At 53.6% G+C, this 47,550-nt stretch carries 46 protein-coding genes and 1 rRNA gene; 17 read left to right on the top strand and 30 right to left on the bottom strand.

What is annotated here, in order from left to right; genetic code table 11:
* Together A936_RS09405 and gmhB are read right to left on the bottom strand one after the other, a co-directional pair.
* Positions 1-103 (bottom strand): 16S ribosomal RNA (locus A936_RS09405); the annotation flags it as partial.
* A 378-nt stretch (positions 104-481) separates the two neighbouring features.
* Positions 482-1,042: a D-glycero-beta-D-manno-heptose 1,7-bisphosphate 7-phosphatase gene (gmhB, locus tag A936_RS09400; RefSeq protein ID WP_008456984.1), complete on the bottom strand. Its 561-nt coding sequence runs from the start codon at positions 1,040-1,042 to the stop codon at positions 482-484.
* Between the two features lie 188 nt (positions 1,043-1,230).
* Here gmhB and metN point away from each other — a divergent pair, with 188 nt between their 5' ends.
* From metN to proS, 6 genes are all read left to right on the top strand, one after another.
* Entirely contained in the window at positions 1,231-2,262 is a 1,032-nt protein-coding gene (metN, locus tag A936_RS09395) for a methionine ABC transporter ATP-binding protein MetN (protein WP_008456982.1), read from the top strand.
* Positions 2,255-2,908 carry a methionine ABC transporter permease MetI gene (locus A936_RS09390; RefSeq protein WP_008456980.1) on the top strand — a complete coding sequence of 218 codons (654 nt, stop codon included), beginning with the start codon at positions 2,255-2,257 and terminating at the stop codon, positions 2,906-2,908. Before metN ends, A936_RS09390 begins: the two co-directional genes overlap by 8 nt.
* 30 nt (positions 2,909-2,938) lie before the next feature.
* Positions 2,939-3,754 carry a MetQ/NlpA family lipoprotein gene (locus tag A936_RS09385; RefSeq protein ID WP_008456978.1) on the top strand — a complete coding sequence of 272 codons (816 nt, stop codon included), beginning with the start codon at positions 2,939-2,941 and terminating at the stop codon, positions 3,752-3,754.
* A 113-nt stretch (positions 3,755-3,867) separates the two neighbouring features.
* A complete protein-coding gene (gene rcsF / locus A936_RS09380) occupies positions 3,868-4,272 on the top strand; it encodes an envelope stress sensor lipoprotein RcsF (protein WP_008456976.1) in 405 nt (134 codons plus the stop codon).
* A complete protein-coding gene (gene tsaA, locus A936_RS09375; RefSeq protein WP_008456974.1) occupies positions 4,269-4,976 on the top strand; it encodes a tRNA (N6-threonylcarbamoyladenosine(37)-N6)-methyltransferase TrmO in 708 nt (235 codons plus the stop codon). The genes rcsF and tsaA overlap by 4 nt, the downstream gene beginning before the upstream one ends.
* 110 nt (positions 4,977-5,086) lie before the next feature.
* A complete protein-coding gene (gene proS / locus A936_RS09370) occupies positions 5,087-6,805 on the top strand; it encodes a proline--tRNA ligase (protein ID WP_008456972.1) in 1,719 nt (572 codons plus the stop codon).
* A 50-nt stretch (positions 6,806-6,855) separates the two neighbouring features.
* Here proS and nlpE read toward each other — a convergent pair whose 3' ends face one another.
* From nlpE to A936_RS09355, 3 genes are read right to left on the bottom strand one after another with little or no spacing between them, the layout of a single operon-like run.
* Positions 6,856-7,545, bottom strand: a complete 690-nt coding sequence (gene nlpE / locus A936_RS09365) for an envelope stress response activation lipoprotein NlpE (RefSeq protein WP_008456969.1) — start codon at positions 7,543-7,545, stop codon at positions 6,856-6,858.
* Positions 7,546-7,581: 36 nt separating this feature from the next.
* A complete protein-coding gene (arfB, locus tag A936_RS09360) occupies positions 7,582-8,004 on the bottom strand; it encodes an alternative ribosome rescue aminoacyl-tRNA hydrolase ArfB (protein ID WP_008456967.1) in 423 nt (140 codons plus the stop codon).
* Positions 8,001-8,543 (bottom strand): YaeQ family protein, encoded by a 543-nt coding sequence (locus A936_RS09355; RefSeq protein ID WP_008456965.1) that lies wholly within the window; start codon positions 8,541-8,543, stop codon positions 8,001-8,003. The genes arfB and A936_RS09355 overlap by 4 nt, the downstream gene beginning before the upstream one ends.
* Positions 8,544-8,741: 198 nt before the next feature.
* On the opposite strand from A936_RS09355, the gene A936_RS09350 reads away from it, so the two are divergent.
* Together A936_RS09350 and rof are read left to right on the top strand one after the other, a co-directional pair.
* Complete coding sequence (locus A936_RS09350) at positions 8,742-8,942, top strand: YaeP family protein (protein ID WP_008456963.1); 201 nt, start codon at positions 8,742-8,744, stop codon at positions 8,940-8,942.
* A complete protein-coding gene (rof, locus tag A936_RS09345) occupies positions 8,929-9,189 on the top strand; it encodes a Rho-binding antiterminator (protein WP_008456962.1) in 261 nt (86 codons plus the stop codon). Before A936_RS09350 ends, rof begins: the two co-directional genes overlap by 14 nt.
* Positions 9,190-9,244: 55 nt before the next feature.
* On the opposite strand, the gene A936_RS09340 is transcribed toward rof, so the two are convergent.
* From A936_RS09340 to rpsB, 21 genes are all read right to left on the bottom strand, one after another.
* Positions 9,245-9,556: a c-type cytochrome gene (locus A936_RS09340; RefSeq protein WP_008456960.1), complete on the bottom strand. Its 312-nt coding sequence runs from the start codon at positions 9,554-9,556 to the stop codon at positions 9,245-9,247.
* Positions 9,553-10,860, bottom strand: coding sequence for a tRNA lysidine(34) synthetase TilS (gene tilS, locus A936_RS09335; RefSeq protein WP_008456958.1), 1,308 nt, complete (start codon positions 10,858-10,860; stop codon positions 9,553-9,555). The genes A936_RS09340 and tilS overlap by 4 nt, the downstream gene beginning before the upstream one ends.
* Before the next feature lie 61 nt (positions 10,861-10,921).
* Complete coding sequence (locus A936_RS09330; RefSeq protein ID WP_008456956.1) at positions 10,922-11,311, bottom strand: VOC family protein; 390 nt, start codon at positions 11,309-11,311, stop codon at positions 10,922-10,924.
* A 57-nt stretch (positions 11,312-11,368) separates the two neighbouring features.
* Complete coding sequence (locus A936_RS09325; protein WP_008456953.1) at positions 11,369-13,510, bottom strand: lysine decarboxylase LdcC; 2,142 nt, start codon at positions 13,508-13,510, stop codon at positions 11,369-11,371.
* A gap of 115 nt (positions 13,511-13,625) precedes the next feature.
* Positions 13,626-14,585, bottom strand: a complete 960-nt coding sequence (gene accA / locus A936_RS09320) for an acetyl-CoA carboxylase carboxyl transferase subunit alpha (RefSeq protein WP_008456951.1) — start codon at positions 14,583-14,585, stop codon at positions 13,626-13,628.
* Between the two features lie 12 nt (positions 14,586-14,597).
* On the bottom strand, positions 14,598-18,080 hold the full coding sequence (gene dnaE, locus A936_RS09315) for a DNA polymerase III subunit alpha (RefSeq protein WP_008456950.1): 3,483 nt from the start codon (positions 18,078-18,080) through the stop codon (positions 14,598-14,600).
* A gap of 34 nt (positions 18,081-18,114) precedes the next feature.
* Entirely contained in the window at positions 18,115-18,711 is a 597-nt protein-coding gene (rnhB, locus tag A936_RS09310; protein ID WP_008456948.1) for a ribonuclease HII, read from the bottom strand.
* A complete protein-coding gene (gene lpxB, locus A936_RS09305) occupies positions 18,708-19,856 on the bottom strand; it encodes a lipid-A-disaccharide synthase (protein ID WP_008456946.1) in 1,149 nt (382 codons plus the stop codon). Before lpxB ends, rnhB begins: the two co-directional genes overlap by 4 nt.
* Complete coding sequence (gene lpxA / locus A936_RS09300) at positions 19,856-20,644, bottom strand: acyl-ACP--UDP-N-acetylglucosamine O-acyltransferase (RefSeq protein ID WP_008456945.1); 789 nt, start codon at positions 20,642-20,644, stop codon at positions 19,856-19,858. Before lpxA ends, lpxB begins: the two co-directional genes overlap by 1 nt.
* A 3-nt stretch (positions 20,645-20,647) precedes the next feature.
* A complete protein-coding gene (fabZ, locus tag A936_RS09295; RefSeq protein WP_008456943.1) occupies positions 20,648-21,103 on the bottom strand; it encodes a 3-hydroxyacyl-ACP dehydratase FabZ in 456 nt (151 codons plus the stop codon).
* Between the two features lie 148 nt (positions 21,104-21,251).
* The gene (lpxD, locus tag A936_RS09290) at positions 21,252-22,277 is read right to left on the bottom strand and encodes a UDP-3-O-(3-hydroxymyristoyl)glucosamine N-acyltransferase (RefSeq protein WP_008456942.1); all 1,026 of its coding nucleotides are present in this window, start codon (positions 22,275-22,277) and stop codon (positions 21,252-21,254) included.
* A gap of 3 nt (positions 22,278-22,280) precedes the next feature.
* Positions 22,281-22,781 (bottom strand): molecular chaperone Skp, encoded by a 501-nt coding sequence (gene skp, locus A936_RS09285; RefSeq protein ID WP_008456940.1) that lies wholly within the window; start codon positions 22,779-22,781, stop codon positions 22,281-22,283.
* A 124-nt stretch (positions 22,782-22,905) separates the two neighbouring features.
* The gene (bamA, locus tag A936_RS09280; protein WP_008456939.1) at positions 22,906-25,311 is read right to left on the bottom strand and encodes an outer membrane protein assembly factor BamA; all 2,406 of its coding nucleotides are present in this window, start codon (positions 25,309-25,311) and stop codon (positions 22,906-22,908) included.
* A 33-nt stretch (positions 25,312-25,344) separates the two neighbouring features.
* Positions 25,345-26,697 (bottom strand): sigma E protease regulator RseP, encoded by a 1,353-nt coding sequence (gene rseP / locus A936_RS09275; protein ID WP_008456937.1) that lies wholly within the window; start codon positions 26,695-26,697, stop codon positions 25,345-25,347.
* Positions 26,698-26,708: 11 nt separating this feature from the next.
* Positions 26,709-27,566 (bottom strand): phosphatidate cytidylyltransferase, encoded by an 858-nt coding sequence (gene cdsA, locus A936_RS09270; protein ID WP_008456935.1) that lies wholly within the window; start codon positions 27,564-27,566, stop codon positions 26,709-26,711.
* Positions 27,567-27,584: 18 nt separating this feature from the next.
* Positions 27,585-28,337 carry a (2E,6E)-farnesyl-diphosphate-specific ditrans,polycis-undecaprenyl-diphosphate synthase gene (gene ispU, locus A936_RS09265; RefSeq protein WP_008456932.1) on the bottom strand — a complete coding sequence of 251 codons (753 nt, stop codon included), beginning with the start codon at positions 28,335-28,337 and terminating at the stop codon, positions 27,585-27,587.
* A 186-nt stretch (positions 28,338-28,523) separates the two neighbouring features.
* Entirely contained in the window at positions 28,524-29,723 is a 1,200-nt protein-coding gene (gene ispC, locus A936_RS09260; protein WP_008456931.1) for a 1-deoxy-D-xylulose-5-phosphate reductoisomerase, read from the bottom strand.
* Positions 29,724-29,893: 170 nt separating this feature from the next.
* On the bottom strand, positions 29,894-30,451 hold the full coding sequence (gene frr / locus A936_RS09255; protein ID WP_008456929.1) for a ribosome recycling factor: 558 nt from the start codon (positions 30,449-30,451) through the stop codon (positions 29,894-29,896).
* Between the two features lie 138 nt (positions 30,452-30,589).
* On the bottom strand, positions 30,590-31,315 hold the full coding sequence (pyrH, locus tag A936_RS09250) for a UMP kinase (RefSeq protein ID WP_008456928.1): 726 nt from the start codon (positions 31,313-31,315) through the stop codon (positions 30,590-30,592).
* 147 nt (positions 31,316-31,462) lie between these two features.
* Positions 31,463-32,314, bottom strand: a complete 852-nt coding sequence (gene tsf, locus A936_RS09245; protein ID WP_008456925.1) for a translation elongation factor Ts — start codon at positions 32,312-32,314, stop codon at positions 31,463-31,465.
* A gap of 135 nt (positions 32,315-32,449) precedes the next feature.
* On the bottom strand, positions 32,450-33,175 hold the full coding sequence (gene rpsB, locus A936_RS09240; RefSeq protein ID WP_008456923.1) for a 30S ribosomal protein S2: 726 nt from the start codon (positions 33,173-33,175) through the stop codon (positions 32,450-32,452).
* A 314-nt stretch (positions 33,176-33,489) separates the two neighbouring features.
* Here rpsB and map point away from each other — a divergent pair, with 314 nt between their 5' ends.
* The 4 genes from map to A936_RS09220 all read left to right on the top strand — a co-directional run bounded on the left by map (position 33,490) and on the right by A936_RS09220 (position 38,443).
* Positions 33,490-34,284, top strand: coding sequence for a type I methionyl aminopeptidase (gene map, locus A936_RS09235; RefSeq protein WP_008456921.1), 795 nt, complete (start codon positions 33,490-33,492; stop codon positions 34,282-34,284).
* Positions 34,285-34,348: 64 nt separating this feature from the next.
* Positions 34,349-37,021, top strand: coding sequence for a bifunctional uridylyltransferase/uridylyl-removing protein GlnD (gene glnD, locus A936_RS09230; RefSeq protein WP_034808526.1), 2,673 nt, complete (start codon positions 34,349-34,351; stop codon positions 37,019-37,021).
* Between the two features lie 97 nt (positions 37,022-37,118).
* Positions 37,119-37,943, top strand: coding sequence for a 2,3,4,5-tetrahydropyridine-2,6-dicarboxylate N-succinyltransferase (gene dapD, locus A936_RS09225; RefSeq protein ID WP_008456915.1), 825 nt, complete (start codon positions 37,119-37,121; stop codon positions 37,941-37,943).
* Between the two features lie 110 nt (positions 37,944-38,053).
* Positions 38,054-38,443 (top strand): DUF3461 family protein, encoded by a 390-nt coding sequence (locus A936_RS09220; RefSeq protein ID WP_008456913.1) that lies wholly within the window; start codon positions 38,054-38,056, stop codon positions 38,441-38,443.
* A gap of 58 nt (positions 38,444-38,501) precedes the next feature.
* Here the strand turns inward: A936_RS09220 and degP are convergent, their stop codons facing one another.
* Together degP and dgt are read right to left on the bottom strand one after the other, a co-directional pair.
* On the bottom strand, positions 38,502-39,947 hold the full coding sequence (degP, locus tag A936_RS09215; protein ID WP_008456911.1) for a serine endoprotease DegP: 1,446 nt from the start codon (positions 39,945-39,947) through the stop codon (positions 38,502-38,504).
* Between the two features lie 142 nt (positions 39,948-40,089).
* The gene (dgt, locus tag A936_RS09210) at positions 40,090-41,604 is read right to left on the bottom strand and encodes a dGTPase (protein ID WP_008456910.1); all 1,515 of its coding nucleotides are present in this window, start codon (positions 41,602-41,604) and stop codon (positions 40,090-40,092) included.
* A 94-nt stretch (positions 41,605-41,698) separates the two neighbouring features.
* Here dgt and mtnN point away from each other — a divergent pair, with 94 nt between their 5' ends.
* Genes mtnN through A936_RS09195 form a run of 3 tightly spaced genes read left to right on the top strand, consistent with a single transcriptional unit; the run spans position 41,699 to position 43,833 of the window.
* The gene (mtnN, locus tag A936_RS09205; protein WP_008456908.1) at positions 41,699-42,397 is read left to right on the top strand and encodes a 5'-methylthioadenosine/S-adenosylhomocysteine nucleosidase; all 699 of its coding nucleotides are present in this window, start codon (positions 41,699-41,701) and stop codon (positions 42,395-42,397) included.
* Positions 42,390-43,190: a vitamin B12 ABC transporter substrate-binding protein BtuF gene (btuF, locus tag A936_RS09200; protein ID WP_008456905.1), complete on the top strand. Its 801-nt coding sequence runs from the start codon at positions 42,390-42,392 to the stop codon at positions 43,188-43,190. Before mtnN ends, btuF begins: the two co-directional genes overlap by 8 nt.
* 22 nt (positions 43,191-43,212) lie before the next feature.
* A complete protein-coding gene (locus A936_RS09195) occupies positions 43,213-43,833 on the top strand; it encodes a TRIC cation channel family protein (RefSeq protein ID WP_008456904.1) in 621 nt (206 codons plus the stop codon).
* A 50-nt stretch (positions 43,834-43,883) separates the two neighbouring features.
* Here A936_RS09195 and erpA read toward each other — a convergent pair whose 3' ends face one another.
* A complete protein-coding gene (gene erpA, locus A936_RS09190) occupies positions 43,884-44,231 on the bottom strand; it encodes an iron-sulfur cluster insertion protein ErpA (protein ID WP_008456903.1) in 348 nt (115 codons plus the stop codon).
* 80 nt (positions 44,232-44,311) lie between these two features.
* Complete coding sequence (gene clcA, locus A936_RS09185; RefSeq protein ID WP_008456902.1) at positions 44,312-45,733, bottom strand: H(+)/Cl(-) exchange transporter ClcA; 1,422 nt, start codon at positions 45,731-45,733, stop codon at positions 44,312-44,314.
* Positions 45,734-45,910: 177 nt separating this feature from the next.
* Between clcA and hemL the strand changes: the two genes are divergently transcribed.
* Positions 45,911-47,191 (top strand): glutamate-1-semialdehyde 2,1-aminomutase, encoded by a 1,281-nt coding sequence (hemL, locus tag A936_RS09180; RefSeq protein ID WP_008456900.1) that lies wholly within the window; start codon positions 45,911-45,913, stop codon positions 47,189-47,191.
* Positions 47,192-47,368: 177 nt separating this feature from the next.
* A partial coding sequence (locus tag A936_RS09175) for a helix-turn-helix domain-containing protein (protein ID WP_034808519.1) occupies positions 47,369-47,550 on the top strand: 182 nt, incomplete at its 3' end.

Below are 47,550 nucleotides of genomic sequence, written 5' to 3'. Positions count from 1 at the left end.
CCGCTCGTCACCCAGGAGCAAGCTCCCCGTGCTACCGCTCGACTTGCAKGTGTTAGGCCTGCCGCCAGCGTTCAATCTGAGCCATGATCAAACTCTTCAATTTAAAAGTGTTTGATGCTCAAAGAATTAAAACTGTTTATAAAATCAGTAGTCACTCTTCAAGACTTGATATTTGTTTGCATCCGAAGATGCTGAGATATCAATCCTGCGAGTGCCCACACAGATTGTCTGATAAATTGTTAAAGAGCAGTGAGTTAGTCGCTTTCGCTTGCTAACTCGAGGTGGCGTATATTACGCTTCCCTCTTTCAGAGTCAAGCGTTTATTTTCGCTTTCGTCTGACTGACTACCGGGTTGTGAAGCCGCTTTCGAAGCCGCTTCGCCGTGTCAGTGGAGGCGCATTATAGGGAGTTCTCAGAGCCTGACAACCCCTAATTTGAAAAAACTTTCTGATAGGCTATTTTTTAGGCGAAACGCTTATTTTTAGCGCTTTTTGATGAGTTTTGGCAGGTCTGCGAGGCTATTAATAACCACATCTGCGGCCGCCTCACCTGCTTCTGTCACTGGTTTGCCGGTGCGAACCAGCACTTTAGTCCCCACCATTGCGGCAGCACCAGCCTGCATATCTTCAATTTTATCGCCGACCATATAAGAAGAAGCCATATCAATGTGCAGGAAGTCACGGGCAGAAATCAGCATGCCAGGCTGCGGCTTACGACAGTCACAAGTCTGGCTAAACTCTTTCACGCTCCCATCCGGGTGATGAGGGCAATAATAGATGCCGTCGAGATCGACGCCGCGGTCCGCCAGCGACCAGTCCATCCATTCGGTCAGGTTTTCAAAGTCAGCCTCGGTGAACATCCCGCGCGCAATGCCGGACTGGTTAGTCACCAGCACCAGAGCAAAGCCCATCTCTTTTAATTCGCGCATTGCTTCTATAACACCATCAATAAACTCGAATCGGTCAACTTCATATACATAGCCATGATCGACATTAATGGTGCCATCGCGGTCGAGAAAAATAGCGGGTACGGACTGTGCCACTTGAGAACTCCTGAAACGGGTTAATGACGTTTAGTATCGCATGATTTAGTAATAAGGAGAGAACAGTCCTTCACTCGCTGATTGATTTAGACGTCTGGATGCCTTAACATCCATATCGATTACGGTAACTTTGGTTACTGGTAGCAGAAAATTCCACGGCTAATACAGATACGATAATAAATAACTCAATGATTAAACTTTCAAATATCACCAAGGTGTTCCAGCAGGGAAACCGCAGCATACAGGCATTGAACAATGTCAGTCTGCACGTACCTGCCGGGCAAATTTATGGCGTGATTGGCGCGTCCGGTGCGGGGAAAAGCACCCTTATCCGCTGTGTAAACCTGCTTGAACGTCCAACCGAAGGTTCAGTTCTGGTTGACGGTCAGGACCTGACAACGCTTTCTGAAACCCAGTTAACCAAAGCCCGCCGCCAGATCGGTATGATCTTCCAGCACTTTAATCTGCTTTCTTCGCGTACCGTTTTTGGTAACGTCGCTCTGCCGCTCGAGTTGGATAACACGCCAAAAGAAGAGATTAAACGTCGCGTTACCGAGCTACTGGACTTAGTTGGTTTAGGTGAAAAGCACGATGCCTGGCCTGCAAACCTTTCCGGCGGTCAGAAGCAGCGCGTCGCGATTGCTCGTGCGCTTGCCAGCAACCCAAAGGTCCTGCTGTGTGACGAAGCTACCAGCGCGTTGGACCCAGCCACGACCCGCTCCATTCTGGAGCTGCTGAAAGACATTAACCGCCGCCTGGGCCTGACCATTCTGCTTATCACCCACGAGATGGATGTGGTCAAACGTATTTGTGACTGCGTGGCCGTGATCAGCAACGGCGAGCTTATTGAGCAGGATACGGTGAGCGAAGTGTTCTCCCATCCGAAAACGCCTCTGGCGCAGCAGTTTATTCAGTCCACACTGCACCTCGACGTGCCGGAAGATTACGCGCAGCGTCTGAACGCAGAGCATAAAGAAAATGCGGTACCTTTATTACGCCTGGAGTTCACTGGCCAGTCGGTCGATGCCCCACTGCTCTCAGAAACAGCACGTACCTTCAACGTGAACAGCAACATTATTAGCGCGCAGATGGATTATGCCGGTGGCGTGAAGTTCGGCATCATGCTGTGTGAAATGCACGGCGAGCCAAAAGATACGCAAGCGGCTATTGCCTGGCTGCAGGAGCAACACGTGAAAGTAGAGGTGCTGGGTTATGTCTGAAGCAATGATTTGGTTACTGGCTCGCGGCGTATATGAAACGTTGGCCATGACCTTTGTTTCCGGTTTCTTCGGATTTGTGCTCGGTCTGCCAGTCGGCGTGCTGCTTTACATCACTCGTCCTGGGCAAATCAGCGCCAATGCGAAGCTTTACCGCAGCCTCTCGGCGATCGTTAACATTTTCCGTTCTATTCCATTCATTATCCTGCTTGTCTGGATGATCCCTTTTACTCGCGTCATCGTAGGAACATCTATCGGCCTGCAAGCGGCTATCGTTCCGTTGACCGTTGGTGCCGCGCCGTTTATTGCGCGTATGGTTGAAAATGCCCTGCTGGAAATTCCAACCGGCCTGATTGAAGCTTCACGCGCGATGGGCGCTACGCCGCTGCAAATCATTCGTAAAGTACTGCTTCCAGAAGCGCTTCCAGGCCTGGTCAATGCCGCGACGATTACCCTTATCACTTTAGTGGGCTATTCTGCTATGGGTGGTGCCGTCGGTGCCGGTGGTCTGGGGCAGATTGGCTATCAGTACGGGTACATCGGCTACAACGCTACCGTAATGAATACCGTACTGGTTCTGCTGGTCGTGCTGGTTTACTTAATTCAATTCTCTGGCGATCGTATCGTCCGGGCTGTTACACACAAATAAACACAACTGCATTCATACAAGGAAAAGGACATGGCTTTTAACTTTAAAACGTTCGCCGCGGTCGGCGCTCTGATTGGCTCTCTGGCCCTGGTGGGTTGCGGTCAGGAAGAGAAAGATCCAAACCACATTAAAGTCGGCGTGATTGCTGGCGCTGAGCAGCAGGTTGCGGAAGTGGCTCAGAAAGTGGCTAAAGAGAAGTATGGCCTCGATGTTGAGCTGGTGACCTTTACCGACTATGTCCTGCCAAACGAAGCACTCAGCAAAGGCGATATCGACGTTAACGCCTTCCAGCACAAACCTTACCTGGATCAGCAGATCAAAGATCGTGGTTATAAGCTGGTTTCCGTAGGCAATACCTTTGTTTATCCAATTGCCGGCTACTCCAAAAAAATCAAATCACTGGCTGAACTGCAGCCGGGTTCTCAGGTAGCACTGCCAAACGACCCGACTAACCTCGGCCGTTCTCTGCTGCTGCTGCAGAAAGAAGGTCTGATCAAACTGAAAGACGGCGTTGGTCTGTTGCCAACCGTGCTGGATGTCACCGAGAACCCAAAAAATCTGAAACTGGTTGAGCTGGAAGCACCGCAACTGCCGCGTTCTCTTGACGATGCGCAGATTGCTCTGGCCATCATCAACACCACTTACGCTAGCCAGATTGGCCTGACACCAGCGAAAGACGGTATCTTCGTTGAAGACAAAAACTCGCCTTACGTGAACCTGATCGTTTCTCGTGAAGACAACAAAGATGCAGAAAACGTGAAGAAGTTCGTTCAGGCCTATCAGTCTGACGAAGTGAACGAAGCGGCTAACAAAGTCTTTAACGGCGGCGCGGTTAAAGGCTGGTAAGTTTCCATTCTTCAGTTTTACGTAAATAATTAAAGGCGGGCGCAAGCCCGCCTTGTTATTTTGGTTCGAGCTTGCTTCAATGTTCCCCGTTTTACATTCATTGAGGAAATATTATGCGTGCTTTACCGATCTGTTTATTAGCCTTCGCGCTGAGCGGCTGTTCAATGCTAAGCAGATCCCCAGTAGAACCCGTTCAAAGCACGGCAGCTGCGCCGAAGACAGAAACAGAGAAACCGAAAGCGCCTCGCCCTGTTCCGGTCAGAATCTACACCAACGCAGAAGACTTGGTGGGTAAACCGTTCCGTGATTTAGGCGAAGTCAGCGGCGAGTCTTGCCAGGCAAGCAATCAGGATTCTCCCCCGAATATCCCGACAGCGCGTAAACGCATGCAGATTAATGCCTCCAAAATGAAAGCCAATGCGGTCCTGCAGCACAGCTGCGACATCACCACCGGCACGCCAGGGTGCTACCGTCAGGCCGTTTGCGTTGGCTCCGCGCTGCAAGTTTCGGCGCAATGACCCCATTTCAATTTGCACAAATAGGCGTTATTCGCTCCCCTTATAAAGAAAAGTTCGCCGTCCCGCGTCAGCCCGGTCTGATCAAAGATGGCGGCGGTGAACTGCATCTGCTTGCGCCTTACAACCAGGCCGATGCCGTGCGTGGGCTGGAAGGGTTTAGCCATCTGTGGCTGCTGTTTGTCTTTCACCAAACGATGGAGGGCGGCTGGCGCCCAACCGTACGTCCTCCCCGGCTTGGCGGCAACGCGCGAATGGGCGTGTTTGCTACGCGTTCCACGTTTCGCCCGAATCCAATCGGCATGTCGCTGGTTGAGCTTAAAGGTATTCGTTGCCAAAAAGATGAAGTGATCTTACAGCTCGGCAGTCTGGATTTGGTGGATGGCACGCCCATTGTAGATATCAAACCGTACCTGCCATTTGCAGAAGCCGTGCCGGACGCACGTGCTGGCTATGCAAAGCAGGCTCCGCAGGCGGACATGCCTGTGATGTTTACACCAGAAGTGCAGCATCAGTTGACCGGGCTGGAAAAACGCTATCCGCATCTTGCGCGTTTTATCAGTCAGGTGCTTGCTCAGGACCCTCGTCCTGCCTATCGTAAAGGTGAAGATGTCGGGAAAACTTACGCCGTTCTGCTGCTGGACTTTAACGTTCGCTGGCGCGTCACAGAACACGGTTTTGAAGTGTTCGCTCTCGAAACGAGTTAATTTAGCCCTCTCTCTTTTGACATCTCTGCCACACTGGTAAACTAAACCACTTTTTTTGAAGCAGGCCGCCGCTGGCCTGCGCTCTGCCGTTCAAATGGAACCGTAACAACATGCGTACTAGCCAATATCTGCTCTCCACTCTGAAGGAGACACCTGCCGACGCTGAAGTAGTCAGCCACCAGCTGATGCTGCGCGCCGGGATGATCCGCAAGCTGGCCTCCGGTTTATACACCTGGCTGCCAACCGGTTTGCGCGTCCTGAAGAAAGTCGAAAACATCGTGCGTGAAGAAATGAACAACGCCGGTGCTATCGAAATGTGCATGCCGGTGGTTCAACCCGCCGACCTGTGGCAGGAGAGTGGACGTTGGGAGCAATACGGCCCGGAGCTGCTGCGCTTTGTTGACCGTGGCGAACGTCCTTTCGTGCTGGGTCCAACCCACGAAGAAGTGATCACCGACCTGATTCGCAACGAACTGAGCTCCTACAAGCAGCTGCCGCTGAATCTGTTCCAGATCCAGACTAAATTCCGTGACGAAGTGCGCCCACGTTTTGGCGTAATGCGTTCCCGCGAATTCCTGATGAAAGACGCCTACTCGTTCCATACGTCTCAGGAATCCCTGCAGGAAACCTACGACAAGATGTATGAGGCTTACAGCAAGATTTTCTCCCGTATGGGTCTGGATTTCCGTGCCGTTCAGGCAGATACCGGCTCTATTGGCGGCAGCGCTTCCCATGAGTTCCAGGTACTGGCCCAAAGCGGTGAAGACGATGTAATCTTCTCTGACAGCTCAGACTATGCGGCAAACATCGAATTCGCTGAAGCTTTAGCGCCGGCAGCAGGCCGCGCAGCGCCAACCGCTGAAATGAGCCAAATCGACACCCCGAACGCAAAAACTATCGCCGAGCTGGTTGAGCAGTTCAACCTGCCAATCGAGAAAACGGTTAAGACTCTGCTGGTGAAAGCCACCGAAGGCAGCGCTTATCCGCTGGTTGCTTTGCTGGTTCGTGGCGATCACGAGCTGAACGAAGTGAAGGCTGAGAAACTGCCGCAGGTAGCAAGTCCGCTAACATTCGCCACCGAACAAGAAATTCGCGACATCGTGAAAGCCGGTCCTGGTTCCCTGGGTCCAATCAATCTGCCTGTTCCAGTTGTGATTGACCGCAGCGTTGCGGCAATGAGTGATTTCGCCGCTGGCGCAAACATCGACGGCAAACACTTTATCGGCATTAACTGGGAACGCGATGTTGCGCTGCCAGAAGTTGCGGATATCCGTAACGTTGTGGCCGGCGATCCAAGCCCGGACGGCAAAGGCACCTTGATGATCAAGCGCGGCATCGAAGTGGGTCACATCTTCCAGTTGGGTACCAAGTACTCTGAAGCGCTGAAAGCCGCGGTTCAGGGTGAAGATGGCCGTAACCAGACCCTGACCATGGGTTGCTATGGCATCGGTGTTACCCGCGTGGTCGCGGCTGCGATTGAACAGAACTTTGACGATCGCGGTATTCTGTGGCCGGACGCTATCGCCCCGTTCCACGTTGCGATTCTGCCAATGAACATGCACAAGTCATTCCGCGTGCAGCAGCTGGCTGAAGAGCTGTATACCACGCTGCGCGCGCAGGGCATCGACGTGCTGCTGGACGATCGTAAAGAGCGTCCAGGCGTGATGTTTGCCGACATGGAGCTGATTGGTATTCCTCACACTATCGTTATCGGCGACCGCAATCTCGACAACGAAGAGATCGAATACAAACATCGCCGTGCCGGTGAGAAGCAGATGATCAAAACCAACGAGATCGTTGATTTCCTGGTGAAGCAGATCAAAGGCTAATTAACCGCTGAGCATAAAAAAGCCCGTCCATCTGGACGGGCTTTTTCGTTTTAGTCGTTACACTCTTTGCCGGGCTTAAACTTCGCACCCTTATCCGCGACCAGCGCTTTTTGTAACTCCCCACTGTCTGGAGAAGCCTGCAGCGTAAAGTGCCCTTCTACCACCAGCAGGATTGGCGCGCTGTTCTTGCCGCGCGCTGCCGCATAGGCTCTTTCGAGCTCGGCATTATCCGCAACGGCAAAGGTTTTACCGGTCGCACAGTCCTGGAATACCGCCGCGTCAGCCATGTATTTATACTTGCCTTTCATCGGCATTGGCGTTGACGGCAGCTTCGCATCCACCGCTTTTAGCGTGTAGTTGAACTGCGAATCAATCGGATTGCCTTCACGATCCAGCATCACCAGGCTGTCGCCCTTAGGGTGGTAATACTGCTTCTCGCCTTCGCTGTCGGTTAAGACCAGTTTATCGGCAGTCCGCGCCCATTTACCGTAGCTGGCAAATGAGGCTCCTTTACCCTGGTAAGTCTGATTCATCACCCAGGTGCCGTCCTTTTCCAGGAACAGCGAGGTTTCAATCCCTTCACAATCCGCACACGGCACTACGCCGCGATAGCTCTGCTGCATCGGTTTCAATTCCGCCGCCTGAGCCGGGATCAAAGTTTGCGTTTCCGTACGATTATTACAGCCAAATAGCGTGAACAGGCTGAGCGCTGCCAGCGCAGCCAGAAGACTCTTCTTCATGCTTCATTCCTTATGCCGTTGTCCCAATGTTCGTCGCTACTCCGGATGACGACGAACTTTGCCGCGTAGTGCTTTGGTTGTCGATTTCTGCGCCTTTGAGGCCAGACGCCGCTCTTTAGAAGCCCGCGTCGGCTTTGTGGCACGGCGGCTCTTCTGCACTACGGTGAGTTCTTGTATCAATGAAACCAGGCGAGCCACCGCCGCTTCGCGGTTCATCTCCTGGCTTCGGTATTCCTGGGCTTTAATCACCACCACGCCCTCAGGCGTGATCAAATGGTGACTTACCGCCAGCAGACGTATCTTATACGACTCCGGCAGGCTAGAGGCAGGAATATCAAAACGCAAATGAATCGCCGTTGAGGTTTTATTCACATGCTGCCCGCCCGCCCCCTGGGCACGAATCGCGGTAATCGTGACTTCATTGTCCGGGATAACGACCGTTCGCGACACGGAAATCATTGTTGCAGCCAGGCCGTAAAGTGAATTTCCAGATTATTCTCGCTGTCGGACAGCCAGATTGCGCCATCCTGAATTGTCGCCTGCAGGTTCATGGTGCGCGTACCAAACTCACTTAACTTCGCCAGCTGTGCGTCATCCAGATACCAGATGGACAGGTTTTTAAACTGGCTCAGGCGGGTCTGGTTTTGCTGCCACCAAATTTCCGCCGCCCGACTATTATAGGTAAACAATGCCACCTCAGCCGACTGGCTGCAGGCTTTTTTGACCCGACGTTCTTCCGGTAACCCTAGTTCTACCCACAAATCAATGCCAAGGTGATCGTTTTTACGCCAGATTTCCGGCTCGTCTTCTGCGCTGAGGCCACGGGTAAATTCCAGACGCTCATCCGCATATTTAATCCATGCCAGCAGGCGCAGCATCATGCGCTCCTGCGTTTCCGAGGGATGACGCGCCAGCGTCAGGCTGCTGTCCAGAAACCGATTACGATCGAGATCGGCCACATTTACCGTCGCCTTATAAATTGTCGCTTTTAACGCCATCACACTTCTCCATACACAATTGCGCGCTATTGTAGCGAAATAACACTCCTTCGGCTCTGAGTATGACGGGTATATTTGCGTGGCTGATATCGGTTACATTGCTGTGGTATAGTCACCTTGCTAAACAGAGTTTATCTTCGTAGGCTTAGACTTGACCCCACGAGTAGGTCTGAAGTCGGGACTCTGAGAGGAGGGTATGTGGAAAAGTATTGTGAATTAGTTCGGCAACGCTATGCGGAAATTGCCAGCGGCGATTTAGGCTATATTCCTGATGCCTTAGGATGCGTATTGAAGGCTCTGAACGAAGTTGCCTCCAGCGAGGCCGTATCGGAGTCGGTCAGGGAACAGGCGGCTTATGCTGCCGCGAACTTACTGGTGAGCGATTATGTCAATGAATGATGCGTATCAACCCATCAACTGTGATGATTATGACAATCTCGAGCTCGCCTGCCAGCATCATTTGTTACTGACGCTGGAGTTAAAAGACGGGGAGGTTTTGAAAGCCAAAGCGAGCGATCTGGTTTCTCGTAAAAACGTCGAATACCTGGTTGTCGATAACGCTGGCGCTACGCGTGAGCTACGCCTCGATAAAATTAACAGCTTTAGCCACCCCGAAATCGGCACTATCGTGGTGAGCGTCGAATAAATCTGATCACCCCATCTCAAACAAAACGGGCAGCTATCGAGGCTGCCCGTTTTGTTTACGGCTTCATTGAGGCGTAGTAGGCCGCTAAATCAGAGATATCCTCGTCTGAAAGCCCGCTGACGTAAGCCTTCATGATTTCTGCCTGCCCACCGCTGCGCTCCCCTTTTTTATAAGCCTGAAGCGAATGCTCCAGATAAGCTTCGCTCTGCCCGCCAATGTTTGGGTACAGCGGCGCAGAAGCTTTCCCACTCATGCCATGGCAGGCAACGCAGGTCATGGCCTTCGCTTCCCCGGCCTGGGGATCGCCTTTCGCCAGAGCAGGTAAACTGCAGACTATCAGCCCAAGCAGCAATACGACTTTTTTCATTGCTCAACTCCCTTTTGCCAGTCTATGTGCCAGCATGAATGTTCCGTAGCTTGTCCTTCACGAGTGACAAAAATACCCGGCGCAGCGATAAGTTGCTCGCCATAAAACAGCAGCGGCGTGGCGTCACGTTCCCATGGCGGAATGCGCAATTCCTGCCAGATTTTTTTCAGCGTTCGCCTTTTATCACGGCCGACAATATGCAGCAAACCCGAAGCCTTAAAACGCAGGCTAACAATTTCGTCCTCTGCTGGCGCACGCACCGGCATTCCCTTCTCGCTGAGTAAAATCATTCCCAGCCCAGGGAGATTCATGGGGTGATAAGGTGCGGGCCATAAATAGCTTTTTTCCCGATCGATGGTCAGCAGCGGAACCCAATACAGTTCCCCCTGAAAACGCCTGATTTCATGTTCGCCCAGGCGAAGGCGAGGATTGGCATCTTCCCGACTTAAAGCGACTTCCTGCCATAAACGTTGAAGAGAAGCCCGGGACGGCATCGCAGCCCGATGCCAGGAGAGCCAGCGCCGCAGCAGGGCAAATCGCCGTGCCTCACTCATCGCCAGCATCGACTCAATATGCAGCGCGCCCTCGGGTGACATCAAGTTATCCAGCTGTTCGGCAAGCAGTTCATCAAGCAGCTGTTCCTGCTCGCCGCATAACGCAGCGCTGCGGGCAACGCTGCGGGAAAAATGGGGCCATCTTTGCTGCAGCAGAGGAACGACTCTCAGACGCAGGAAATTCCGGTCATACTTATCGTCCTGATTACTTTCGTCCTCAATCCAGCTTAGCCGGTGAACGCCAGCCCACTCCTCAAGCTGTGCCCGTGAAGTTGCCAGCAACGGGCGCAATAATAATGTGTCGCTAAAAGGCAAAATCGCAAGCATCGACGCCAGCCCGGCCGGGCCGCTGCCGCGTTTAAGCGCCAACAGGAAGGTCTCACACTGGTCGTCCAAATGCTGTGCCGTCAGCAGCACTTCACCTGCCAAAAGCGAGTCAGAAAGCGCCTGGTAGCGGGCCGCCCTCGCTTCCCCTTCAATCCCCTGGCCGCCGGAGGGAAGCTGAACATAAGCCACTTCGAAGGGCACGTTCCACTTCTCACAAATTGCCCGGCAATGTTCCACCCAGCTGTCTGCTCTCGGGCTGAGTCCATGGTGGATATGCATTGCCCTGATATTCAGGCCAGGTTGCAGAGTATCTCGCAGGGTAACGACTTGGTGCAGCAGAACCGTCGAATCCAGCCCACCGCTAAACGCCACCAGCAGTTGGCGGTGAGGATGCAGAAAAGACTGAAGTTCGCGGCTAGTCATAGTTTGTCGTTACGAGGGGTTTGCCCGGCAAATTACCGGGCATTCGCGGCGCTGGCAAGGTTTACTGCTGATAAAGTTCCAGCGGCAGGCCGTCGGGATCGCTGAAGAAGGTGAAACGTTTGTTGGTATAGGGATCGATGCGGATGGGCTCGCATTTCACGCCGTGGCTTTCCAGGTGCGTAATCGCCTGGTCAATGTTTTCCACGCTGAATGCCAGGTGACGAAGCCCGCAGGCCTCTGGGCGACTTGGGCGTACAGGCGGAAACGGAAAAGAGAATAGCTCAATAACGTACTGGCCATTCAGCGCCAGATCGCCTTTCCAGGAGTCCCGCTCTTTGCGGTAAACTTCCGCTTCCAGCGTAAACTCCAGCACATCGCAATAGAATTGCTTACTGCGTTCGTAGTCCGACGCGATAATCGCGACGTGATGAATTTGCTTTAAACCCAGCATAAAATCTCCTTAGTCACTTCAGGCAAGGTAATCATCGCTTCCCTGCAAAGCAAGCGCTCAAGCCTCTTTTAAGACTCGTACTCTGTAGACGCCGTCCTCACCGAGTTTAGCCCCGTGAATATCCGTTTCAAAGCCCGGATAATGTTCCCCCACAGAGCACAGCATCAGCAGGAAGTCGAGCACCGCCCGACTCTCTTTGGTGATCACTTCTCCCGGCATCACCACCGGCACGCCTGGCGGATAAGGCAGGATCATATTGGCTGAAACTCTGCCCAACAGTTCCTCTATTTCTACCGTTTCTACGTTGCCTTTCACCTGCTGCTGATAAGCCTCATGCGGCGTCATACGCATTTCTGGCAGGACATCAAAAGCGCGCAACATTAGATCGGGCAGGTTATGTTGCTTAATCAGTTTGTGGATCCCCTGCGCCAGCGTCTGAATGCGCATGTTGCGATAAAAGTCCGGATCTTCCGCATAAAGATCCGGCAGCATGTTCTTCACACGCAAATTAAGATCGTAAGAGCGCTTAAACTCCGTCAGCCCGCGCAGCAGGCTTAGCGCTTTTGTCTTATCAATACCGATACTGAACAGGAACAGCAGGTTGTACGGACCGGTCTTCTCAACAACAACGCCCCGCTCGTCGAGAAACTTGGCCACCAGCGCCGCCGGGATCCCCTCTTCTGCCATTTCGCCCAACTCGCTCATACCCGGCGTCAAAATAGTGACTTTGATAGGGTCGAGATACATGTGTTCGGCATCGGCATCCCTGAAGCCATGCCAGTCTTCCTCTCCGGGGGCAATGGGCCAGCACTCGGCCTCATCAACATGATCGGGTTGCCAGATATCGAAGAACCAGTCTTCTGACTCTTCGCGCAGGCGCTGCACTTCACGGCGGAAATGCAGGGCACGCTCAACGGAACGGTTGATCAGCCGTTTCCCCGTATTACCGCGCAGCATCGCCGCGGCCGTTTCAATCGAGGCCACCAGCGGATAGCTCGGGGAAGTGGTGGTATGCATCATGTAGGTTTCGTTAAAGGTCTCTTCATCGTAATCACCTTTAATGTGAATCAGCGAAGCCTGGGAGAACGCCGCCAGCAGCTTATGGGTCGACTGGGTTTCATAGATAATTTTCCCCGGTACTCGATCACCGCTCATGCCGCTTTTTCCCTGATAAATCGGATGGAAGTTGGTATAGGGCACCCAGGCGGAGTCAAAGTGAATCGACGGCACATCTAGCGTTTGCTTGATGAAATCGGTGTTGTACAGCAGCCCGTCGTAGGTCGAGTTGGTGATAACCGCGTGCACCGGCCACTGCGCATTCGGGGTTTCAGCGACCTTTTTCTCGATATTTTCACGAGTAAATTCACGCTGCGGAATACCGCCCAGGATCCCCAGCGCGTTACGCGTTGGCTTCAGCCAGATTGGCACCAGATTGGTCATCATCAGCAAATGGGTCAGCGATTTATGGCAGTTACGATCGACCAGAATTGTGCTGCCGGATGGCGCGGCATACATCCCGACTATCTTGTTCGACGTCGAAGTCCCGTTAGTCACCATATAGCTTTGTTCGGCGCCGAAGGTGCGGGCAATGTACTCCTCCGCCTCCAGATGAGGGCCGGTATGATCTAGCAGCGAACCCAGCTCCGTAACCGAAATCGACACGTCGGCCTTCAGCGTGTTGCCGCCAAAAAAGTCGTAAAACAAGCAGCCGACCGGGCTTTTCTGGTAGGCGGTACCGGCCATATGCCCTGGCGTACAGAAAGTGTATTTTCCCTCTTTCACATAGGTGAACAGCGCTTTGGTCAGCGGCGGCGTAATCGTATCCAGGTACTCGTCGGTGTACTGGCGAATACGCAGGGCGATGTCGTCGGCCGCGCTCAGCGCATACTCGAAGAACCACAGCGCCATGCGCATTTCATTCACGCTAACGTTTAGAGAGGAATGTGTATTGATGAATGCATACAGCGGCAGATCTTCATTCAGCAGGTTAATTTCGCTGCACAAGTCGAGGCTGTATTCGTCCCAGTCAAAGACCACGCCGCAGATACGAGGGTTGTGCTCAATCAGCTTAAGCAGGTCAGTGCTGTTGGTGGGGTAGATGAGCTGAAAGCCCTGCAGCTCCAGCGCGCGATGCAGTTCCTTAATAGGCTCGTCTTTGTAGAAAACGCCGTGCGGCCCCATAATCGCAATGGTATTCAATGTTCACCTCCTGGAAATCACCTGGCTAAGCATAGCGCAATGGGATTTTCCATGAAGCAATAAATGCAAAAAGGGCCGGAAAATCCGACCCTTATCGCTATTTTACAACTCAAAATCAGGCGTAGCCGTAGCTCATCAGGCGCTGATAACGACGGTTTAACAATTCATCTTTGTTCAACACGTCGAGATCCGCCAGATCGGCCAGCAGCTGTGCACGCAGGGAAGCAGCCATCACTTCTGGATTGCGATGCGCACCACCCAACGGCTCTGGGATCACGGTATCGATCAGCTTCAGCTCTTTCAGGCGAGGAGCAATGATCCCCATCGCTTCTGCGGCCAGCGGGGCTTTATCCGCGCTCTTCCACAGGATTGACGCACAGCCTTCCGGGGAAATAACGGAGTAAGTGCTGTACTGCAGCATGTTTACTTTGTCACCCACGCCAATGGCCAGCGCACCACCGGAACCACCTTCACCGATAACGGTACAAATGACCGGTACTTTCAGGCGGGACATTTCACGCAGGTTGCGGGCGATCGCTTCAGACTGACCACGTTCTTCGGCGCCAACGCCCGGATAAGCACCCGGCGTGTCGATGAAGGTAATGATCGGCATGTTAAAACGTTCAGCCATTTCCATCAGACGCAGCGCTTTACGGTAGCCTTCTGGTGCCGGCATACCGAAGTTACGACGGATTTTCTCTTTGGTTTCGCGCCCTTTCTGATGACCAATGATCATCACCGGACGACCTTCCAGACGAGCAATACCGCCCACGATAGCTTTATCGTCGGCATAGGCACGATCGCCGGCCAGTTCGTCGAACTCATCAAAAGCCAGACGAACGTAATCCAGGGTGTACGGACGCTGCGGATGGCGCGCCAGCTGCGCAATCTGCCATGCACCTAAATCAGCGAAGATCTTGCGGGTCAGCTCAACGCTTTTCTCGCGCAGACGCTGCACTTCTTCGTCCAGATTAATATCCAGTTTTTCATCCTGGCGGCTAACGGCCGTCAGGGAATCGATTTTCGCTTCCAGCTCTGCAATCGGCTGTTCGAAATCAAGGAAATTCAGACTCATAATATTCCTGTTTTAGTCAAACTCCAGTTCCACCTGCTCCGAACCAATCAGCGTTCGCAGATCGTTAAGTAAACGATCGCTAGGGGAAACACGCCATGTCGCACCGAAGCGCAACCGGGCTCGTGCATCCACCCTCTGATAGTAGAGATGTACTGGAATTGTCCCCGAACGATGGGGTTCCAGAGACTGACGGAGACGGTTTAAAAGCTGGTCATCAATTTGCCTGTCCGTCAGCGAGATAGCAAGCCCACGCGCGTACTTTTCACGGGCTTCGTCGATGTCCATCAGCTCGCGGGCCGTCATTTTAAGCCCTCCGCTGAAGTCATCAAAGCTGACCTGTCCGCTAACGATCAGGATACGGTCTTTTTCCAGCAGATGCTGGTATTTTTCTAGCGCATCTGTGAATAACATCACTTCCAGACGACCAGAGCGGTCATCCAGCGTACAGATGCCGATGCGATTACCTCGCTTGGTGACCATAACCCGCGAAGCAATCACCAGACCCGCAGCCGTGGTCATTTTACCACGTTCCGTCGGGTGCATCTCTTTCAGGCGCATGCCACCGACATAGCGCTCGATTTCTTTCAGGTACTGGTTGATCGGGTGACCGGTAAGATACAGTCCGAGCGTCTCACGCTCCCCTTCCAGCACCACTTGTTCAGGCCAGGGAATCACGCTGGCGTAGGACTTTTCGACCTGCTCAGGCTCTTCGGCCAGAACGCCGAACATATCTGCCTGGCCAATAGCTTCCGCTTTCGCGTGCTGATCAGCTGCTTTTAACGCATCACCCAGCGCATTCATCAGCGCCGCGCGGTGAGGCCCAAGGCGGTCAAAAGCCCCGGACATAATGAGTTTTTCCAGCACCCTGCGGTTAAGCTTTTTGATATCGGAACGCGCGCACAAATCAAAGAGATCGAGGAAATGCCCGCCTTGATTACGCGCTTCGATAATGGCTTCAATCGGGCCTTCACCCACGCCTTTTATCGCGCCGATGCCGTAAACAATTTCCCCGTCATCGTTAACGTGGAAATGGTAAAGGCCAGAGTTAATGTCCGGCGACAGGACTTTCAGCCCCATGCGCCAGCACTCATCCACCAGGCCCACCACTTTCTCGGTGTTATCCATATCGGCGGTCATTACGGCCGCCATAAACTCTGCCGGGTAGTGCGCCTTCAGCCACAGCGTCTGATACGAAACCAAAGCATAGGCGGCAGAGTGAGATTTGTTAAATCCGTACCCGGCAAATTTCTCTACCAGGTCAAAGATTTTCATCGACAGCTCGCCGTCGACGCCGTTTTTGATTGCGCCCTCTTCAAAGGTGCCGCGCTGCTTGGCCATCTCTTCCGGTTTCTTTTTACCCATCGCACGACGCAGCATATCTGCGCCGCCGAGGGTATAACCGGAAAGCACCTGGGCAATCTGCATAACCTGTTCCTGATACAGGATGATGCCGTAGGTAGGCTCCAGTACCGGCTTCAGGCTTTCGTGCTGCCATTCCACGTCCGGATAAGAAATCGCTTCGCGGCCATGTTTACGGTCGATGAAGTTATCTACCATCCCCGACTGCAGCGGGCCCGGACGGAAAAGTGCCACAAGGGCGATCATGTCTTCGAAGCAGTCAGGCTGCAGACGCTTAATCAGGTCTTTCATGCCGCGGGATTCAAGCTGGAAGACCGCGGTGGTTTCCGAGCGCTGCAGCATGTCGAAGCTTTTCTTATCGTCGAGCGGAATGGCGGCGATATCAATCGGCTCCAGCCCCTGTTTTGCCCGACGCGGGTTGATCATTTTCAGCGCCCAGTCGATGATCGTCAGCGTACGCAGCCCCAGGAAGTCAAACTTCACCAGGCCCGCATATTCAACGTCGTTCTTGTCGAACTGGGTAACCGGATGCTGCCCCTGGTCGTCACAATAAAGCGGCGCAAAATCGGTAATTTTGGTTGGGGCGATAACCACGCCCCCGGCATGCTTACCGGCGTTACGCGTGACGCCTTCCAGCTTGCGCGCCATGTCGATCAGGGCTTTAACTTCTTCGTCAGCTTCGTAGATCTCCGGCAGCTGCGGCTCCGCCTCAAAGGCTTTCGCCAGCGTCATGCCGGGATCCGGTGGCACCAGTTTGGAAATGCGATCGACAAAACCGTAAGGGTGACCGAGTACGCGACCTACGTCGCGAATAACCGCCTTCGCCGCCATCGTACCAAAGGTAATGATCTGCGAAACGGCTTCACGCCCATACATCTCGGAAACGTGGTCGATCACCTGGTCGCGTTTTTCCATACAGAAATCAACGTCGAAGTCAGGCATCGAAACACGTTCCGGGTTAAGGAAACGTTCGAACAGCAGGTCAAACTCAAGCGGGTCGAGGTCGGTGATCTTCAGCGCATAGGCCACCAGCGACCCCGCACCTGAACCACGCCCAGGCCCGACCGGCACGCCGTTATCCTTCGACCACTGGATAAACTCCATCACGATCAGGAAGTAGCCGGGAAAGCCCATCTGGTTGATAACCTGCAGCTCGATATCCAGGCGCTCGTCGTATTCAGGGCGTTTCTGCGCACGCACTTCCGGGTCCGGGAACAGGAACTCAAGACGTTCTTCCAGCCCCTCTTTGGATTTCATGACCAGGAAGTCTTCGGTGGTCATCTCTCCCGTCGGGAATTGCGGCAGGAAGTACTCACCCAGGCGCACGGTCACGTTACAGCGCTTGGCAATCTCAACGCTGTTTTCCAGCGCTTCCGGGATGTCCGAAAACAGCTCGCACATCTCTTCTTCGCTACGCATATATTGCTGGGCGGAGTAGTTACGCGGGCGCTTAGGATCGTCCAGCGTGAAGCCATCGTGGATCGCCACTCGGATCTCGTGGGCATCAAAGTCGCCGGCATCAATAAAGCGGACATCGTTGGTGGCAACCACCGGCAAGCCGCGTTCGTCAGCCAGCGCCACGGCGGCGTGAAGATAGTTTTCTTCATCCACCCGACCGGTGCGAATCAGTTCCAGATAGAAGCGATCGGCAAAATGCTGCTGCCAGAATTCCAGGCACTGATCGACCAGCAGCTGGTTTCCACGAAGCAGGCTTTTGCCAATATCTCCCATGCGCCCACCGGAGAGCAGAATTAGCCCTTCGTTTAACTCTACCAGCCACTCTCGGTCAATAATCGGGCCCGCTGCGCCGTAGCCACGCTGGTAGGCACGAGAGATCAGTAAGGTAAGGTTTTGATAGCCTTCATTGTTTGCAGCCAGCACCGTCAAGTGACTAAGCTCATCGCCTAACAGCTCGTTGGCAACGTTAAAGTCCGCACCGATGATCGGCTTAATACCGGCTCCATGGCCGGAACCATAGAATTTGACCAACCCACAGAGGTTGGTGAAATCGGTGATAGCGAGAGCAGGCATTCCCAGCGCCGCGGCTTTTTTTACCAGCGGCCCGGTCTTCGCCAGCCCATCAATCATGGAATAGTCGCTGTGCACCCGAAGGTGAATGAAACGTGGTTCAGCCATCTCTCACCAATTACTCTGTATCAGCTACTAAGGCTCAGGAGACGAGCCCAAGCGCGCGTTTGACGGGGCCAAAACTGCGGCGATGGTGCTCGGTGGCACCATGCTCGGCCAGCTTTTCGAGATGAAAAGCGGTTGGGTAGCCCTTGTGCTGAGCAAAACCGTACTGCGGGAAGCTGAGATCCAGTTCGGCCATTTCACGATCGCGCGTGACTTTGGCAAGTATTGACGCCGCACTGATTTCTGCCACCCGGCTGTCGCCTTTAACAACCGCCAGCGACGGCATAGGCAACACAGGGCAACGGTTGCCGTCAATCAACACATATTCAGGCACAACATTCAGGCCCGCAACCGCACGCTGCATGGCCAGCATCGTGGCATGCAAAATGTTGATATTGTCGATCTCGTGCGGCTCGGCACGGCCCAGACTCCAGCTTAATGCCTTTTCGACAATTTCGTCATACAGCGCCAGACGGCGTTTTTCAGATAATTTTTTCGAGTCCGCCAGCCCGATAATCGGCTTTGCCGGATCGAGGATCACAGCTGCAGTAACAACGGCGCCGACCAAAGGCCCGCGCCCTACTTCATCCACGCCGGCGACAAGGTGCGTATGCGGGTAAACAAATTCGATCATTGAGCCAGCTCCAGCACGGCGTCCGCCGCCTGCTTGTCCGCATTACAACGGATCTGCTGATGCAAATCCCGGAAGGTGTCATGCATCTGATGGCTGACGGCACCGTCTTCCAGCAACGGCTCCAGCGCACAGGCAAGCCCGATAGGCTCACATTCGTTTTGCAGCAGCTCTTTAACCAGCTCGCGGCCTGCCAGTAAATTTGGCAGGGAAACGTAATCGGTTTTCACCAGCCGCTTCGCCAGCCAGAACGTGAACGGCTTCATGCGATAGCCAACCACCATCGGGCATTTGGCCAACATACATTCAAGCGCAGCCGTGCCGGAGGCCAGAAGCGCCGCGTCACTGGCAATCATCGCTTCACGTGCTTTTCCGTCCAGCAGATGTACATGCAGTTCGGGGGCAATCTCAGCTTTAATCTTTTCGAACTGCTCACGACGCTTTGCATTCACCAGTGGCACCACGACTTCCAGTGCAGGCCAACGCTTACGAAGCAATTGCGCTGTTCTGAGGAAGTCTGCGCTAAGCATTTCGACTTCAGCGCCGCGACTGCCGGGCAACAACGCCAGGCATTTTGCATCTGCCGCAATGCCTAACGTCGCACGCGCTGCGTTTTTATCCGGATCGAGCGGCATGGCATCCGCCATGGTATGCCCGATGAAGCGACACGGTACATTAAACCGGTCGTAAAACGCTTTTTCGAAAGGCAGAAAAGCCAATACCAGATCGGTCGCTCTGCCAATTTTGAAAACGCGTTTTTGTCGCCATGCCCAAACGGACGGACTGACGTAGTGGATCGTACGGATCCCTTGTTTCTTGAGGTTGCCTTCAAGTGTGATATTGAAATCCGGCGCATCAATGCCGACAAAGACGTCGGGCTGCAGCTCGGTGAAGCGCTTCGTGAGATCGCTGCGGATCTGCAGCAGGCGACGTAAACGGCCAAGCACTTCAACGATGCCCATGACCGCAAGCTCTTCCATTTCATACCAGGCTTCACAACCTTCAGCCTGCATAAGCGGCCCGGCCACGCCAACAAAGCGAGCATCAGGCACGCGAGCTTTCAGTTCGCGAATAAGTCCGGCACCAAGAATATCGCCGGAGGTTTCTCCGGCGACCAGGGCAATCGTAAGGGGACGACCAGGCTTCATTAACGAATCAAACCGCGCGTGGAGCGGGCAAAGAATTCAATAAATGCATTCACTTCCGGATGCTGAGCTGCAATTTCAGCAATTTCCGGCTTCGCCTCTTCAAGCGTCTTGCCGCTGCGATAGAGGATCTTGTAGGCGTTGCGAATAGCGTGCAGCGCTTCTTTGCTGAAACCGCGACGCTTCAGGCCTTCAATGTTCACACCAAACGGCGTCGCATGGTTGCCCTGTGCGATAACGTAAGGTGGAACATCCTGAGCAACGCCGGAACAGCCGCCAACCATCACGTGGGCACCGATGATGCAGAACTGATGCACCGCAGTCATTCCACCGATGATGGCGTGATCCCCGATTTGTACGTGACCCGCAAGCGTTGCGTTGTTCGCGAGGATAACGCGATCGCCAATCTGGCAATCATGCGCAACGTGCGCATTGATCATCAGCAGGTTGTCGCTTCCCACCTTCGTTAATCCAGCATCTTGCACCGTGCCGCGATGGATGGTGACGCTTTCGCGAATGCGGTTGCGGTCGCCAATTTCCACGCGAGTTGGCTCACCCGCATATTTCAGATCCTGGTTAACTTCACCGATAGACGCGAACTGGTAGATCTCATTGTCACGGCCAATTTTGGTGTGACCATTGACGACAACATGAGATTTCAGAACCGTGCCTTCGCCGATTTCAACGTTTGGACCTACGAGACAAAACGGGCCAATGTGAACGTTAGCGCCAATGACGGCACCTTCTTCCACAATAGCGGTTGGATGAATAAAGGCGGACTTATCAATCACGTATTATGCCTCCCGGCTGCGTGCACACATCATGGTCGCTTCGCAGACAATCTTGCCGTCAACAATTGCGACGCCTTTGAAACGCGTCAAACCACGACGAGTTTTCTCAAAGGTCACTTCCATAATCATCTGATCGCCAGGCACAACAGGGCGCTTAAAGCGCGCTTCATCGATGCCAGCAAAGTAATACAGTTCACCCGGCTCAAGTTTACCCACGCTTTTAAATGCAAGAATACCGGTAGCCTGTGCCATCGCTTCCAGGATCAATACGCCCGGGAAAATCGGCTTACTAGGGAAGTGCCCCTGGAAAAACGGCTCATTTACAGAGACATTTTTTACTGCGCGCAGAAAACGACCTTCTTCAAAATCCAGCACGCGATCAACCAGCAAGAACGGATAACGGTGCGGCAGAAGCTCTAAAATCTCTTCAATGTGCAGAGTATGAGTGTCAGTTGTCAAAATACTCTTCCTGTCTAAATATTCTAAATGACAATAATAACACGGCCTGCGGCAATCAAAGAATGCCAGCAGGCCGCAAATCAAAAAGCGCGGCTTACGCTCCAGCCCTAATGGCCGGAAACACGGCAGCGCCGGGAGCAGGCGACGATCAGTCTTGTTGATTGACCTTACGTTCGATGGCTTTTAAGCGTTTGCTCATCTCATCGATGTTCATCACCAGGGCGGCGGTTTTACGCCACGCTTTGTTCGGTTGGAGCGGGATCCCCGAAGAGTAAACTCCCGGTTCAGTGATTGGACGCATCACCATTCCCATTCCTGTCACGGTCACCTTGTCACAGATTTCCATATGGCCGTTGATTACGCTGGCACCACCAATCATGCAGTAACGGCCAATTTTAAGGCTGCCCGCCATGATAACGCCACCCGCAACCGCAGTATTGTCGCCAATCACAACGTTATGTGCAATCTGGCACTGGTTATCAATGATAACACCATTGCCGATGATCGTGTCATCCAGGGCGCCGCGATCGATTGTCGTACAGGCACCAATTTCAACGCGATCGCCAATAATGACCCGGCCTAGCTGAGGAATTTTCACCCAGTTACCGCGATCGTTAGCGTAGCCAAAACCATCTGACCCAATCACCGTGCTGGACTGAATCAAGCACTGAGCACCGATTTCGATGTTGTGATAGATGGAGACATTGGCCCATAAACGGCTACCCGCGCCGATTTTGGTATTTTTTCCTACAAAGCAGCCAGCGCCGATCACCACGTTATCGCCCAGCTCAACGCCTGATTCGATAACGGCATTTGCGCCGATAGAAACATTTTGACCAAGCCTCGCGGTCGCATCAACAGCTGCGCTTGGCGCAATATTGCTTGCAGGCTGAGGCGTGGTATCAAGAATTTGGGCCATACGGGCATAGGTCAGGTAGGGATTCTTCACTACCAGCGCCGCGCTCTTAGCGTATGGAAGGTCGGCTTCGGTCATCACGACGGCAGAAGCCTGGCAGACAGCCAGCTGTTCACGATAGCGAGGGTTAACCATGAACGTAATGTGGCCAGACTGGGCAGTTTGCATAGATGCAACGCCGGTGATGACGATATCGCCATCACCGTGCAATTCTGCATCCAACTGCTGGGCTAATTCAGCCAGTCGAATTGAAGACATTACTTATTTAACCTGTTTCAGTACGTCTGCAGTGATGTCTTTAACGTCGTTACCTGCGTAAGCAACGGTGTTTGCATCCAGAACAACATCATAGCCTTTATCGTCTGCAACTTTCTTCACAGCGGCCTGGATACGAGTAACCAGTTTGCTGCGCTCTTCGTTGGAACGACGGTTACGATCCTGCTCAAAAGCCTGTGCTTTTTCGGAGAACGACTGGCGCTGAGCCATGACGTCTTTTTCCATTTTGCTGCGATCTGAAGCTTTCATGGTTGAACCATCGCGCTGCAGGCGCTGCATTTTGGATTGCAGATCGTTTTCCATTCCCTGCAGTTCGCTGGCGCGGCCTTTGAACTCATTTTCCAGGGTTTTAGAAACACCGGTATTTTGTGCGACCTGTTGGAACAGGTTGCCCATGTTAACTACTGCGATGCTGGAGGCAGCCTGAGCGCCGGCTGAAGCAACCATAGCAATCCCGAGACCTGCGGCAACTAACCACTTTTTCACTATAAACTCCTTACCATCCCATAGGCGTCCGAAGACACTGTTTTTTTGCGAGCACCTGCCAACTGACTAAACGGCTAACAGGTGCAGCGCCTCACTGCTGTTGCGTTCCATCGCGCAGAACAAATTACCAGGTTTTACCAATGTTAAACTGGAACTGTTCTGCCTTGTCTCCATCATATTTCTTATACGGCTGAGCATAAGAGAAGACCAGCGGCCCCAGAGGCGACATCCACTGCAGCGCAATACCTGCAGACATACGGATGTTACTTGGCGTGCTGTAATCAGGTATACCTGCCGCTCTGGTCGCGTCGGTGTTCTCCCATTTGGTATCCCAAACGGTACCTGCATCGACAAACAGGGAAGTACGAACAGAGTTTGCGTACTTCTCACTCAGGAACGGCGTCGGGGTAATCAGCTCAAGGCTGGCCACACCCATGGCGTTACCGCCCACCGCATCGTTAGAGTTACACACAGTACCAGTGCCACAGTTACGCTGGTTCGGGCCGTAATAAGCGGCTTTTGGACCAATGTTGTTTGACTGGAAACCACGCACGGTGCTGGAACCACCGGCATAGAAGTTCTCGTAGAACGGCAGTTCTTTACCACCCAGACCATCGCCGTAACCCCAACGGGTACGACCCAGCACAACCCACGTATGATTGTCATTGATCGGGAAATAACTCGCCGTATCTAACGTCACTTTGTAGAACTCGTTATCGGAACCCGGAATGGTGACTTTACCATTCAGGTTGACGCGAGAACCATCCGTCGGGAAGTAACCGCGGTCAAGGTTGCTGTATGTCCAACCATAGTTCAGAGTGAAGTCATCTGCCGAGAAACTGTTGTCGTTGGCATTCATAGTTGGGTGCTGACCCACAGAATCCAGGTAGCGCCACATAGCTATCTGCGGCTGCATGTTCGACAGGTCGTTATGCACGTAACCCAAACCAAGGCGCAGCGTGTTGTATTCATTCACCGGGAAGCCCAGTGTTGTATCCAGCCCGTAGCTCTTGTTGGTGTAGTCAGACAGGTCCGCGTCATCAGCTTTAAAGTCGTTGAAGAAGATACGACCACCAAGGCTAACACCATCCACCGTAAAGTACGGATCGGTCGCTGACAGTTCCGCGTAGGTCTGGTAATCGTTTTTGGTGCCGCTGATCCCAACCGAGTAGCCTGTACCCAACCAGTTATCCTGCTGAACACCGACCTGGAAGCTCACACCGCTTTCAGTACCGTAGCCAACACCGAAGTTGAAACTGCCGGTGTTACGCTCTTTCACTTTATAGACAACGTCAACCTGATCCGGGCTGCCGGATACGCGCTGGGTGTCCACATCGACGGTCTCGAAGTAACCCAAGCGGTTCAGACGTTCTTTACCGGCATCAACAAGGTTGCTGCCCAGCCACGCCCCTTCCATCTGGCGCATTTCACGGCGCAGAACGGCATCTTTACTGGTGTCGTTGCCTTCAAAGCGGATCTTACGCACGTAGTAACGGTTACCGGAGTCGACGTTAACGTGCAGCTTCACGGTTTTGTCAGCGTCATTAATTTCTGGCTGAGTCTGTACGCGCGGATAGGCGTAACCATAGCGACCCAGCAGTTTCTTAATGTCGTCTTCCATTTTAGTGACTTTGGTGCCGTTATACAGCTCACCCGGCTGCATCTTAGTCAGGCTTTCAATTTCCGCAGAATGCCCGGCCAGATTGCCTTTCACATCCACGCCGGCGATCTTGTACTGCTCGCCTTCGGTGATGTTGATGGTCACATAAATGCTTTTCTTATCCGGCGTCAGGCTAACCTGCGTGGAGTCAATATTGAAACGCGCATAGCCGCGATCCAGATAGTAGCTACGCAGGGTTTCAAGGTCACCCGCCAGCTTTTGCTTCTGGTATTTACGATCGCCGACAACGTTCCACCACGGCACTTCATCACGCAGTTGGAAACGGGAGATCAGCTCATCCGTGGTAAACGCGTGGTTACCGACGATGTTGATCTGCTGGATTTTTGCGGAGACGCCTTCCTGGAACACCAGTTTTAGGTCAACACGGTTACGCGGCAGCGGCGTGACGACAGCTTTGACGCTGGCGCTGTATTTCCCGACGCTGTAGTAGAAATCTTCCAGCCCTTTCTCGATGTCGCCCAGGGTCGTGCGGTCGAGGGATTCCCCCACGCGTACCCCGGAAGCTTCAAGGTTCTGCTTCAGCATGTCATCTTTCACCGACTTGTTGCCGGAGAAGGTGATGCTGGCAATGGTTGGACGCTCTTTGACCTGCACAAGCAGCGTATTACCATCACGCAGAACTCGCACATCCTCAAAGTTGCCGGTGGCAAACAGTGAGCGGATTGTATTACTGATATCCTCGTCAGAGACGGTGTCGCCTACGCGCACCGGCATACTGAGGAGGGCCGCACCGACGGCGACTCGCTGCAGGCCTTCGAAATGAATGTCTTTCACCACGAACCCGTCTGCACCGTATACGGTGGCGCTGCTAAACAGCAGCGTCGCTATGAGGAGCTTTTTCATCGCCATCGTTGTTATGCGTTCTTCCTAACCTAATTCTCTCTATAAACGAGAGAAATCATTGAAAAGTGCAAGCCCCATTAATAGCACCAGCAAAATAGAGCCAATGCGATAACTGAAGTCCTGAACTCGCTCGGAAACCGGAGTGCCTTTCAGTTTCTCAACCGCCAAAAAGAGCAAGTGCCCGCCGTCAAGGACGGGAAGAGGAAACAGGTTAATGATCCCTAAGTTGACGCTGATAAGCGCCAGGAACATCAGAAAGTAAATTAACCCATATTCCGCCGACATACCTGCCCCTTGAGCTATGGAGATTGGCCCACTGAGGTTGTTCAGTTTTACATCACCGGTTATTAATTTCCCCAGCATGTTGACCGTCAGCTTCATCAGTTGCCAGGTTTTATCCGTGGCTTCTGCTACAGCGGTAAACGGCCCATACTGACGCACTGTTTTGTACTCGTCGGGCAGCGGGATAATTTTAGGTACTACCCCTGCAAACCCTTCTGCCTTCGCTTTACCCGGTTTTGTATCCGGTATCAGCGTCAAAGACAAGGGGCTCCCCTGTCTTTCAATCTCTAAGGCTAGCGGCTGACCTGGATTGTCACGCACCAGGTTAACAAACTCACTCCATTGAAGGAGTGGCTGACCGTTGACTTTAACGATCCTGTCCCCCGCTTGCAAACCTGCCTTATTGGCCGCGGACTGCGGCTGAACTTCGTCCAGCACGTTTTCAATTTGCGGACCACGGGGCCTGAATCCAAGTGATACGACCGGATCCTGCTTATCAGGCTCAAACTGCCAATGGCTTAGATCAAGGGTGACATCACGCGTTTGATTTGTCCCAAACGGCGCATAAGACACTCTCGCGCTCGCATCGCCAATCTTACCGATTAAAGCTAAACGAACAGCATCCCAATCAGGCGTTTCGATACCATCTATCGCTTTTAGTTCCATGCCGGCGCTAATTTGTGCTTCCGCCGCGATAGAGTTGGGGGTTATTTCACCGATCACTGGACGCAGGCTGGGAATGCCAATGATAAACACCAGCCAATAGGCAAAGATAGCGAAGATGAAGTTAGCGATTGGGCCAGCGGCGATAATCGCCGCTCGCTGAGAAACCGTTTTATTGTTAAAAGCAGCATGACGCATCTCCGGCAGCACCGGCTCAACGCGTTCATCCAGCATTTTAACGTAGCCACCCAGCGGGATCAGCGCGATAACAAATTCGGTTCCCTGACGGTCAGTACGACGCCAAAGCGCCTTACCAAACCCGATGGAGAAGCGTTCCACACGAACGCCACAGCGGCGAGCAACCCAAAAATGGCCGAACTCGTGCACGGTAATTAAAACACCCAGTGCAACGATAAACGCAGCCAAATTCCAGAGTATGCTCAACATAAAACCTTCCGTTAAATCGTCCTGAATACCAGAAGCAGCAGACAGGCAAACACCGGCACTGCCGCTGTCAGGCTGTCAATGCGGTCAAGAATACCACCATGTCCCGGGATAAGGTGACCACTATCTTTAATCCCTGCTTCGCGTTTGAACATACTTTCGGTCAAATCACCTAAAACGGAAGCCAGCGCGGCAACAATGGAACAGGTTAGCAGAACAACAGGCGCCACGTTCAAATTCGCCCACATGCCGAACAACAACGAGATGACGGCAGAAGTCGCAAGGCCACCAATAAACCCTTGCCAGGTCTTGCCAGGAGAAACCTTTGGCGCAAGTTTATGTTTGCCAAACATCTTCCCGAAGACATAAGCGCCAGAGTCTGCGCCCCAGACCAGGAACATCACATACAGTAACCAAACAGAGCCGCTGTAGTGGTTAATATCATAATGCCAGCTGCGCAACGCTACCATGCCCCAGAAGAAGGGAACAATGGTCAGCAGGCCAAAGACCAGGCGAAGCGGTTTGGAATTACGCCACAGCGCCGCAGAAGCCGGATAGAACAGAACCAGCAACAGCGCCGCTACCCACCACACTAGCGATGCCCAGAGTGAGAATTCGATTATCGGCAAATGCACCGAATGCCGATACTCCGGCAACGAAATCAGCATGACGGCAAGCAACAGACCACATAGCACCGCCAACCAGACACGTTGCGAACGCGCAACAAAACCGGCGAGTTGCCCCCATTCCCATGCGGCCAGCATACAAATCACCAGCGTAGCAATCGCAAATCCTACTGGCGGAAGCCAAAACAGCGCCGCGATGACAACGGGAATCATAATAAACGCGGAAATCAGGCGATACTTCAGCAAAAGTGACCCCCAACAGGCTTATTCACCACCAGGTGCTGTGCCACCAAAACGACGCTCTCGGTTTGCAAAAGCATTTAGCGCACCTTCAAAGTCTTGTTCATCGAAATCAGGCCAAAGAACATCGGTAAAATAAAGTTCCGCATAGGCAATTTGCCAGATGAGGAAGTTACTGATGCGATGCTCTCCTCCTGTCCTAATTACTAAATCTACGGGAGCCAGTTCATGCATGCAGATCTGCTGACCGAGCAGTTCTTCATCTATCTGATCCGGGCGCAATAAGCCTTCCTGCACCTGCGACGCAAGCTGTCGCACTCCCTGAATGATATCCCAACGCCCGCCATAATTCGCAGCGATATTGAGCGTCAGCCCAGTGTTCTCACTGGTTAATGCTTCAGCTTTTTTGATTCTTTCCTGCAGGCGGAGATTAAATCGGCTGGTATCGCCGATAATACGCAAGCGAACATTATGACGGTGCAGGCTTTTCACCTCACTGTCTAATGCCCAGACGAACAGCTCCATCAACGCGGTCACTTCCTGAGCGGGGCGGTTCCAGTTCTCGCTGCTAAAAGCGTAAAGCGTCAGCGCATCGATACCGTTATTCGCTGCAAAAGTCACAGCGCGGCGTACCGATTTCGCGCCAGCTTTATGACCGAAAACCCTCATTTTACCCTGACGCTTAGCCCATCGGCCGTTGCCATCCATGATGATGGCAACATGGCGGGCGCCATGCGTAGTTAAGGATTCGCTTAATTGTTGATTAGCAGACAACATAACGCGTAATGATTCCCTGAAAAAAATTAAGCGGTACTCAGGAATATTGAAGCCTGGTGCATAAAAAAGCCGTGTTGTGACACGGCTTTCCACTCAACGCTCAGTCACATCTGGCGATTAAGTGGCGCAGACTATATCACTGAAGCACAAAGCGAACAAATGGCGGTACTTCAGCCGGATGAATTATCACCGGCTTGAGAGGTGCATCACTTGTTTCCTGGCGATTTCACGAGCAACAGCGTCCACACTAAGCACTTCATCCACACTTTGTGGATCAGTTAAATTCATTTGATCCAGCACGCTGCGGTTCAGCACGGCGATATCGGTAAATCTGACCTGCTGATTCAGGAACGCCTCAACAACCACTTCGTTTGCCGCATTTAGCGCGGTTGTCGCCGCCTGCCCCTGCGCGCTGGCATCAATGGCTAACTTAAGGCATGGATAGCGCTCAAAATCAGGTTCCATGAAAGTCAGCGAACCGATTTTGCAGAAATCGAGTGGTGTAACACCAGATTCTACGCGCGCGGGGTAAGCCATCGCATGGGCAATAGGCGTACGCATGTCGGGCTCACCAAGCTGAGCCAGCACGCTGCCATCGCGGTAACGAACCATAGAATGAATGACAGACTGAGGGTGAATCAGCACTTCCATTTGTGCAGCTGAAGCGTTGAACAACCAGCGAGCTTCAATGTATTCGAGACCTTTGTTCATCATAGTGGCAGAGTCGACGGAAATCTTACGCCCCATCGACCAGTTCGGGTGGCTGCATGCCTGATCCGGCGTCATCGCCGCCAGGTCTGCATAAGCCGTTTCCCGGAACGGGCCACCCGATCCGGTGAGGATAATAGACGACACGCCATTATCTTCGAGGCTAGCGTATCCCAGGTTACGCTGGATTGTTTCCGGCATACTCTGAAAAATGGCGTTATGTTCGCTATCGATAGGCAACAACTGCGCTTTGCTACGAGCAACCGCTTCCATAAACAAACGTCCGCAGGTAATCAGCGACTCTTTGTTCGCCAGCAGAACCTGCTTACCGGCGGAGATAGCGGCAAGCGTTGAAGACAGCCCTGCCACGCCCACAATAGCAGCCATCACCTGATCCACTTCGTCAAGCGTAGCCACTTCGCAAGCGGCCTGCTCACCGGCCAAGACTTCAGTTTTACTCCCCTGCTCTTTCAGGGTACGACGGACTTCCGCCGCCGCAGACTCACTGGCCATGACCGCATACTTCGGCGAGAACGCCAGGCACTGCTCCACCATTTTCCCGACATTAGTGCCCGCAACCAGAGCCGTAACGGCAAATTTTTCAGGATTATGACGAACGACGCTAAGCGTGCTGACGCCAATAGAGCCGGTGGAACCAAGAATAGTGAGCTGCTTCATGAGGTACTCGGGGTCGTAAAATGAAGGATTAATGGCGCAATAGTTTGCGGCGCGGGACGCCCATTGTCTACGCCTTTACTTGACGTTTTTATAAAGCAAAACGCCGCCCGTAAACGCTTCGCGGTGCGCGAGGGCTTACTGGGCGGCGAATTTTCCACAGAAATTGTGGATTAGAACTGCATCAGCTCAGTTTCTTTTTCAGACAGAGCCGCATCCACTTTCTTGATAGCAGCATCAGTCAGCTTCTGCACGTCGTCCTGAGAACGGCGATCGTCATCTTCACTGATCTCTTTGTCTTTCAACAGCGCTTTAACTTTATCGTTAGCGTCGCGGCGAACGTTACGAACAGCCACGCGTGCGCCTTCGGCTTCGCCACGTACCACTTTGATCAGGTCTTTACGACGCTCTTCGGTCAGCGGAGGCAGTGGAACACGGATATCGGTGCCCGCAGAGCTTGGGTTCAGACCAAGGTCAGAGGCCATGATCGCTTTCTCTACCGCCGGGCCCATAGAACGATCGAAGACGTTGATCTTCAGAGTACGGGTATCTTCAACGGTGACGCTGGCCAGCTGGCGCAGCGGCGTTGGTGTGCCGTAGTATTCTACGACGATACCGTCCAGCAGGCTTGGAGAAGCGCGGCCGGTACGGATTTTGCTGATTTGGTTTTTAAACGCTTCGACGCATTTATCCATACGCACTTCAGCATCTTTTCTGATATCGCTAATCACGTTACGAATCCTTGAAAACTGGTTTAAGGCAGACCACGCTTATTCTCTGCAGCTGCAACGCCGCAGGCTAAGTATAGCCCTGTTTATTCCTGGCTGTAGATAAAGCCAAATATTACCCTGATTACCGGGCAACTGAAATTATTCAGTAATTAAAGTGCCTTCTTTCTCACCCATTACCACACGACGCAGCGCACCCGGCTTGTTCATGTTGAACACGCGGATCGGTAATTTGTGGTCACGAGCAAGGGTGAACGCGGCAAGATCCATCACTTTCAGCTCTTTATCCAGCACTTCACTGTAGGTCAGCTGATCGTACATGGTTGCAGCAGGATCTTTTGCCGGATCGGCAGTAAACACGCCATCCACTTTAGTGGCTTTCAGTACCACGTCTGCTTCGATTTCGATTCCACGCAGGCAGGCCGCAGAGTCAGTGGTAAAGAACGGATTACCGGTACCGGCAGACAGGATAACTACGCGGTTAGCGCGCAGCAGGCTGATCGCTTCAGCCCAGCTGTAGTTATCACAAACGCCATTCAATGGAATAGCGGACATCAGGCGGGCGTTCACATAGGCGCGGTGGAGCGCATCGCGCATCGCCAGGCCATTCATTACGGTCGCCAGCATGCCCATGTGGTCGCCCACGACGCGGTTCATGCCGGCTTTAGCCAAGCCCGCACCACGGAATAAATTGCCACCGCCGATTACCACCCCGACCTGAATGCCAAGTTCCACCAGCTCTTTAATTTCCTGAGCCATACGGTCCAGAATACTCGCGTCAATACCAAAGCCTTCTGTGCCTTGCAGAGCTTCGCCGCTCAGTTTGAGCAGAATACGTTTGTAGACGGGTTTTGCATTGGTAGCCATGTTTCTTTCCTGAGAACAGTCAACGAATGGGGGATGGTTAATTCTGGCGACATTCTGTCGCATTTCAGCCCGCTCGCCTAACGGAGCGCTCTGAAATTGTAAGGCTGGATAAAAAGGAACCGCCGGTTGGCGGTTCCTTTTAAACCATTAAGACTGCTTGGACATGGCAGCAACTTCTGCTGCAAAGTCAGTCTCAACTTTCTCGATACCTTCACCCACTTCGAAGCGGATGAAGTTAGTTACGTCAGCATTGTGCTCTTTCAGCAGCTGAGCAACAGTTTTGCTTGGGTCCATGACGAACGGCTGACCAGTCAGAGAAACTTCACCGGTGAATTTCTTCATGCGGCCTTCAACCATTTTCTCTGCGATTTCTTTTGGTTTACCGGACTGCATCGCGATGTCCAGCTGAACCTGGTACTCTTTCTCTACAACTTCTGCAGAAACGTCTTCAGGCTTAACGAACTCAGGCTTGCTTGCAGCGATGTGCATGGCCAGCTGTTTAACCAGCTCTTCATCAGCACCTTTAGCGGCAACCAGAACACCGATACGTGCGCCGTGCTGGTAAGAACCCAGAACTTCGCCTTCCAGGGAAGAAACGCGACGGATGTTGATGTTCTCACCGATTTTAGCAACCAGTGCAACGCGCTCTTCTTCAAACTGCGCTTTCAGAACTTCAACGTCGGTGATTTTACCCGCGACTGCTGCATCCAAAACTTTGTTAGCAAATGCCTGGAAACCGCCGTCTTTAGCAACGAAGTCAGTCTGGCAGTTAACTTCCAGAATCACGCCGTAGTTGCCGTCGATCTTAGTGATGATCACGCCGTCAGCAGCAACGTTGCCTGCTTTTTTAGCCGCTTTGATCGCACCGGATTTACGCATGTTCTCGATTGCCAGCTCGATGTCGCCGTTGGCTTCGGTCAGCGCTTTTTTACAATCCATCATGCCAGCGCCAGTACGCTCACGCAGCTCTTTTACCAGGGATGCGGTAATTTCAGCCATTCTAAAATCCTCGGAGATGTTGCCTGCCCGGCGCATTGGCCAGACGGGCTTAAAAGTGAAAAAGGGGCCATAAAAAGGCCCCTAACCAAACTAGATACTACCTGGTTAAATAAGGGCTCTAGCGAGCGTGCCTTATTATTCTGCTTCTACGAAGCTTTCTTCCGCCTGGGAAGCCAGATCCTGAGAACGGCCTTCACGAACGGTTGCAGCTACAGCGCCCAGGTACAGGCTAACAGCACGGATAGCATCGTCGTTACCAGGGATAACGAAATCAACACCGTCCGGATCAGAGTTGGTATCAACGATAGCAAATACTGGGATACCCAGGTTGTTTGCTTCTTTGATAGCGATGTGCTCGTGATCGGCATCGATAACAAACAGTGCGTCCGGCAGGCCGCCCATGTCTTTGATACCGCCCAGGCTGTTTTCCAGCTTGTCCAGCTCACGAGTGCGCATCAGCGCTTCTTTCTTAGTCAGCTTGTCGAAAGTACCGTCTTGAGCCTGAGTTTCCAGGTCTTTCAGACGTTTGATGGACTGACGAACGGTTTTCCAGTTAGTCAGCATGCCGCCCAACCAGCGATGGTTCACGAAGAACTGATCGCAACTGTTAGCAGCGTCTTTCACCGCTTCGCTTGCAGCGCGTTTAGTACCAACGAAAAGGATTTTGCCTTTGCGAGAAGAAATCTTGTTCAGTTCAGCCAGAGCTTCGTTGAACATTGGTACAGTTTTCTCAAGGTTGATGATGTGAACTTTGTTACGTGCGCCGAAGATGAAAGGCTTCATTTTCGGGTTCCAGTAACGGGTCTGGTGACCGAAGTGAACACCAGCCTTGAGCATGTCGCGCATGGAAACAGTAGCCATGTTTTAAAACCTCTATATAAAGTATGGGGTTATGCCTCCACGTATCCCATATTGCCGACCCCAAAGGGCACCCCGGAATATGTGTCGATACGTGTGTGTTATTTACACAAAGTGAGCGTATTTGGCTGTACCCGAAAAATCGGAATACAAGTCCGGCGCGCTTTATACCATAAATGGCGCCCAGACTCCAATAGTTGTTGCCGTGATACGCACTTGATGATTCTCAATTTTGCAGGGAGACGCCCCCCCTGATACCATTACAGCAACTTCCCTGCTCATTTCATGTCGACGTTATCGACATCTGCGGATCTGATATGGCTATCTCAATTAAGACACCTGAAGAAATCGAAAAAATGCGCGTCGCTGGCCGCCTGGCTGCCGAAGTGCTGGAAATGATCGAATCCCACGTTAAACCGGGCATTACCACCGGCGAGCTGGATCGCATCTGTAATGATTACATCGTGAATGAACAGCAGGCTATTTCCGCTTGTCTGGGCTATCACGGCTTCCCAAAATCCGTCTGTATCTCTATCAACGAAGTGGTTTGCCACGGCATTCCAGATGATGAAAAAGTGCTGAAAGACGGTGATATCGTCAATATTGACGTGACCGTTATCAAAGACGAATACCACGGCGACACCTCTAAGATGTTCATCGTGGGCAAGCCGACGATTCTCGGCGAACGCCTGTGCCGCATCACCCAGGAAAGCCTGTATCTCGCGCTGCGCATGGTGAAACCGGGCATCCGCCTGCGCACGCTCGGCGCGGCAATCCAGAAGTTTGTTGAAGCAGAAGGTTTCTCCGTCGTACGTGAGTACTGTGGCCACGGCATTGGTCGCGTATTCCATGAGGAACCTCAGGTACTTCACTATGACGCAGATGACGGCGGCGTAGTGCTTCAGCCGGGCATGACCTTCACTATTGAACCGATGGTTAACGCCGGTGATTACCGCATTCGCACTATGAAAGACGGCTGGACGGTGAAAACCAAAGATCGCAACTTGTCTGCTCAATACGAGCATACTATTGTGGTGACGGAGAACGGCTGCGAGATTATGACCCTGCGTAAAGATGACACCATCCCGGCAGTGATTTCGCATAACGAATGATGCCCTGACGTCAGTCAGCAATCTAAGCCGGCCCTGAGCCGGCTTTTTTTATGGGTAGCGCACAATGAGTCCAGCTTTGCCAGAGCAGTTTGCCAACACCACCGAACCCGAGATCGCCGGCCAGCCGGACTATCCAAACAGCTGGCAGGAAGCCGAACTTAACTGCGCAGACATCAAGTCGCACTTAGACACTTTCCAGAAATGGCTGGGTAAAGCCTTCGATAGCGGCGTTTCCGCTGAACGGCTTATAGATGCCCGCACCGAATTTATCGATCAGCTGCTGCAGCGGCTGTGGATTGCCTACGGCTTTGCCGATGTTCCCGAAGCCGCGCTGGTTGCCGTGGGCGGCTATGGCCGCGCCGAGCTTCACCCGCTGTCGGATATCGATCTCCTGATTCTGAGTAGAAAACGGCTAACGGACGCCCAGGCGCAGAGTATCGGCGAGTTGCTGACCCTGCTTTGGGACGTGAAGCTGGAAGTGGGCCACAGCGTACGAACGCTGGAAGAGTGCCTGCTGGAAGGCTTGTCCGATCTGACGGTCGCCACTAACCTCATCGAATCTCGCTTGTTAATTGGCGACGTTGCCCTGTTCCTTGAGCTTCAGAAACACATTTTCAGCGAAGGTTTCTGGCCGTCGGCAAAGTTCTTTGCCGCCAAAGTCGAAGAGCAAAACGAGCGTCACCAGCGCTATCACGGCACCAGCTACAACCTTGAGCCCGACATCAAAAGCAGTCCTGGCGGCCTGCGTGACATTCACACGCTGCAGTGGGTTGCCCGCCGTCACTTCGGCGCCACCTCCATGGGCGAAATGGTGGACTTTGGTTTCCTGACTGAAGCAGAGCGTAAAGAGCTGGATGAATGCCAGCATTTGCTGTGGCGCATTCGCTTTGCCCTGCATCTGGAAGTCAATCGCTACGACAACCGGCTGCTGTTTGACCGCCAGCTTAGCGTGGCCCAGCGCCTGCACTACAGCGGCGAAGGCAACGAGCCGGTCGAACACATGATGAAGGACTTCTACCGCGTCACTCGCCGCGTGGGCGAATTGAACCAGATGCTTTTGCAACTGTTCGATGAAGCCATTCTGGCGCTCGATGCCAGCGAAAAACCGCGCCCGCTGGATGATGACTTCCAGCTTCGCGGCACGCTTATCGATCTGCGGGATGAAACCCTGTTTATGCGCGAGCCGCAGGCTATACTGCGCATGTTTTACATGATGGTGCGTAACCGCGACATCACCGGCATTTACTCCACGACGCTGCGCCACCTTCGTCACGCCCGCCGTCACCTGACCCAGCCGCTCTGCTACATCCCGGAAGCGCGCGAGCTGTTTCTGGTGATGCTGCGTCATCCTGGCGCGGTAAGCCGTGCGCTGGTGCCAATGCATCGCCATAGCGTGCTATGGGCCTATATGCCGCAGTGGTCGCATATTGTCGGTCAGATGCAGTTCGACCTGTTCCACGCCTACACCGTGGATGAACACACCATTCGCGTCCTGCAAAAGCTGGAAAGCTTCGCGAAAGAAGAAACTCGCTCTAAGCACCCGCTGTGCGTCGATCTTTGGCCGCGCCTTTCCCATCCTGAGCTGATTTTAATCGCCGCTCTCTTCCACGATATCGCCAAAGGGCGAGGCGGCGATCATTCAGTGCTGGGCGCGCAGGACGTGCTGAAATTTGCCGAGCTTCATGGCCTTAACTCCCGCGAAACTCAGTTGGTTGCGTGGCTGGTCCGTCAGCATCTACTGATGTCCGTCACCGCTCAGCGCCGTGATATTCAGGATCCTGAAGTCATTAAACAGTTTGCCGAAGAGGTGCAGACCGAAAACCGCCTGCGCTATCTGGTCTGCCTGACGGTGGCGGATATCTGCGCAACCAACGAAACGCTGTGGAACAGCTGGAAGCAAAGCCTGCTGCGTGAGCTGTACTTCGCCACCGAGAAACAGCTGCGCCGCGGGATGCAGAACAGCCCGGATATGCGCGAACGTGTTCGTCACCACCAGCTTCAGGCGCTTGCCCTGCTGCGGATGGACAACATTAATGAGGAAGCGCTGCATCACATCTGGGCGCGCTGCCGGGCAAACTACTTTGTCCGCCATACGCCAAACCAGATCGCGTGGCATGCCCGGCATTTGCTGAAGCACGATCTTAGTCAGCCAATGATCCTGCTGAGCCCGCAGGCAACGCGCGGCGGCACGGAGATCTTTATCTGGAGCCCGGACAGGCCTTATCTGTTTGCCGCCGTCTGCGCCGAACTCGACCGTCGTAATCTCAGCGTTCACGACGCGCAGATCTTCACGACCCGCGACGGTATGGCGATGGACACCTTTATCGTGCTCGAGCCCGATGGCAGCCCGCTGTCCATTGACCGACACAATATTATTCGCCACAGCCTCGAACAGGCGATCACCCAGACGACCTGGCAGCCACCGCAGCCACGCCGTCAGTCGGCAAAACTGCGTCACTTTACCGTCGATACCGAAGTCAATTTCCTGCCAACGCACACCGACCGGCGTACGTTCCTTGAGCTGATTGCGCTCGATCAGCCGGGTCTTTTGGCCAGGGTGGGTGAAGTGTTCGCCGACCTCGGTATTTCGCTCTACGGGGCGAGAATTACGACAATTGGTGAGCGAGTAGAAGATTTATTTATAATCGCCACCGCAGACCGGCGTGCACTTAATAATGTGCTCCAGCAGGAAGTGCAGCAACGGTTGACAGCGGCCCTTAATCCAAACGATAAATAACGGTCTTTTATTTTTTACCTTTTTAGCCCGAAAGCGACAGTCAAGTTGATTGTCGCCCAAAAGTTGAAAGGTAAGTCACAATCAGGAAATGTTCATCATGCAGCAGCTACAAAATGTAATCGAAACCGCTTTCGAGCGTCGCGCCGAGATCACCCCGGCAAATGTTGATACCGTGACCCGCGAAGCGGTAAATCAGGTGATTGCCCTGCTCGACAGCGGTGCGCTGCGCGTTGCTGAAAAAATTGATGGCCAGTGGGTTACTCACCAGTGGCTGAAGAAGGCGGTACTGCTTTCTTTCCGCATTAACGACAACAAAGTTATCGAAGGTGCAGAAAGCCGCTATTTCGATAAAGTCCCGATGAAATTCGCCGACTACGACGAAGCGCGCTTCCAGAAAGAAGGTTTCCGCGTTGTGCCACCGGCGGCAGTACGCCAGGGCGCGTTCATCGCACGTAACACCGTGCTGATGCCATCCTACGTCAATATCGGTGCTTATGTTGATGAAGGCACCATGGTCGACACCTGGGCAACCGTGGGCTCTTGCGCGCAGATCGGTAAAAACGTTCACCTGTCCGGCGGTGTCGGCATCGGTGGCGTACTGGAACCACTGCAGGCTAACCCAACCATCATCGAAGACAACTGCTTCATCGGCGCGCGTTCCGAAGTGGTTGAAGGCGTGATCGTTGAAGAAGGTTCCGTGATCTCCATGGGCGTTTACATCGGCCAAAGCACCCGCATCTATGATCGCGAAACCGGTGAAGTCCACTACGGCCGCGTGCCAGCAGGCTCCGTTGTCGTTTCCGGCAACCTGCCTTCAAAAGACGGCTCTTACAGCCTGTACTGTGCGGTGATCGTGAAGAAAGTAGACGCCAAAACCCGCGGTAAAGTGGGCATCAACGAACTGCTGCGTACCATCGACTAAGTTTTTTGCACCAAAAGGCGGGTTATCCCGCCTTTTTTGCATCTGGCACTAGCGGAAAAGGAATTTTCCGTTAACTCTCTAATGGTTATTGATATTGAAGGGTACCGCTTATGTACGATAATTTAAAAAGTCTGGGTATTACCAATCCTGATGAAATCGATCGTTACAGCCTCCGGCAGGAAGCCAACAACGATATCCTGAAAGTCTATTTCCAGAAGGATAAGGGCGAGTTTTTTGCCAAAAGCGTGAAGTTTAAATACCCACGCCAGCGCAAAACCGTGGTGGCCGATGGCGTAGGCCAGGGCTACAAAGAAGTGCAGGAGATCAGCCCCAACCTGCGCTATGTCATCGATGAACTCGATCAGCTTTGCCAGCGTGACCGCACCGAAGTCGATCTTAAGCGTAAGATCCTCGACGATTTGCGCCACCTCGAGTCCGTGGTGACCAACAAGATCAGCGAAATTGAATCCGATCTGGAAAAACTGACTCGCAATAAGTAGTGCAGAACTCAATAAAAAAAGGGCCGCAAACGCGGCCCTTTTCAGCTCTACACGAAGATTACTGCATCAGAAGGTAAATCTGCGCATCACCGCGCTGGATGCTCAGCGCCATCACCGACGGCTTGCTGTCCATCACTTTACGCAGCTCAGCGATATTGTTCACCGCCTGCTGGTTCACGCCGACGATAATGTCACCTTTTTTCAGGCCAATACGCGCGGCCGGGGTATTTGGCTTCACGCTGGTGACCTGCACGCCTTTCTGGTCTTTACCGCCGCGGTTGCTCATCTCCGCACCTTCAATACCGGTGAAGATAGTGGCGGCATCAACCTGATTCTGAGTGCTTTGCTGCAGCTCCAGACTCACCGTCACTGGCTTGCCATCACGCAGCAGACCCAGCGAGATTTTGCTGCCCACTGGCATAGAACCCACTTCTGCGCGCAGTGCGGCAAAACTACTGATCGCCTTGCCGTTCAGCGTGGTGATCACATCTCCTGCTTTGATCCCTGCTTTAGCCGCGGAAGAGTTCGGCATGACCTGGCTGACAAACGCGCCACGCTGAGCGTCGACTTTCATCGCTTTCGCCAGCTCGGAGTTCAGCTCAGTGCCCATAATCCCCAGCTCGCCGCGACGAACCTGACCGTACTGCACCATCTGAGCGGTCAGGTTTTTCACCATGTTACTCGGGATAGCAAAGCCGATACCGATGTTGCCGCCGTCCGGGGCCAGAATCGCCGTGTTGATACCGATAAGCTCGCCGTTCAGGTTAACCAGCGCCCCGCCGGAGTTACCGCGGTTGATCGCCGCATCGGTCTGGATAAAGTTTTCGTAGTTTTCCACGTTCAGGCCGCTACGGCCCAGCGCAGAAACGATACCGGAGGTCACGGTTTCGCCCAGGCCATATGGGTTACCGATGGCTACGGTGTAATCACCTACGCGCAGCGCGTCGGAGTCGGCAATTTTAATCGCCGTCAGATTTTTAGGATCCTGCAGCTGAATCAGCGCGATATCGGAGCGTGGGTCTTTACCCACCACTTTGGCGTCAAACTTACGGCCATCGCTTAGCTGAACTTTAATCACGGTGGCGTTATCCACCACGTGGTTGTTGGTCACGACATAGCCTTTCGCCGCATCAATAATTACCCCAGAGCCCAGGGCCATAAATTTCTGCTGCTGGCTGCCTCCGTCACCACCACCGCCCTGAGCGCCACCGCCCTGGCAGAAAGGTGAGCTTTGGAACGGCGAACCGTCCTGGCAGAACGGGGAATTGTCGCCGAAGAATTGCTGGAAATTACGCCCCATACGCGGAGTATTTACCGTTGTGCTCCCTTCAACGTTGATACTCACCACTGAAGGCATCACCTGCTCCAGCATCGGCGCAAGGCTTGGCAGCGGCTGCGCAGCAGATGCGGAAGAGGCCGTCTCAGCGGCGGAGGCAGACATCGGACTCAGCGCCAAACCCAGACTAAGAGCCAGCGCACTCATTGCTAACGTGGTTTTTTTCATGGAATCATCTCAACTTTCAAATAACGCAAAATTGCTGTGTTGGTACACCATTCAGAGTGAAGTTTACGCGCTAAGTTCAGCGCTTAAGTGCATGGAAAAAGTAAAAATTTATTCTCTATCTTTACAAAACTCCCGAGAAAACTCACTCCACCGCCATCAGGCGTCGATACTCATCCCAAGCATATAAATCGGTCATTCCACTGATGTAATCCTGAATAAGCCTTGCACGGAAATAGTATTCCCACACGGAAAAATCAAGGCTTGCCGGGTGCAAAGCGCTCACCGCTTCTACATAGGCAAGCCTATGTTTAGTTGAAAGTTTGTGGAAAAGTCTTGATGCAATAGGCAGACGACGCAGGCTTTCCTTGCTCACCAGCTCCGTGAAGTCCTCCGTTGAAAGCTCGAGTAAGGGACTGTAAATATCCAGTAAACCGCTGATAACCCGATAACCCTGCAGCTCCAGTTGCTCAATATCCGGGTGGCTGAAGACCTGCCGCACGGCCACCTGCTTGTACAGCTCCAGCAGTCGGGCATACGGGCTGTCGTCCTCCAGCAGCGCATGATTGAACTCGCCGGAATAAATCTCAGGCAAATTGTCGATAAAACGCTGGGCGGCATACGGCGCCAGTTTGTTTAGCGTATTGACGCGCAGGTACATAAAGAACTGATCTTCCGCACTGCGGCGCATTTGGTTGGTGCGGGATTTCTCCCAGGCATCTTTGACTACCAGCTCAAAGAGATCGCCTTTCTTCTGCTCGCCCCAGGACTCGCTCAGATGCTGATAAAGCTGCTCGACGCTGAAAATACGTTTCTCAACGGCATCTTCGAGATCCGCCACGCAGTAAGAAATATCGTCCGCTGCCTCCATGATCCAGGTTAGCGGAAAACGGCTGTACTCGCCCAGGTTCAACTCTTTGCGCAGGCGCTCGATGTATCCTTCTTCCGACAAATAAAAGCCCGGCTTCTTCATCAAATAAGCGTGGCTTGCTGGCGGCTTTTGGGCAAACCAGGCCGGGCGGGTGTATTTGAGAATGCAGCCGACCTGCGCCCAGGTCAGGTTCATCCGCAGCAGGCTGTGCACCAGCCGGATGCCTTGCGCATTCCCTTCAAAATGGCACAAGTCCTGGCGAACTTTGCTGCGTAACGTATTTAATCCCTCTTCGCCTTCGCGCAGCCGGAGCACATCCACCTTGCAGCGATCGTCACTGCGTGGCTGCCCGCCGCTGTCTTTCGGCTGCAGACGCTGGCGGAACCAGTCGTTAATCGCCGACTCGCCAAAATGCCCGAACGGCGGATTGCCGATGTCATGCATCAGGCAGGCCATTTCCACTATGCTTTCAAACGGGCCAGTTAGCTCATCCAGCCCATATTTCTCCAGCGCCTTCTGCTCTTTCAGGCGGCTAAGGATCTCTTTGGCAATGTAGCGCCCGACCTGCTGCACCTCCAGCGAATGGGTAAGACGGGTGCGCACGGCAGCATTACGCTCCAGCGGGAAGACCTGCGTTTTCTGCTGCAGACGGCGAATTGCGGGAGAATTAATGATCCTGCCGCGATCGCTTTCGAAGATACGCAGGATCTCAAGTTCGCTCTTCTCTCCTTCGGGCGAGCGGAAGCGTCGGTGCCAGTTAATTTTTTTGCGGAAGTCTATTTCGCTCATGCCCACTCCTGTTCCGTTGATAAGGAGACTGTATGCCATGATAGACTATGCCCCGAAAATTGAGTCATGTTCCACCACATTAGCGAGTATCTCTATGAAAGCAGGCATTATTGGTGCAATGGAAGAAGAAGTTACGCTGCTGCGTGACAAAATCGAAAACCGTCACACTCTGAGCATCGCCGGTTGCGAAATTTATACCGGGACGCTGAACGGCGTTGAAGTCGCGCTGCTGAAGTCCGGCATCGGCAAAGTTTCTGCGGCCATGGGTGCTACGCTGCTGCTGGAACACTGCAAGCCAGACGTGATCATCAACACCGGTTCCGCAGGTGGCCTGGCGCCGACGCTGAAAGTGGGTGATATCGTGGTATCTGAAGAAGTGCGTTATCACGATGCTGACGTCACTGCTTTCGGTTACGAATATGGCCAGATGGCGGGCTGCCCGGCAGCTTTCATTGCCGATAAAAAGCTTATTGAGGCAGCAGAAACCTGCATTAAAGAGCTGGATCTGCACGCGGTTCGCGGCCTGATCGTCAGCGGCGATGCGTTTATTAACGGCTCAGTGGCGCTGGCAAAAATTCGCCACAACTTCCCGCAGGCCGTGGCGGTAGAAATGGAAGCGACGGCCATCGGCCACGTTTGCCATAACTTCAACACGCCGTTTGTGGTTGTACGCGCCATCTCCGACGTGGCCGATCAGCAGTCCCACCTGAGCTTCGAAGAATTCCTGGCCGTCGCCGCCAAGCAATCCACCCTGATGGTGGAAAAACTGGTTCAGCACCTGGCTCGTGGCTAAGCTCATCCTTTGGCGCGGGGCGACCGCCCTGCTCCTTTGCCTCCCGGCGCTGCTGTTTGCGGCGCCTCGGGTCATCTCCCTCTCTCCCGCTAATACAGAACTGGCCTTCGCCGCCGGTATCACCCCTATTGCGGTGAGCGCTTACTCTGATTACCCGCCGCAGGCAAAGCAGATTGAACAGTTAGCCAACTGGCAGGGCGTGAACTTCGAGCGCATCGTTGCCCTGAAACCGGACGCAGTCCTCGCCTGGCGAGGTGGTAACCCGGACAGGCAGGTAAACCAACTGGTTTCGCTGGGCATTAAGGTCATCTGGCTGGATCCTAAAAGCGTTGCCGACGTTGAGGCCGCGCTGCGTCAGCTAGCCCCGCTCAGTCCAACACCAGAAAAGGCAATCAAAGCCGCAGAGACGCTATCCCGGCAGTTTGCAGAGCTAAAAACTCGCTACAGCCATACCCAAAGCAAAAAAGTGTTCCTGCAGTTCAGCCAGCAGCCGCTGTTTACCACCAGCAAAGATTCCATTCAGAACGAAGTCGTTGAGCTTTGCGGTGGACGCAATATTTTCGCTGACAGCCGGGTTCCCTGGCCGCAGGTCAGTCGCGAGCAGGTTCTGACGCGCCAGCCGCAGGCTATTATTATCTCGGGCGATGCGAGCAATATTCCGTCGGTGCAGCAGTTCTGGAGTAATCAGTTGAAAGTTCCGGTTATTGCCGTGAATGATGACTGGTTTACTCGTTCCGGCCCGCGTATTATCCTCGCCGCAAAACAGCTCTGTGAAGAGCTGGCGAAAGCTTAACGTCATGCTCTGAGGGTCATAAATGCTGGTCTATTGGCTGGATATTGTCGGTACCGCCGTGTTCGCTATTTCCGGCGTTTTGTTGGCCGGAAAGCTGCGGATGGATCCCTTTGGCGTGCTGGTGCTTGGGGTAGTTACCGCGGTAGGCGGGGGAACCATCCGCGATATGGCGTTAGCCAACGGCCCGGTATTCTGGGTGAAAGATCCCACGGACCTTGTCGTCGCCATGGTGACCTGTATGCTGACGATCGTCCTGGTTCGCCAGCCGCGACGCCTGCCTAAGTGGGTACTTCCCGTGCTGGATGCCGTCGGCCTGGCCGTGTTTGTTGGCATCGGCGTCAATAAAGCGTTTCTGGCCCATGCCAGCCCGCTGGTTGCAATCTGCATGGGCGTAATCACTGGCGTAGGCGGCGGGATCATCCGCGACGTATTGGCTCGTGAAGTCCCGATGATTCTGCGCACCGAGATTTATGCCACCGCCTGTATTATTGGCGGTATCGTCCACGCCACGGCTTACCACACCTTTAACGTCCCGCTGGAGCAGGCCAGTATGATTGGTATGGTGGTCACGCTGGCGATTCGCCTGGCGGCCATCTACTGGCACCTTAAACTGCCGACCTTTGCGCTAAATGACCGACAATAGCGATAAAAAAAGCCGCGTTTGATACGCGGCTTTTTTATTTCAGCAACTTATCAGATGCTGAAGGAGGAACCACACCCGCAGGTGCTTTTCGCGTTCGGGTTAGTCACCACGAAGCGGGAGCCTTCCAGGCCTTCGCTGTAATCCACCGCGCCACCGACCAGGTATTGCAGGCTCATTGGATCCACAACCAGGGCAACGCCCTGCTTCTCTATGGTCATATCGCCGTCGTTGATCTGGTCGTCAAAGGTAAAGCCATACTGGAAGCCGCTGCAACCACCACCGGTGATATAGACGCGAAGTTTCAGATTCGGGTTCTCTTCGTCTGCAATCAGACTTTTCACTTTATTGGCTGCGGCTTCGGTAAACTGCAGCGGCAGCGCTACTACGTCATCACTCATTTTTTGCTCCCAACAATTAACAAGTCGGGCAGAAAACAACCCGCACTTTTGCGGCATTATCTAATACCCGAGTAATTCGTTCAAGTATTCTGCCCGGCGGAAGCCTGCTCGCCCGCACGCGCTTTCTCAGCTTCTTGTTTTGCCAGAGTTCTTGCCAGAATCACCGAGTATAGCGGTTTCCCGCCCAAAAATTGTGCCAACAGTGTCGCCCCAAGACAGGTGATAATCATTGGCAGAATGAGCTGGTAATTATCCGTCATCTCAAGCACCAGCACGATAGCGGTGAGCGGTGCACGCAGTGAGGCGGCGAGTAACGCTCCCATTCCGGCAATCGCAAAGGTGCCCATATCAAGATGATACGCGGGGAACCAGGCGGCACAAGCCGTGCCAAACGCGGTGCCAAGCAGCGTGCCCAGCGCCAGCATCGGGGCAAAAATACCGCCCGGTGCACCGGAGGAGAAACAGAGTAAAGTGGTGATGACCCGAGCGATGAACAGGAACAGCAGCATGCCGATGGTGTAATTCCCCACGGCCGCAATCGGGATAAGGCTAAACCCGCCGCCGGACGCCGCCTGCTGAATAAGCCCCAGCACACCGCAAAGCCCGCCAATAAGCCCGCCGATCAGCACCCACTTCTTAATGTTGCCGCCGTGAATGCGCTGGAACATATCCTGAGCGCCGATCACCAGCCGGTTAAACACCACGCCGACAATGCCAAAAATCATGCCGAGGATCAGATACAGCCAGAGCGTGTTGACCGGCGCATCCGCAAGTTTGCCCACCTGAATCACCGTGGTTTCGGTATTAAAGATCCGAAACACGATGCTCGACATAATCACGCCGATAAACACCGCTTTTATCGAAATCAGGTTATAGCGGAACTGGGTACGCATCTCTTCGATGATAAACAGGATCCCGGCCAGCGGCGCATTAAATGCCGCAGACAGCCCGGCAGCAGCGCCAGTTGCCAGCAGCGAATGACGAGCTTCCGCACTTTTCATGCGGAAAATGTCCGTCACCATACGCCCGATGTTACCGCCAAGCTGTACGGTCGGCCCTTCACGCCCCAGCACCATTCCCGCGCCGAGCGTGCCCATCCCGCCGATGAATTTCACCGGGATCACGCTCCACCAGCGCACCGGCCGCAAATCCTCCAGTGCCCCTTCGATTTCAGGAATGCCCGACCCACCGGCTTCAGGCGCGAAACGACGCACCAGAAAATAGCCGACCATCGCCAGCAGCGCCGAGCTGATAAACGCCAGCGGCCACACCAGCCAGGCGCTGTCCGCGACCTGCGCCAGCATACCGATACGGTGCTGAAGCACCCAGTTAACCGACTTCTCAAACGCCACGCCGACCAGGCCCGCTAGCGTGCCAACCACCGCGGCCATCAGCAAAATCATTAGCGGCATTTTATCCTGGCCAATCAGACGACGCAGAATCGCTCCGCGACGCTGTTGGACGCTTTGCGCCTGATCGAGAGAGTTATGAGCTAAATTCATGGTTCCGAACCGGTTAGTCATACAAATAAGGCGGGCATTTTACCCACAGAAAAGACCTTCGTCTTATTAAATTAGCTAATAAACCGTAACGTTTGATTTGGGCAAATATTTCAACGCGAGGCAGGTTTCACATAGAATAGCCCGCTGTCACCATTTCCACGAATCAGGAGCCGATTCATGAGTAAGTCTGAAAACCTGTACGCCGCAGCCCGCCAGGTCATTCCCGGCGGCGTTAACTCTCCGGTACGCGCCTTTACTGGCGTAGGCGGAGTGCCTCTGTTTATCGAGCGTGCGGACGGGGCTTACCTGTATGACGCAGACGGTAAAGCCTATATCGATTACGTTGGTTCATGGGGCCCAATGGTGCTCGGCCACAACCACCCGGCGATCCGCAACGCGGTCATTGAAGCCGTTGAGCGCGGCCTGAGCTTTGGGGCGCCAACCGAAATGGAAGTGAAAATGGCGGAGCTGGTTTGTGAGCTGGTGCCGACCATGGACATGGTTCGTATGGTGAACTCCGGCACCGAAGCCACCATGAGCGCTATCCGCCTCGCTCGCGGCTACACTGGCCGGGATAAAATCATCAAATTCGAAGGCTGCTACCACGGCCACGCGGATTGCCTGCTGGTGAAAGCCGGTTCCGGCGCTCTGACGCTCGGCCAACCAAACTCTCCGGGCGTGCCGGCTGACTTTGCGAAGCACACCCTGACCTGCACCTATAACGATCTGGCCTCCGTGCGCGAAGCCTTTGAGCAATATCCTCAGGACGTGGCCTGTATCATCGTTGAACCCGTCGCGGGCAACATGAACTGTATTCCTCCGCATGCGGACTTCCTGCCGGGCCTGCGAGCGCTGTGCGACGAATTTGGTGCACTGCTGATTATTGATGAAGTGATGACCGGCTTCCGCGTGGCGCTGGCGGGCGCTCAGTCTTACTACGATGTTGAACCAGACCTGACCTGCCTCGGCAAAATCATCGGCGGCGGGATGCCAGTCGGCGCCTTCGGTGGCCGTCGCGAAATCATGGACGCGCTGGCACCAACGGGCCCGGTTTACCAGGCGGGCACGCTCTCCGGGAACCCTATCGCCATGGCGGCGGGCTTCGCCTGCCTGACAGAAGTGTCGCAGCCCGGCGTTCATCAGACCCTGACCGAGCTGACGGAAATGCTGGCTAACGGCCTGTTGAATGCGGCTAAAGCAGAAAACCTCCCACTGGTGGTGAATAACGTCGGCGGCATGTTCGGCCTGTTCTTCACCGATGCCGAAACCGTCACCAGCTATAAAGACGTGGTTGCCTGCGATGTAGAGCGCTTCAAGCGCTTCTTCCACCTGATGCTGGAAGAAGGTGTATACCTTGCGCCGTCCGCGTTTGAGGCGGGCTTTATGTCCGTGGCGCATAGCAAAGAAGATATTCAGCGGACCATCGACGCGGCACGCCGCGTGTTTGCGAAGCTGTAATTTTACCCTCACCCCGGCCCTCTCCCTGGAAGGGCGAGGGGGAAAACAGCAGATTTATGCTCTTTTCAGTTCCCTCTCCCCTTTGGGGTGTACGGTCCGGGGACATCGTGAACACTTGTTCGGGGACATGGTAGACACTTACAACTAAGGCATAAGAACCCGTTTATGGAGCCGCTTATGCCGTGGGATGCGAGAGATACCATGTCATTACGTTCTGAGTTTGTTCTGCTCGCCTCGCAGGACGGGGCGAACATTAGTCTTCTGTGCCGTCGCTATGGCATTTCTCCTGCCACTGGCTACAAGTGGCTTCGTCGCTGGTTACAGGACGGCACTGCCGGTCTTGCTGACCGTTCACGTGC

The sequence above is a fragment of the Enterobacter sp. Ag1 genome, assembly GCA_000277545.1.
Lineage (GTDB): Bacteria > Pseudomonadota > Gammaproteobacteria > Enterobacterales > Enterobacteriaceae > Cedecea.
The sequence above is the reverse complement of the archived record's forward strand: the minus strand, read 5'-3'. Positions and strand labels throughout refer to the sequence as shown.

Bases quoted from the DNA above. Each gene is read 5' to 3' on its own strand.
- glnD (WP_034808526.1), top strand. From the start codon at position 34,349: ATGAGTCCAGCTTTGCCAGAGCAGTTTGCCAACACCACCGAACCCGAG.
- A936_RS09220 (WP_008456913.1), top strand. From the start codon at position 38,054: ATGTACGATAATTTAAAAAGTCTGGGTATTACCAATCCTGATGAAATC.
- proS (WP_008456972.1), top strand. From the start codon at position 5,087: ATGCGTACTAGCCAATATCTGCTCTCCACTCTGAAGGAGACACCTGCC.
- tsaA (WP_008456974.1), top strand. From the start codon at position 4,269: ATGACCCCATTTCAATTTGCACAAATAGGCGTTATTCGCTCCCCTTAT.
- pyrH (WP_008456928.1), bottom strand. From the start codon at position 31,315: ATGGCTACCAATGCAAAACCCGTCTACAAACGTATTCTGCTCAAACTG.
- dnaE (WP_008456950.1), bottom strand. From the start codon at position 18,080: ATGGCTGAACCACGTTTCATTCACCTTCGGGTGCACAGCGACTATTCC.
- clcA (WP_008456902.1), bottom strand. From the start codon at position 45,733: ATGAATTTAGCTCATAACTCTCTCGATCAGGCGCAAAGCGTCCAACAG.
- A936_RS09390 (WP_008456980.1), top strand. From the start codon at position 2,255: ATGTCTGAAGCAATGATTTGGTTACTGGCTCGCGGCGTATATGAAACG.
- A936_RS09355 (WP_008456965.1), bottom strand. From the start codon at position 8,543: ATGGCGTTAAAAGCGACAATTTATAAGGCGACGGTAAATGTGGCCGAT.
- map (WP_008456921.1), top strand. From the start codon at position 33,490: ATGGCTATCTCAATTAAGACACCTGAAGAAATCGAAAAAATGCGCGTC.
- rnhB (WP_008456948.1), bottom strand. From the start codon at position 18,711: ATGATCGAATTTGTTTACCCGCATACGCACCTTGTCGCCGGCGTGGAT.
- degP (WP_008456911.1), bottom strand. From the start codon at position 39,947: ATGAAAAAAACCACGTTAGCAATGAGTGCGCTGGCTCTTAGTCTGGGT.
- accA (WP_008456951.1), bottom strand. From the start codon at position 14,585: ATGAGTCTGAATTTCCTTGATTTCGAACAGCCGATTGCAGAGCTGGAA.
- rpsB (WP_008456923.1), bottom strand. From the start codon at position 33,175: ATGGCTACTGTTTCCATGCGCGACATGCTCAAGGCTGGTGTTCACTTC.
- A936_RS09340 (WP_008456960.1), bottom strand. From the start codon at position 9,556: ATGAAAAAAGTCGTATTGCTGCTTGGGCTGATAGTCTGCAGTTTACCT.
- dgt (WP_008456910.1), bottom strand. From the start codon at position 41,604: ATGAGCGAAATAGACTTCCGCAAAAAAATTAACTGGCACCGACGCTTC.
- lpxD (WP_008456942.1), bottom strand. From the start codon at position 22,277: ATGTCTTCAATTCGACTGGCTGAATTAGCCCAGCAGTTGGATGCAGAA.
- tsf (WP_008456925.1), bottom strand. From the start codon at position 32,314: ATGGCTGAAATTACCGCATCCCTGGTAAAAGAGCTGCGTGAGCGTACT.
- rseP (WP_008456937.1), bottom strand. From the start codon at position 26,697: ATGTTGAGCATACTCTGGAATTTGGCTGCGTTTATCGTTGCACTGGGT.
- tilS (WP_008456958.1), bottom strand. From the start codon at position 10,860: ATGACTAGCCGCGAACTTCAGTCTTTTCTGCATCCTCACCGCCAACTG.
- A936_RS09330 (WP_008456956.1), bottom strand. From the start codon at position 11,311: ATGCTGGGTTTAAAGCAAATTCATCACGTCGCGATTATCGCGTCGGAC.
- bamA (WP_008456939.1), bottom strand. From the start codon at position 25,311: ATGGCGATGAAAAAGCTCCTCATAGCGACGCTGCTGTTTAGCAGCGCC.
- erpA (WP_008456903.1), bottom strand. From the start codon at position 44,231: ATGAGTGATGACGTAGTAGCGCTGCCGCTGCAGTTTACCGAAGCCGCA.
- mtnN (WP_008456908.1), top strand. From the start codon at position 41,699: ATGAAAGCAGGCATTATTGGTGCAATGGAAGAAGAAGTTACGCTGCTG.
- metN (WP_008456982.1), top strand. From the start codon at position 1,231: ATGATTAAACTTTCAAATATCACCAAGGTGTTCCAGCAGGGAAACCGC.
- rof (WP_008456962.1), top strand. From the start codon at position 8,929: ATGTCAATGAATGATGCGTATCAACCCATCAACTGTGATGATTATGAC.
- A936_RS09385 (WP_008456978.1), top strand. From the start codon at position 2,939: ATGGCTTTTAACTTTAAAACGTTCGCCGCGGTCGGCGCTCTGATTGGC.
- dapD (WP_008456915.1), top strand. From the start codon at position 37,119: ATGCAGCAGCTACAAAATGTAATCGAAACCGCTTTCGAGCGTCGCGCC.
- ispC (WP_008456931.1), bottom strand. From the start codon at position 29,723: ATGAAGCAGCTCACTATTCTTGGTTCCACCGGCTCTATTGGCGTCAGC.
- ispU (WP_008456932.1), bottom strand. From the start codon at position 28,337: ATGTTGTCTGCTAATCAACAATTAAGCGAATCCTTAACTACGCATGGC.
- hemL (WP_008456900.1), top strand. From the start codon at position 45,911: ATGAGTAAGTCTGAAAACCTGTACGCCGCAGCCCGCCAGGTCATTCCC.
- arfB (WP_008456967.1), bottom strand. From the start codon at position 8,004: ATGATTTCCGTGTCGCGAACGGTCGTTATCCCGGACAATGAAGTCACG.
- rcsF (WP_008456976.1), top strand. From the start codon at position 3,868: ATGCGTGCTTTACCGATCTGTTTATTAGCCTTCGCGCTGAGCGGCTGT.
- lpxB (WP_008456946.1), bottom strand. From the start codon at position 19,856: ATGAAGCCTGGTCGTCCCCTTACGATTGCCCTGGTCGCCGGAGAAACC.
- nlpE (WP_008456969.1), bottom strand. From the start codon at position 7,545: ATGAAGAAGAGTCTTCTGGCTGCGCTGGCAGCGCTCAGCCTGTTCACG.
- A936_RS09195 (WP_008456904.1), top strand. From the start codon at position 43,213: ATGCTGGTCTATTGGCTGGATATTGTCGGTACCGCCGTGTTCGCTATT.